The organism is Pseudotabrizicola sp. (assembly GCF_030684215.1).
Lineage (GTDB): Bacteria > Pseudomonadota > Alphaproteobacteria > Rhodobacterales > Rhodobacteraceae > Pseudotabrizicola.
In genome coordinates this window covers 56259-110644 of record NZ_JAUXOV010000063.1, presented here as the reverse complement: position 1 = coordinate 110644, position 54386 = coordinate 56259, and the positions used below count along the sequence as shown (strand labels likewise).

Annotated in this window: 57 protein-coding genes and 2 tRNA genes (2 of these 59 cut by a window edge); 37 read left to right on the top strand and 22 right to left on the bottom strand. The window is 61.5% G+C overall.

Going from position 1 to position 54386, the window contains the following annotated elements; translation table 11 throughout:
* The 4 genes from Q8K08_RS12680 to Q8K08_RS12665 all read left to right on the top strand — a co-directional run.
* Nucleotides 1-60: the 3' end of an amino acid ABC transporter permease gene (locus tag Q8K08_RS12680; protein WP_305250287.1), read on the top strand. The gene continues 1194 nt to the left of window position 1, outside the view; the window shows 60 of its 1254 coding nt (coding positions 1195-1254); its start codon lies beyond the left edge, outside the window; it ends in the stop codon at nt 58-60.
* A gap of 1 nt (nt 61) precedes the next feature.
* Nucleotides 62-1372, top strand: coding sequence for an amino acid ABC transporter permease (locus tag Q8K08_RS12675; protein ID WP_305250286.1), 1311 nt, complete (start codon nt 62-64; stop codon nt 1370-1372).
* 13 nt (nt 1373-1385) lie between these two features.
* Nucleotides 1386-2174 (top strand): amino acid ABC transporter ATP-binding protein, encoded by a 789-nt coding sequence (locus tag Q8K08_RS12670; protein WP_304801731.1) that lies wholly within the window; start codon nt 1386-1388, stop codon nt 2172-2174.
* Between the two features lie 64 nt (nt 2175-2238).
* On the top strand, nt 2239-2676 hold the full coding sequence (locus tag Q8K08_RS12665) for a VOC family protein (RefSeq protein ID WP_304801688.1): 438 nt from the start codon (nt 2239-2241) through the stop codon (nt 2674-2676).
* A gap of 111 nt (nt 2677-2787) precedes the next feature.
* On the opposite strand, the gene Q8K08_RS12660 is transcribed toward Q8K08_RS12665, so the two are convergent.
* The 4 genes from Q8K08_RS12660 to argB all read right to left on the bottom strand — a co-directional run bounded on the left by Q8K08_RS12660 (nt 2788) and on the right by argB (nt 5258).
* Nucleotides 2788-2973 carry a hypothetical protein gene (locus tag Q8K08_RS12660; RefSeq protein ID WP_304801690.1) on the bottom strand — a complete coding sequence of 62 codons (186 nt, stop codon included), beginning with the start codon at nt 2971-2973 and terminating at the stop codon, nt 2788-2790.
* A 161-nt stretch (nt 2974-3134) separates the two neighbouring features.
* Nucleotides 3135-3638 carry a histidine phosphatase family protein gene (locus Q8K08_RS12655; RefSeq protein ID WP_304801692.1) on the bottom strand — a complete coding sequence of 168 codons (504 nt, stop codon included), beginning with the start codon at nt 3636-3638 and terminating at the stop codon, nt 3135-3137.
* A 25-nt stretch (nt 3639-3663) separates the two neighbouring features.
* A complete protein-coding gene (locus tag Q8K08_RS12650) occupies nt 3664-4317 on the bottom strand; it encodes a ferredoxin (RefSeq protein WP_305250285.1) in 654 nt (217 codons plus the stop codon).
* 62 nt (nt 4318-4379) lie between these two features.
* The gene (argB, locus tag Q8K08_RS12645; RefSeq protein WP_370654150.1) at nt 4380-5258 is read right to left on the bottom strand and encodes an acetylglutamate kinase; all 879 of its coding nucleotides are present in this window, start codon (nt 5256-5258) and stop codon (nt 4380-4382) included.
* Nucleotides 5259-5396: 138 nt separating this feature from the next.
* On the opposite strand from argB, the gene Q8K08_RS12640 reads away from it, so the two are divergent.
* The 6 genes from Q8K08_RS12640 to yihA all read left to right on the top strand — a co-directional run bounded on the left by Q8K08_RS12640 (nt 5397) and on the right by yihA (nt 12126).
* Nucleotides 5397-6128: an SDR family oxidoreductase gene (locus tag Q8K08_RS12640; protein WP_304801699.1), complete on the top strand. Its 732-nt coding sequence runs from the start codon at nt 5397-5399 to the stop codon at nt 6126-6128.
* An 88-nt stretch (nt 6129-6216) separates the two neighbouring features.
* On the top strand, nt 6217-7086 hold the full coding sequence (gene ttcA / locus Q8K08_RS12635; RefSeq protein WP_304801701.1) for a tRNA 2-thiocytidine(32) synthetase TtcA: 870 nt from the start codon (nt 6217-6219) through the stop codon (nt 7084-7086).
* Between the two features lie 69 nt (nt 7087-7155).
* Nucleotides 7156-8691 (top strand): bifunctional diguanylate cyclase/phosphodiesterase, encoded by a 1536-nt coding sequence (locus tag Q8K08_RS12630; protein WP_305250284.1) that lies wholly within the window; start codon nt 7156-7158, stop codon nt 8689-8691.
* A 188-nt stretch (nt 8692-8879) separates the two neighbouring features.
* On the top strand, nt 8880-10733 hold the full coding sequence (yidC, locus tag Q8K08_RS12625; protein WP_304801705.1) for a membrane protein insertase YidC: 1854 nt from the start codon (nt 8880-8882) through the stop codon (nt 10731-10733).
* Nucleotides 10730-11476 carry an MOSC domain-containing protein gene (locus tag Q8K08_RS12620; protein ID WP_305250283.1) on the top strand — a complete coding sequence of 249 codons (747 nt, stop codon included), beginning with the start codon at nt 10730-10732 and terminating at the stop codon, nt 11474-11476. Before yidC ends, Q8K08_RS12620 begins: the two co-directional genes overlap by 4 nt.
* Entirely contained in the window at nt 11473-12126 is a 654-nt protein-coding gene (yihA, locus tag Q8K08_RS12615; protein WP_304801710.1) for a ribosome biogenesis GTP-binding protein YihA/YsxC, read from the top strand. Before Q8K08_RS12620 ends, yihA begins: the two co-directional genes overlap by 4 nt.
* Here yihA and yidD read toward each other — a convergent pair.
* The 3 genes from yidD to rpmH form a co-directional block, all read right to left on the bottom strand.
* Nucleotides 12097-12366 carry a membrane protein insertion efficiency factor YidD gene (gene yidD, locus Q8K08_RS12610; protein WP_305250282.1) on the bottom strand — a complete coding sequence of 90 codons (270 nt, stop codon included), beginning with the start codon at nt 12364-12366 and terminating at the stop codon, nt 12097-12099. The two genes, yihA and yidD, sit on opposite strands and share 30 nt — an antisense overlap.
* A complete protein-coding gene (rnpA, locus tag Q8K08_RS12605; RefSeq protein ID WP_304801714.1) occupies nt 12363-12692 on the bottom strand; it encodes a ribonuclease P protein component in 330 nt (109 codons plus the stop codon). The genes yidD and rnpA overlap by 4 nt, the downstream gene beginning before the upstream one ends.
* Before the next feature lie 126 nt (nt 12693-12818).
* A complete protein-coding gene (gene rpmH / locus Q8K08_RS12600; protein ID WP_100195973.1) occupies nt 12819-12953 on the bottom strand; it encodes a 50S ribosomal protein L34 in 135 nt (44 codons plus the stop codon).
* 305 nt (nt 12954-13258) lie between these two features.
* Between rpmH and Q8K08_RS12595 the strand changes: the two genes are divergently transcribed.
* From Q8K08_RS12595 to Q8K08_RS12575, 5 genes are all read left to right on the top strand, one after another.
* Nucleotides 13259-13996 (top strand): TVP38/TMEM64 family protein, encoded by a 738-nt coding sequence (locus Q8K08_RS12595; protein ID WP_304801717.1) that lies wholly within the window; start codon nt 13259-13261, stop codon nt 13994-13996.
* A gap of 1 nt (nt 13997) precedes the next feature.
* A complete protein-coding gene (locus Q8K08_RS12590) occupies nt 13998-15416 on the top strand; it encodes an NAD(P)/FAD-dependent oxidoreductase (protein WP_305250280.1) in 1419 nt (472 codons plus the stop codon).
* A gap of 99 nt (nt 15417-15515) precedes the next feature.
* On the top strand, nt 15516-16865 hold the full coding sequence (locus tag Q8K08_RS12585) for a HAMP domain-containing sensor histidine kinase (RefSeq protein WP_304801733.1): 1350 nt from the start codon (nt 15516-15518) through the stop codon (nt 16863-16865).
* Between the two features lie 50 nt (nt 16866-16915).
* Nucleotides 16916-16992 (top strand) — tRNA-Arg (locus Q8K08_RS12580).
* 498 nt (nt 16993-17490) lie between these two features.
* Entirely contained in the window at nt 17491-17919 is a 429-nt protein-coding gene (locus Q8K08_RS12575; protein ID WP_322573272.1) for a transposase, read from the top strand.
* A 218-nt stretch (nt 17920-18137) separates the two neighbouring features.
* Here the strand turns inward: Q8K08_RS12575 and ettA are convergent, their stop codons facing one another.
* Complete coding sequence (gene ettA / locus Q8K08_RS12570) at nt 18138-19793, bottom strand: energy-dependent translational throttle protein EttA (protein ID WP_304801724.1); 1656 nt, start codon at nt 19791-19793, stop codon at nt 18138-18140.
* 125 nt (nt 19794-19918) lie between these two features.
* On the opposite strand from ettA, the gene Q8K08_RS12565 reads away from it, so the two are divergent.
* Both Q8K08_RS12565 and dacB read left to right on the top strand, forming a co-directional pair.
* A complete protein-coding gene (locus tag Q8K08_RS12565) occupies nt 19919-20545 on the top strand; it encodes a nicotinate-nucleotide adenylyltransferase (protein ID WP_305250279.1) in 627 nt (208 codons plus the stop codon).
* 65 nt (nt 20546-20610) lie between these two features.
* Nucleotides 20611-22092 carry a D-alanyl-D-alanine carboxypeptidase/D-alanyl-D-alanine-endopeptidase gene (gene dacB, locus Q8K08_RS12560; RefSeq protein WP_305250278.1) on the top strand — a complete coding sequence of 494 codons (1482 nt, stop codon included), beginning with the start codon at nt 20611-20613 and terminating at the stop codon, nt 22090-22092.
* A 72-nt stretch (nt 22093-22164) separates the two neighbouring features.
* Here the strand turns inward: dacB and Q8K08_RS12555 are convergent, their stop codons facing one another.
* Nucleotides 22165-22587 carry a tellurite resistance TerB family protein gene (locus Q8K08_RS12555; protein ID WP_304801736.1) on the bottom strand — a complete coding sequence of 141 codons (423 nt, stop codon included), beginning with the start codon at nt 22585-22587 and terminating at the stop codon, nt 22165-22167.
* A 111-nt stretch (nt 22588-22698) separates the two neighbouring features.
* Between Q8K08_RS12555 and Q8K08_RS12550 the strand changes: the two genes are divergently transcribed.
* Both Q8K08_RS12550 and Q8K08_RS12545 read left to right on the top strand, forming a co-directional pair.
* Nucleotides 22699-24282, top strand: a complete 1584-nt coding sequence (locus Q8K08_RS12550; RefSeq protein WP_305250277.1) for a lysine--tRNA ligase — start codon at nt 22699-22701, stop codon at nt 24280-24282.
* A gap of 72 nt (nt 24283-24354) precedes the next feature.
* The gene (locus tag Q8K08_RS12545; RefSeq protein WP_304801740.1) at nt 24355-24753 is read left to right on the top strand and encodes a DUF4864 domain-containing protein; all 399 of its coding nucleotides are present in this window, start codon (nt 24355-24357) and stop codon (nt 24751-24753) included.
* A 100-nt stretch (nt 24754-24853) separates the two neighbouring features.
* Here Q8K08_RS12545 and Q8K08_RS12540 read toward each other — a convergent pair whose 3' ends face one another.
* The 3 genes from Q8K08_RS12540 to Q8K08_RS12530 form a co-directional block, all read right to left on the bottom strand.
* Complete coding sequence (locus Q8K08_RS12540; protein ID WP_304801743.1) at nt 24854-25930, bottom strand: 5-(carboxyamino)imidazole ribonucleotide synthase; 1077 nt, start codon at nt 25928-25930, stop codon at nt 24854-24856.
* Nucleotides 25923-26408 carry a 5-(carboxyamino)imidazole ribonucleotide mutase gene (purE, locus tag Q8K08_RS12535; protein ID WP_304801745.1) on the bottom strand — a complete coding sequence of 162 codons (486 nt, stop codon included), beginning with the start codon at nt 26406-26408 and terminating at the stop codon, nt 25923-25925. Before purE ends, Q8K08_RS12540 begins: the two co-directional genes overlap by 8 nt.
* Nucleotides 26409-26529: 121 nt before the next feature.
* Complete coding sequence (locus Q8K08_RS12530) at nt 26530-26748, bottom strand: YdcH family protein (RefSeq protein ID WP_304801747.1); 219 nt, start codon at nt 26746-26748, stop codon at nt 26530-26532.
* 303 nt (nt 26749-27051) lie between these two features.
* Here Q8K08_RS12530 and Q8K08_RS12525 point away from each other — a divergent pair, with 303 nt between their 5' ends.
* Both Q8K08_RS12525 and Q8K08_RS12520 read left to right on the top strand, forming a co-directional pair.
* Nucleotides 27052-27465 (top strand): Hsp20 family protein, encoded by a 414-nt coding sequence (locus tag Q8K08_RS12525; protein ID WP_304801749.1) that lies wholly within the window; start codon nt 27052-27054, stop codon nt 27463-27465.
* Between the two features lie 12 nt (nt 27466-27477).
* On the top strand, nt 27478-27705 hold the full coding sequence (locus Q8K08_RS12520; RefSeq protein WP_304801751.1) for a DUF1150 family protein: 228 nt from the start codon (nt 27478-27480) through the stop codon (nt 27703-27705).
* Here the strand turns inward: Q8K08_RS12520 and Q8K08_RS12515 are convergent.
* Together Q8K08_RS12515 and Q8K08_RS12510 are read right to left on the bottom strand one after the other, a co-directional pair.
* Entirely contained in the window at nt 27661-28629 is a 969-nt protein-coding gene (locus Q8K08_RS12515) for a Hint domain-containing protein (RefSeq protein WP_304801753.1), read from the bottom strand. The genes Q8K08_RS12520 and Q8K08_RS12515 overlap by 45 nt on opposite strands.
* A gap of 213 nt (nt 28630-28842) precedes the next feature.
* Nucleotides 28843-30549, bottom strand: coding sequence for a bifunctional sulfate adenylyltransferase/adenylylsulfate kinase (locus Q8K08_RS12510; protein ID WP_304801756.1), 1707 nt, complete (start codon nt 30547-30549; stop codon nt 28843-28845).
* A gap of 320 nt (nt 30550-30869) precedes the next feature.
* Between Q8K08_RS12510 and Q8K08_RS12505 the strand changes: the two genes are divergently transcribed.
* Nucleotides 30870-31448, top strand: coding sequence for a hypothetical protein (locus Q8K08_RS12505; RefSeq protein WP_304801758.1), 579 nt, complete (start codon nt 30870-30872; stop codon nt 31446-31448).
* Nucleotides 31449-31455: 7 nt separating this feature from the next.
* Here Q8K08_RS12505 and Q8K08_RS12500 read toward each other — a convergent pair whose 3' ends face one another.
* Nucleotides 31456-32553 carry a 2OG-Fe(II) oxygenase family protein gene (locus Q8K08_RS12500; protein WP_304801760.1) on the bottom strand — a complete coding sequence of 366 codons (1098 nt, stop codon included), beginning with the start codon at nt 32551-32553 and terminating at the stop codon, nt 31456-31458.
* Nucleotides 32554-32719: 166 nt separating this feature from the next.
* The gene (gene trxB, locus Q8K08_RS12495; RefSeq protein ID WP_305250275.1) at nt 32720-33682 is read right to left on the bottom strand and encodes a thioredoxin-disulfide reductase; all 963 of its coding nucleotides are present in this window, start codon (nt 33680-33682) and stop codon (nt 32720-32722) included.
* Nucleotides 33683-33874: 192 nt separating this feature from the next.
* Here trxB and Q8K08_RS12490 point away from each other — a divergent pair, with 192 nt between their 5' ends.
* A complete protein-coding gene (locus tag Q8K08_RS12490; protein ID WP_305250274.1) occupies nt 33875-34375 on the top strand; it encodes an Lrp/AsnC family transcriptional regulator in 501 nt (166 codons plus the stop codon).
* Between the two features lie 19 nt (nt 34376-34394).
* Complete coding sequence (locus tag Q8K08_RS12485; RefSeq protein WP_305250273.1) at nt 34395-34748, top strand: hypothetical protein; 354 nt, start codon at nt 34395-34397, stop codon at nt 34746-34748.
* A 14-nt stretch (nt 34749-34762) separates the two neighbouring features.
* Here the strand turns inward: Q8K08_RS12485 and Q8K08_RS12480 are convergent, their stop codons facing one another.
* The 4 genes from Q8K08_RS12480 to lgt form a co-directional block, all read right to left on the bottom strand.
* Nucleotides 34763-34906 (bottom strand): hypothetical protein, encoded by a 144-nt coding sequence (locus Q8K08_RS12480; protein WP_305250272.1) that lies wholly within the window; start codon nt 34904-34906, stop codon nt 34763-34765.
* Nucleotides 34907-35146: 240 nt separating this feature from the next.
* Complete coding sequence (pgeF, locus tag Q8K08_RS12475; protein ID WP_305250270.1) at nt 35147-35899, bottom strand: peptidoglycan editing factor PgeF; 753 nt, start codon at nt 35897-35899, stop codon at nt 35147-35149.
* 4 nt (nt 35900-35903) lie between these two features.
* Nucleotides 35904-36959, bottom strand: a complete 1056-nt coding sequence (locus Q8K08_RS12470; RefSeq protein WP_304796783.1) for a class I SAM-dependent methyltransferase — start codon at nt 36957-36959, stop codon at nt 35904-35906.
* Nucleotides 36956-37831, bottom strand: coding sequence for a prolipoprotein diacylglyceryl transferase (gene lgt / locus Q8K08_RS12465; RefSeq protein ID WP_305250269.1), 876 nt, complete (start codon nt 37829-37831; stop codon nt 36956-36958). The genes Q8K08_RS12470 and lgt overlap by 4 nt, the downstream gene beginning before the upstream one ends.
* A 125-nt stretch (nt 37832-37956) precedes the next feature.
* On the opposite strand from lgt, the gene Q8K08_RS12460 reads away from it, so the two are divergent.
* The 8 genes from Q8K08_RS12460 (at nt 37957) to Q8K08_RS12425 (ending at nt 47500) form a co-directional block, all read left to right on the top strand.
* A complete protein-coding gene (locus tag Q8K08_RS12460) occupies nt 37957-38223 on the top strand; it encodes an accessory factor UbiK family protein (protein ID WP_304796788.1) in 267 nt (88 codons plus the stop codon).
* A gap of 136 nt (nt 38224-38359) precedes the next feature.
* On the top strand, nt 38360-39160 hold the full coding sequence (locus Q8K08_RS12455; protein WP_304796791.1) for a lytic transglycosylase domain-containing protein: 801 nt from the start codon (nt 38360-38362) through the stop codon (nt 39158-39160).
* Nucleotides 39161-39214: 54 nt separating this feature from the next.
* Nucleotides 39215-39289: transfer RNA gene (locus Q8K08_RS12450), tRNA-Glu, on the top strand.
* Between the two features lie 188 nt (nt 39290-39477).
* Nucleotides 39478-40491, top strand: coding sequence for a MoxR family ATPase (locus Q8K08_RS12445; RefSeq protein ID WP_304796794.1), 1014 nt, complete (start codon nt 39478-39480; stop codon nt 40489-40491).
* Between the two features lie 53 nt (nt 40492-40544).
* The gene (locus Q8K08_RS12440; RefSeq protein WP_305250295.1) at nt 40545-41357 is read left to right on the top strand and encodes a DUF58 domain-containing protein; all 813 of its coding nucleotides are present in this window, start codon (nt 40545-40547) and stop codon (nt 41355-41357) included.
* Nucleotides 41357-44116 carry a DUF4159 domain-containing protein gene (locus Q8K08_RS12435; protein ID WP_305250268.1) on the top strand — a complete coding sequence of 920 codons (2760 nt, stop codon included), beginning with the start codon at nt 41357-41359 and terminating at the stop codon, nt 44114-44116. Before Q8K08_RS12440 ends, Q8K08_RS12435 begins: the two co-directional genes overlap by 1 nt.
* Nucleotides 44113-46188 carry a hypothetical protein gene (locus tag Q8K08_RS12430; protein ID WP_305250267.1) on the top strand — a complete coding sequence of 692 codons (2076 nt, stop codon included), beginning with the start codon at nt 44113-44115 and terminating at the stop codon, nt 46186-46188. Before Q8K08_RS12435 ends, Q8K08_RS12430 begins: the two co-directional genes overlap by 4 nt.
* Before the next feature lie 64 nt (nt 46189-46252).
* Complete coding sequence (locus tag Q8K08_RS12425) at nt 46253-47500, top strand: NAD(P)/FAD-dependent oxidoreductase (protein ID WP_304802203.1); 1248 nt, start codon at nt 46253-46255, stop codon at nt 47498-47500.
* Here Q8K08_RS12425 and Q8K08_RS12420 read toward each other — a convergent pair.
* On the bottom strand, nt 47484-48173 hold the full coding sequence (locus Q8K08_RS12420) for a DUF599 domain-containing protein (protein ID WP_304802201.1): 690 nt from the start codon (nt 48171-48173) through the stop codon (nt 47484-47486). The two genes, Q8K08_RS12425 and Q8K08_RS12420, sit on opposite strands and share 17 nt — an antisense overlap.
* A 111-nt stretch (nt 48174-48284) precedes the next feature.
* Here Q8K08_RS12420 and Q8K08_RS12415 point away from each other — a divergent pair, with 111 nt between their 5' ends.
* The 3 genes from Q8K08_RS12415 to glcF all read left to right on the top strand — a co-directional run bounded on the left by Q8K08_RS12415 (nt 48285) and on the right by glcF (nt 52199).
* The gene (locus Q8K08_RS12415; protein ID WP_304802199.1) at nt 48285-49718 is read left to right on the top strand and encodes an FAD-linked oxidase C-terminal domain-containing protein; all 1434 of its coding nucleotides are present in this window, start codon (nt 48285-48287) and stop codon (nt 49716-49718) included.
* A 98-nt stretch (nt 49719-49816) separates the two neighbouring features.
* Nucleotides 49817-50905, top strand: a complete 1089-nt coding sequence (locus Q8K08_RS12410; protein WP_305250266.1) for an FAD-binding protein — start codon at nt 49817-49819, stop codon at nt 50903-50905.
* A gap of 1 nt (nt 50906) precedes the next feature.
* The gene (gene glcF, locus Q8K08_RS12405; RefSeq protein ID WP_305250265.1) at nt 50907-52199 is read left to right on the top strand and encodes a glycolate oxidase subunit GlcF; all 1293 of its coding nucleotides are present in this window, start codon (nt 50907-50909) and stop codon (nt 52197-52199) included.
* Nucleotides 52200-52213: 14 nt separating this feature from the next.
* Here glcF and Q8K08_RS12400 read toward each other — a convergent pair whose 3' ends face one another.
* A complete protein-coding gene (locus Q8K08_RS12400) occupies nt 52214-52609 on the bottom strand; it encodes a hypothetical protein (protein WP_304802193.1) in 396 nt (131 codons plus the stop codon).
* A gap of 170 nt (nt 52610-52779) precedes the next feature.
* Here Q8K08_RS12400 and Q8K08_RS12395 point away from each other — a divergent pair, with 170 nt between their 5' ends.
* Together Q8K08_RS12395 and Q8K08_RS12390 are read left to right on the top strand one after the other, a co-directional pair.
* Nucleotides 52780-53637, top strand: coding sequence for a serine protease (locus Q8K08_RS12395; protein ID WP_304802191.1), 858 nt, complete (start codon nt 52780-52782; stop codon nt 53635-53637).
* Nucleotides 53634-54386: the 5' portion of a serine protease gene (locus tag Q8K08_RS12390; protein ID WP_305250263.1), read on the top strand. It continues 87 nt past the right edge of the window; the window shows 753 of its 840 coding nt (coding positions 1-753); the start codon lies at nt 53634-53636; its stop codon lies off the right edge, out of view. Before Q8K08_RS12395 ends, Q8K08_RS12390 begins: the two co-directional genes overlap by 4 nt.

Sequence of the window (54386 nt, the reverse complement as noted above, 5' to 3'; positions counted from 1 at the left end):
TTGCTGATTTCATCGGCGATGAACGTCTACAACAATTCCGTCAAGCTGAAGGAGCGCTGAGATGAACACCAGCACAAGCACCTTCGTGCGCACCGAAATGCTGCCCCAGCAAACACCTCCAATCACCGAGGCAGGGGCTGTGAAATGGGTGCGCGAGAACCTGTTCTCGTCCGTCCTGAACGGCATTCTGACCGTTCTGGGTGTCGCGGTTGTCGTCTACATCACTCTGCAGATAGCACCTTGGCTCTCCCGCTCGGTCTGGGTTGCCAGCAGTCTGTCCGAATGCCGTCAGATCATCGCTGATCGGTATGGTGAAGGCGCTACCGGCGCCTGCTGGGCGGTTATCCGCGAACGTTGGCCGCAGTATCTGTTCGGCTTCTACCCGTCGCATCTGTATTGGCGCCCGGTTCTGACCTTTGCACTGCTCTGCGTCGCTGTTGCTCCAGTGTTGTTTGATAAGTTGCCACGCCAGATGCTCTGGTTCTCGCTGGTTTACCCCGCTGTCGGCTTCTGGCTTTTGTGGGGCGGGTCGGTCTGGGTGCCCGTGATGGCGCTCGCAGGTTTTGCCATCGGCTATGCCGCTGCAAAGATCGTGCAACCCCTTGCAGGCACCATCGTCGCCACCATCGCCGCCGTTTTGGCTCCGGTCCTGTGGTGGTTGTTCCTTGCTGGCCCTGCTGCTGACGCGATGCAATCCATCCTGCCGATTGCGCTCCAAGGTGTGCGATCACGTGAATTTGGCGGCTTTGTCCTTGCCTTCACAATTGGCTTTACCGGCATTGCCTTTTCGCTGCCCTTGGGCGTGATGCTTGCGCTTGGCCGTCAGTCCGACATGTTCATCGTCAACAAACTGTCGGTCGGGTTTATCGAGTTCATCCGGGGCGTGCCGCTGATCACCCTGCTGTTCACGGCCTCATTGTTGCTCAACTACTTCCTGCCGCCGGGCACCGATTTTGACATCATCCTGCGTGTCATCATCATGGTGGTGCTGTTCGCGGCCGCCTATATCGCCGAAGTGGTGCGCGGCGGTCTCGCCGCCCTGCCACGCGGCCAATATGAAGCGGCGGATGCGCTTGGCCTTGATTACTGGAAGGCGCAACGCCTGATCATCATGCCGCAGGCGCTGAAAATATCGATACCCGGCATCGTGTCCACCTTTATCGGCCTTTTCAAAGACACCACGCTGGTGGTCTTCGTCGGCCTGCTGGACCCGCTAAAAGGCATCACAGACGCCGTCCGCGCCTCCACCGACTGGAAGGGGATCTATTGGGAACCTTACATCTTTGTCGGCGCTATCTTCTTTCTCTTCTGCTTCGCCATGTCGCGGTACTCGATGTATCTCGAAGGCAAGCTGAAAACCGATCATCGCTAAGGGAGCCGGAAACATGTCCGAAGCCATCGCCCGCGAAATTGACCACAGCCATATGCAGGTCAGCGACGAAGTTGCTATCCAGATCACCCAGATGAACAAGTGGTATGGCACATTCCACGTTCTGCGTGACATCAACATGACCGTTAACCGGGGGGAACGGATCGTGATCTGCGGCCCGTCCGGTTCGGGTAAATCCACCCTTATCCGCTGCATCAACCGGCTGGAAGAACACCAGCAGGGTCAGATCATCGTTGACGGCACCGAACTGACCTCAGACCTGAAAAACATCGACAAGGTCCGGTCCGAGGTCGGGATGGTGTTTCAGCATTTCAACCTGTTCCCGCATCTAACCATTCTTGAAAATCTGACGCTCGCGCCGATCTGGGTCCGCAAGACCCCGCGCAAAGAAGCCGAGGAAGTTGCGATGCACTATCTGCGCAAGGTGAAAATCCCGGAACAGGCAAACAAATACCCCGGCCAGTTGTCAGGCGGCCAGCAACAGCGCGTGGCCATTGCGCGGTCTTTGTGCATGAAGCCTCGCATCATGTTGTTTGACGAACCCACATCGGCACTCGACCCCGAGATGATCAAAGAGGTGCTCGACACCATGATCGAACTGGCGGAGGAGGGCATGACCATGCTCTGCGTCACCCACGAAATGGGCTTCGCCCAAGCCGTGGCAAACCGGGTTATCTTCATGGACCAGGGCCAGATCGTGGAACAAAACGCGCCGAAAGAGTTCTTCAACAACCCGCAGAGCGAGCGGACAAAGCTGTTCCTGTCGCAGATTCTGGGGCATTGAAGGGAACAGACAAGACGACAAAAGAGGCCCCATGGGGCCTCTTTTTTGCAAAAAGATGCTTGGCATGATCGGCTATGTCACTGTCGGTGCTGATGACCTCGCGCGCGCAAAGCGGTTTTACTCTGCTTTCCTGCCAGTCCTTGACTACTCGCTGAAGGAAGGCCCAGAGGGTCTAAGCTACGCGTTAGCGTCAGAGCCGGGACAACAAACCGCTCTGCCTGATTTCTACGTCAAGCCGACCTTTGATGGGCGTCCGGCGTCGGCAGGGAACGGCACCATGATCGCGTTCGACGTTCGCAGTCAAACCCAAGTTCATTTACTCCACGCAGCCGCGCTTGCTGCAGGCGGATCTGATGAGGGTCAGCCCGGATTTCGTGACGCGTATGGGCCTCACTTTTACGTAGGCTACCTTCGCGACCCTCAGGGCAACAAAATTGCCTTGTTTTCCAACGACCCAAACGAACCGAGCCGCGACGACAAACGGGCTAACAAGGGCGGTTAAAACCCGGCGCCGCAGAGCGGAAGTTCCGTGGGTTTGCCCTCAGTGCGCCCTTGGCCAATGGTTGAGTCCAAAGCGCAGAGATCAGCCTGTCTGGCCGCCTTCCGGCGGTGCTTACTCCCCGGTCTTATCCGCCGCCTTGGCCTTCATCCGCTCCAGAAGTTCTTCCTTGCTGGGGCGCAGGTTTGGCGTTTTGGTCGGCGCTTTGGCCTTCAGTTCCTTGCCCGGCTTGGCGCTGGGGTCTTTCTGGCGGCCCTGATCCTTGCTCAGTTTCGGGTTGCCTGATTTTGCGTAATCCATGGCCTGTCGCCTTATCCTATATCCTGATCATGCGTCATGCCCGAAACCGGGGCCAACCGCAAGGATTGCCCCTTTGGAGGCAATCGTCAAGATTTGACAAGAGCCACGCCATCAAACGATTGATTGCGCGTGGTTTTGCACCTTGTATCGCGGGGGGAACGTCAGGCCATGATCTCACGCGGAACGATGAAATCATCCACAACACCCTGCCCAAACCCAACATCGGCCCAAGAGTCGGCGGTAAAATCCACCACCAGCGTCGCTCCGGTCGGATAACGCGTGAACTCTGGGTTGACGGGGGTATGTGCCACCAGCCGGGCCGCAAATTCCGCAATGCCGGGGTTATGCCCGACCATCATGACTGTGTCAGCCGTAGCATGCCGCAGCACTGCCAGCATCACGTCCGGCCCGGCATGATAAAGCGAAGGCTTCAGCTCCAGCACCGGCGTCGCTGGCAGGGCGGGGGCGATCCCGGCCCATGTCTTGCGGGTCCGCAGCGCGTCAGAACACAGCACTTGCCCCGGCACATACCCCCGGCTTGCCAGCCATTGCCCCAGATCCGCCGCCGCTGCCCGGCCCCGCTCGTTCAGCGGACGGTCGTGGTCCGGCGTCAAAGGATCATCCCAGCTCGATTTTGCATGTCGCGTCAAGATCAGGCGCTTCATTCCCACTCCCCCCAAATACGGGCGGTTACCCCGCCCTGTGGAATCGGCCCATGTGGTAGGCCGACTGTTCTGCAAGTCTTGCATAGCCTTGGGACACCGGGCAAGCGCGGCGAACCTGACAGCCAGCCCCAAGGCAGTCTGCGCCCTCGGGCAAGTCAAGAAGCTGATGGCACGCGCCAACATCATAACGCGCGCCTGTCAGCGCCCCGACGGGGCAGGCCGAGAGGCAGGGGGCCACGCATGTCTCACAGGGCTTTGATGCGGCAGGGAACTCCAGCACCTCCCGCAGGATCAGCGCACCCCGAATGCTGACCATCAACCCTTGGGTGTCGTGAACCAGCAATTTGACCGGGCTGTCCCATATCCGGCCCGTCCGCAGTGCCCAGCCGTAAAACGGATGATACGGCGGCCCGCCAAAGGGAAAGCGCGCCTTTCCCCCAAGATCGCAGGCCAGCCGCCCGATCACTCGCCGCGACCAACTGTCCACTGGATCTGGCCCACCCCATTCCGGCTGTGCTTTTAAATGCGGCCAGAACCCCGGCTCGCTTGGCCCCAGCAGCACCAGACAGTGCGCCCAGTCCGGAAACTCCGGCTCTCCGGCGCAATCAAACCCGCCCAGAACCTCCAGACAGTTCGGCTCCAGCAGCTTGTTCAGACGGTCAAGACTAAGCTCTGGCATTTGCTGCTTTCCAAATACTCCCGCCGGAGGCGTCTTCGAAAGCCCCCAGAGCGCCCTTCTGATCAGCGCCGCACCGACGGTTTCACCCGTGGTTCGGTTGATCGGATCTGGCTGCCTGCGCCATGGTCGGTGAACAGCTCCAGCAAACAGGCATTGGGAATGCGCCCATCCAGAATCGTCACCGCCCGTGTGCCTTGTTCGATCGCCAGCAATGCGGTTTCGGTCTTGGGAATCATTCCCCCCGAAATAATGCCATCTGCCGTCATCTGCCGGATTTCGTCGGGGGTGATTTGGGTCATCACCTCGCCATTGGCGTTTTTTACACCCGCAACATCGGTCAAAAGCAGAAGTCGGTCTGCCTGCAACGCCCCTGCGATGGCCCCCGCTGCGGTGTCGCCGTTGACGTTGAATGTCTCGTTATCTGCCATACCGGTGCCGACGGGCGCGATCACGGGAATGATTCCAGCGGCATAGAGGTCTCGCAGCACCTGCACGTTCATCTCGACCGGACGACCGACAAAGCCAAGCTCCGGGTCATCGGCCTCGCAGACCATCAGGTCGTCGTCCTTGCCCGAGATGCCAACCGCCCGCCCGCCCGCATCCATGATTGCCTGCACGATGCGCTTGTTGACCAGACCGGACAGGATCATCTCAACCACTTGCACGGTGGCCTTGTCGGTCACCCGTTTGCCGCGCACAAATTCGCTTTTGATCCCCAGCTTGTTTAGCATGTCGTTGATCATCGGCCCGCCGCCATGCACGACAACCGGGTTCACCCCGACTTGGCGCATCAAGACGATGTCGCGGGCAAACTCCGCCATGGCGGCATCGTCCCCCATGGCGTTGCCGCCAAACTTTACCACCACGACCGAGTCGGCGTAGCGTTGCAGATAGGGCAGGGCTTCGGACAACATCTTGGCGGTGTTCAGGGCATCTTGCATGGTCAGGGTCTGCTGTTTCATGAGGGCCTCCGGCGTTGGTAGGGTGGTAGCGCCTTTGGTCGGGTCTGCCAAGCGGTGTGTCCGAGCTTGTCTTTCCGACGCGTAAGCGTAGGGTTTGCCCGATCCAAGGAGGCATCAATGACTGACCAGAAAACCATTGTCCTGACAGGTGCTTCGCGGGGGATCGGTCATGCCACGGTCAAGCGGTTTTCAGCCGAGGGCTGGCGCGTGCTGACCTGTTCGCGCCAGCCCTTCGATCCTCGCTGCCCATGGCCCGGCGGAGAGGAAAACCATATTCAGATTGATCTGGCAGATCCCACCAAGACCATCGCCGCGATCGAGACTATCAAGCAAAAGATAGGCGGCCGTCTGGATGCGCTGGTCAACAATGCCGGGATCAGTCCGAAGGGCCCTGATGGTGCGCGGCTCAGCACACTTGATACCGATTTGCGGACATGGGGTCAGGTGTTTCATGTCAATTTCTTCTCAAGTGTCATCATGGCTCGCGGGTTGAAGGATGAGTTGGCGGCGGCCAAAGGGTCTGTGGTTAACGTGACCTCAATCGCCGGGGTGCGGGTGCATCCCTTTGCGGGTGCGGCTTATGCTACGTCCAAGGCGGCGCTTGCGGCGCTGACGCGCGAGATGGCGCATGATTTCGGCCCCCTGGGTGTCCGGGTCAACGCGATTGCGCCGGGTGAAGTGGAAACCGCAATCCTGTCGCCCGGAACCGATAAGATAGTGGAAAAGTTGCCAATGCAGCGGTTGGGCCAGCCCAAGGAAGTGGCCGATGTGATCTGGTTCCTGTGCTCGGACCAGTCGAGCTATATTTCCGGGGCCGAGATTGAGGTAAACGGCGCGCAGCACGTCTGACGCGCCGCCCGTGTCCGGCGCAGACAGTAGGAAAGCTTGACGCGCGCCCGCCTTGGTCGCATATCCGCCTGACCCTGCGGAGGCCCCCATGCTTGACGATGCCGACGACATTCACCCCCTGTTTCACGGCGCGCCCAAGGGGCTGGAGTTTCGCAAGTTGCGCAAGCGGCTGGTGCAACAAGCGCGTGAGGCGATTGACACCTATGGCATGGCCAAGCCCGGCGAACGGTGGCTGGTCTGTCTGTCGGGCGGTAAAGACAGTTACACGCTGCTGGCCGTTTTGCACGAGCTGAAATGGCGTGGCTTGCTGCCGGTGGATATTCTGGCTTGCAACCTCGATCAGGGCCAGCCCGGTTTTCCCGCGACGGTGCTACCCGAGTTTTTGACCCGCATGAGGGTGGAACACCGGATTGAGTATCAGGACACCTATTCGGTGGTGATCGACAAGATCAAACCCGGTGGAACGATGTGTTCGCTTTGTTCGCGGCTACGGCGCGGAAATCTATACCGCATCGCCCGGGAAGAGGGCTGTTCCACGGTCGTTCTGGGGCATCACCGCGATGATATTCTAGAGACGTTTTTCATGAACCTGTTTCATGGCGGGCGTCTGGCCTCGATGCCACCGCGTCTGCTGAACGAGGACGGTGATCTGTTCGTAGCCCGCCCACTGGCTTTCGTGGCCGAGGCCGATTGTGACCGTTTTGCCCGCGTGATGGGTTATCCGATCATTCCCTGCGATCTGTGTGGCTCTCAAGAAGGCTTGCAGCGCGCGCAGGTGAAAAAGCTGCTGGATGACTGGGAGGCACGGGTTCCGGGGCGGCGACAGATCATGTTCCGTTCGCTGATGAACGTGCGCCCGTCGCATCTGGCGGATCCGGCCTTGTTTGACTTTGCAGGGCTGATGCAGAAAATTGGAACAAATGTAGAAAATCCTCTGCAACTTCGGGACGTGGATTAAGCATTCACTCACCTCGCGATTCTAGCGTCACGCAAAGCGGATCAAGTGGCTTGCGGTTTCGGGGGCGTCATGAAGCGGGACAGTTCTATCAGGCCAACGGCCTCGGCCTTGCTTTCGCGTCTGGTCGATGGTGAAGCACTGGTGCTGTTGCCCGCCGTCTCTGTTGCGGCCTTCTGGCTGGGTGGTGAAGTCGCTTTGCTGACACTTGCGATAGCCGCGCCCGTTGCTTTTGCCCTGATCGGATGGGGCAAACGTGTGCGGCGCGCGTCAATCCCTTCCGCAGGCTTGACTGGGTTCGCGACCGAAACGCAGTTGGTGGAAAATCTTGACACGGTTCTGAATGATGTGGCGGTTCATGGCGGCACAACTGCCTGTTTTGTCGTGGTGTTTGATGATCTGGAGATGCTTGCCGACCGGCATGGCCGCCTCGCGCTTGATCGGGTCTTGATGCGCACGGGTGAAAGGTTGGGCGTATCGTTGCGCGCGGGTGATGTCGTGGCGCGTTTGCCAAGCCATGGCTTTGCCATCAGTTTTGCGCCAATCCGGCGGTTTGATCTGGAAAATGCTGTGCAAATGGCCGCGCGCTTGCAGTCATCCGTCTCTGCCCCGCTGCCCGTGGACGATATGACGGTGCATCCCTCTGTTTCGGTTGGGTTTTGTTTGGCTGACCGTGCGCCGGCCTTGCTGGGTGCGTCCTTGCTTGACGCAGCTCGCTGCGCGGCCGATGAGGCGTTGCGTAACGGTCCCTGTGCAATTCGCGCCTATCAGCCAGAGATGTCCCGGCGCCGTGCTGACCGTGCTGAACTGCGCGCAGGGCTGGAGGCTGCGCTGGATTGTGGCCAGATCCGTCCATGGTTTCAGCCACAACTTTCAACAGATACCGGTGAGGTCAGCGGGTTTGAGGCCTTGGCCCGGTGGCATCACCCCGAACGCGGGATCATCGCTCCGTCAGAGTTTCTGCCACTGGTCGAAGACACAGGTCTGTCTGAACGGCTGGGAGAGGTAATTCTGTACGGCGCGTTGTCGGCGCTGACCCGCTGGGACAATGCAGGGCATCGCATCGCCCGCGTTTCAGTGAATTTCTCGGCCAGTGAACTGCGCAATCCCCATCTTCCCTATAAACTGAAATGGGAACTGGATCGCTTTTCCTTGACCCCTGACCGTCTGACCATCGAGGTGCTGGAAACCGTGGTGGCGCGCTCTGATGATGATGTGATCGTGACAAATCTGGCGCAGCTTGCAAAGCTTGGCTGTGGGATTGATCTGGATGATTTTGGCACGGGGCAGGCTTCGATTGTCAACATCCGCCGATTTGCGGTGCGCCGGATCAAGGTTGACCGTTGCTTTGTCATGCGCTGCGATACGGACCCGGATCAAAAGCGCATGGTCGCCGCAATCCTCTCATTGTGTGAACAACTGGGCTTGTCCACAGTTGCGGAAGGTATTGAAACACCCGGCGAACACGCAACCGTGGCCCAACTTGGTTGCGATCATGTCCAAGGGTTCGGCATTGCCCGCCCGATGGCAGTCGAGGAAACCTTCGGTTGGATCGCCCGGCATGAAGCGGGGCGGCAGGGGGCCATCCGCTTTGGTCAGCTGCGCTAGGCGAAGTGCGGTGCCAAAACAGGTCGCTGTGGCAGGGCTGGCAAATTGTCGACGCGGCACAGGTCTTTTCTTGTCAGTAAAGCGGCTGTGGGATCAATACTCGCCCCCAAAGCGGGAAAACCGCTTGACCTTTCCCGCCCCCTTCTGTTGAACGACCGCTGACCTGAACAATGGTGGCGGTAGTCCCGATGGACGATCAGAATAAGAACCTTATCCTCGCAACTGTGCTGTCCTTCGTGGTCATCATGGTCTGGTTCGTGATGTTTCCACCGCCCGAACCGGTGATCGACCCGAATGCGCCCACGGTCTCTGTGACCGACGCAACCACACCTCCGGCGGCTGCCGTGCCGGGTGCAACTGCGACTGCGGATGGCGCCGCTCCGACCACACAAGCGCCGCGCCTGACCATCGACACGCCAGAGCTGACCGGCTCTATCTCGTTGCTGGGTGGGCGGATCGACGATCTTGAGCTGAAAGCCTACAGACAGACGCTGGATGAAACTTCCGGCATCGTGCGCCTGCTTGCGCCGGTGGGTCAACCAAACGCATATTACGCGCTGTTCGGCTGGGGCCCTGCCGGGGCGCTGAATTTTGAAGACGTGCCCGGTGCGAACACCGAATGGATGCCCGCAGGCGGCGGCACCCTGTCGCCCGGCCAGCCGGTCACGCTGCGCTGGGACAATGGCAACGGTCTGGCCTTCACCCGCCAGATCGCCGTGGATGAGCATTTCATGTTCACCGTGACCGAAAGCGTGCAAAACTCTGGCACGGTTGAGGCCCGGCTGTTCCCCTATGGCATCGTTGCCCGTCACGGCAAGCCGACCAACCTTGAGAATTTCTTTGTCAGCCACGAAGGCGTGGTCGCCCGCGCTGATGGCAAGCTGACTGAGACGGATTACGACGATGTGGCTGATCTGCCGCTGGTCGAGCGTGAGGGCGCGCAGGCCCGGGTCGTCGAATCAACAACCGACGGCTGGATCGGCTTTACCGATAAATACTGGATGACGGTGCTGGTGCCGGAACAGGGCAAGCCCTTTACCTCTGTCACCAAGTTCGTGCCGCAAGCCAATATCTACCAGACCGAGACTCGGCAGGCCGTTGTTGCCGTTGCACCGGGCGAAACCGTGACCTCGACCCAGCGCTTGTTTGCTGGGGCGAAGCGGTGGGAGACCATTCGCGCCTATCAGAACGAGGGCGCTGTTGGTACTGCCGCGCAGCCCATCCCCGGCTTTATCGACGCTATCGACTGGGGCTGGTTCTTCTTTCTGACCAAGCCGATCTTTGCCCTGCTGCACTGGCTGAATGCCAATATCGGCAACATGGGGCTGGCAATTATCGCATTGACGTTCATTCTCAAGCTGCTGGTTCTGCCGCTGGCCTATAAGTCCTATGTCAGCATGGCCCGCATGAAAGAGTTGCAGCCCGAGATGGAGGCGCTCAAAGAGCGTGCGGGCGACGACAAGCAGATGATGCAGCGCGAAATGATGAAGCTGTACAAGGACAAAAAGGTGAACCCTGCCGCGGGCTGTTTGCCGATCCTGATCCAGATTCCGATCTTCTTTGCCCTCTACAAGGTGATTTTTGTCACCATCGAATTGCGCCACGCGCCGTTCTTTGGCTGGCTGAATGACCTGTCGGCACCTGATAGCTCGTCGATCTTCAATCTGTTCGGTTTGCTGCCTTGGGCCGCGCCAGAGCCAAGCTCTATCCTTGCGCTGATCTTTATCGGTATCCTGCCGATCCTGCTGGGCGTCAGCATGTGGTTGCAGCAAAAGCTGAACCCCGCGCCGACGGATCCGACACAGCAGATGATCTTTGCCTGGATGCCATGGGTGTTCATGTTCATGCTGGGCGGCTTTGCCAGCGGTCTGGTCGTCTACTGGATCACCAACAATGTGATCACCTTTAGCCAGCAATACGCGATCATGCGCAGCCATGGGCACAAGCCGGACTTGTTCGGGAACATCAAATCGGGCTTCAAGAAAAAGCCACCCGTTGCCCCCGCAGTGGCTGACAAGAGCGCGAAGCCAAAGAAGAAATGATTCGGCTGGCCCAGATTTGTCGCCATCCGATCAAATCCATTGGCTTTGAGGAACTGGCAAGCGCGCCCCTGACACAGGGGCGCGCTTTGCCGTTCGACAGGGAATGGGCGGTGCTGCATAACGCGGCAAAGGTCACTGATCTGACCGAGTGGGTTCCCAAGATGAACTTTCTGCGCGGAGTGGCCGGGCCAGAGTTGATGGCCATTCGTGCGCGCTTGGATGAAGGCGCGCGCCGGGTTGCGCTGACCCACCCGGTGGCGGGGGACATAACGATCACCCCCGATACCGACAGCGCCGCGCTGGTGTCTTGGTTAAGGCCGCTGTGGCCCGTTGACAGGCCCGCTCCTGCGCGGGTGACCCATGTGCCGGGACAGGCAATGACCGATGTGCCAGAGCCGTTCCTCGCGGTGCTGAACACAGCGTCCAACGCTGATCTTGGGCAACGCATGGGCCGCGATCTGTCAATTCACCGCTGGCGCGGGAATCTTTGGCTGGACGGCCTTGCACCTTGGGCCGAGTGGGATCTGTTGGGCCGCACCTTGCGTATTGGCAGGGCAGAGCTGCGGATCGAGCAGCGCATCACCCGCTGCAAAGCCACGACGGTGAACCCCGATACCGGGTCCGTTGATGCAGACACACTTGTCGCGTTGCAAAGCGGCTTCGGCCATCAGGACTTTGGCACCTATGCCGTGGTCACAAAATCCGGTCCCATCGTGCGTGGCGACCAAGTGGAGGTGCTATGAGCGCTTTGCGGTTTCCCATGGCAGATCAGCCAGATGACTTTACCCGTGAAAAGGGCCGTCTGCTGTTTGCCGGGCCGGTTGATTTTGTCAAAGGCGTGGTCGCCATGCCCGGTCTGCCCCCGGCTGACCGGCTGGAGGTGTGTTTTGCAGGGCGCTCAAATGTTGGGAAATCCAGCCTGATTAACGCGTTGACTGGGCGCAAGACTTTGGCGCGGGCGTCTAACACGCCAGGCCGGACGCAAGAGATCAACTATTTTGCACTGGGGGATCACCGCTATATGGTCGACCTTCCCGGCTATGGCTATGCCGAGGCACCGTTGGCGGTGGTTGAAAAGTGGCAGGCGTTGCTGCGGTCTTATCTGCAAGGACGCCAGACCCTGCGGCGGGCCTTTGTGCTGGTTGATACCCGCCACGGGATCAAAGCAGTGGATCAGGAAATCCTGTCGCTTCTGGACAAATCCGCAGTGACGTTTCAGGTGGTGATGACCAAAGCGGATAAGGTGAACACCGCCACGCGGGACGCCAATATCGCACAGGTCCAAGAGGCGTTGACCAAGCACCCGGCGGCCTATCCTGAAATCGTTATCACCAGTTCGGAAAAGGGTGAGGGGATCGAGACCCTACGCGCGATCATCGCCACGCTGGAGTGAGGCGTCGTGCGCGGGGTCAGCCCCCGGCACCGGGTCATAGCCATGCCCGCCCCAAGGGTGGCAGCGGCACAGGCGGTGCGCGGTCAGATAGCCGCCCTTGATGCCACCATGGCGCTGCAGCGCCTCAAGCGCATAGACCGAGCATGTGGGTTGATAGCGGCAACCATGGCCAACCCAAGGCGACAGCAGCAGGCGGTAAGCGCGCACAGGCAACGCCACCAGTTGCGCCAGCGGCGTCACGCCCGCGCCCCGTGAATGGCGCGCAGGGCGGTTTCCAGATCCAGCAACAGTTGAGCATAGGGCCGGTCTACGGTCACACCGGGGCGGGCAACCAGCACGTAATCCCAGCCGGGCTGCGCCAAAACAGGCAGCACGGCGCGCGCCACTTCACGCAAGCGGCGCTTGGCGCGGTTACGAAACACCGCATTTCCGATTTTCTTGGATGCGGTAAAGCCGACTTGCACCCCCGGTTTGCCATCATCCCTAAACCGGGCCTGCACCAAAAAACCACCAGCCCCATGCCTGCGGGCTGAAGCAGCACGCAGAAATTCAGGGCGGTGGCGCATGGTTGTTATGCAAAACGAAACCGCCGGAGGCGCTATGAGCGTTTTGGCAGCGATGCCTTGGCTCATTTCCTCCGGCGGCGTCATGTCTTGCCACTCCATATCCGGCCCTTAACAGGGCCGAAGGACTTATGCCGACAGCTTGTGACGGCCCTTGGCGCGGCGGGCTGCCAACACCAGACGACCACCTTTGGTGGCCATGCGGGCGCGGAAACCATGGCGGCGCTTGCGGACCAGGTTGGACGGTTGGTATGTGCGCTTCATCGCGGCTCTCCATCAGACGGCTTGCCCGAACCCCAAAGGATTCGAGGGCAGGGAACTTCAAGCCCGTCCTTTACGCAGGCTTGGCGCCCAAGTCAACGCAAGCCGCAAGGATTTCGCGCAACAAATCACATATGGCTTACCGATACGATCACACCGTCCCGTCGTTTGTTGCAAAATCCGGCTAGCCTTGCCTCAAAGCAGCGGTTGCGATCAAGGCCGCGTGATGAGCCTGTTGCAAAGTGGCTTTCGAGAAACGGTTGGACCCACCCGCGCGTAGTGAAACTGACCACGCCACGAGGACCAAGATGCACACCAAGACCGAGGACCAGATGACCAGACCTGCAAATCCATGGCTGAAACGCCTGCCGTTCCTTGCCATAGTTTTGGTGGCCTTGCTGGGGGCGTTCTTGTTGCGTGACCAGATCAGTTTTGATGCACTGGCCCAGCACCGGGATACTTTGCTGGCGTTTCGGGACAGCAATTTCATACTGGCCAGTCTGGTGTTTGTGGCGGCCTATGTGATCATCGTCGGGTTCAGCCTGCCGGGCGCGACCATCGCCACGCTGGCGGGCGGCTTTTTATTCGGCCTGTTTCCGGGGGTGCTTTACAATGTGGGTGGCGCCACGGTGGGTGCGGCGGCGGTTTTCCTTGCCGCGCGGGCCGGCTTTGGTGCGGATGTGGCCGCGCGGATCGAAGAAAAGGGCGGTGCCGCCGCCCGTCTGCAACAGGGATTGCGCGAAAATGAATGGTCGGCGCTGCTGATCATGCGACTGGTGCCTGCGGTGCCGTTTTTCATTGCCAACCTGCTGCCCGCCTTTGTCGGCACCTCGCTGTTTCGCTTTGCGCTGACGACCTTTGTCGGGATCATTCCGGGGACATTCGTGTTCACCTCGGTCGGTGCGGGTCTGGGTGAGGTATTTGCACGCGGCGATACCCCCGACCTGTCGATAATCTTTGCGCCGCATATCCTTGGCCCGATTCTGGGTCTGGCTGCCCTTTCGGCTTTGCCGATCATCCTCAAGCGTTTCAAGAAAGAGGTCTGACATGAACCGGATCGAGACAGACATCTGTATAATCGGCGCGGGCTCTGGCGGCTTATCTATCGCTGCGGGGGCGGTGCAGATGGGCGCGCGCGTGGTGTTGATTGAGGGCGGCGAGATGGGCGGCGACTGCCTGAACGCGGGCTGCATCCCGTCAAAGGCGCTGATTGCGGCGGCCAAGGCGGCACAAGCGATGCGCGACGGGGCCAAGTTCGGGATCACGCCGTCAGAGCCGCAGGTGGATTTTGGCGCGGTCAAAGATCACGTCGCCAAGGTCATTGAGACCATCGCGCCTGTGGACAGTCAGGAACGGTTTGAGGGCCTGGGCGTGCAGGTGATCCGGGCATGGGCGCGGTTCACTGGGCCGGATGAGGTCGAGGCCGGGGGGCAGGTCATCAAAGCGCGCCGCTTTGTCGTGGCCACTGGCAGCCGCCCCTTTGTGCCGCCAATACCGGGCGTTGATACTGTGCCCTACCTGACCAACGAGACGATCTTTGCCCTGCGCGACCGCCCGGACCATCTGCTGGTCATCGGCGGTGGCCCGATTGGTATGGAAATGGCGCAGGCGCATCGGCGGTTGGGTTGCAAGGTCACGGTGATCGAGGGTGCAAAGGCGTTTGGTCGGGATGATCCGGAAATGGCAGCCGTGGTGCTGGCCAATCTGCGGGCCGAGGGCGTGGAGATTTTGGAAGACGCGCCTGTGACTGCCCTGTCGGGTCGGGCGGGGGCCATCACGGTCACGCTGCAAGACGGGCGCGCCGTGCAGGGCAGCCATCTGCTGATGGCCGTGGGGCGCAAAGTGCATCTGGAAGGGCTGAACCTTGACGCGGCAGGCATCAAGCATGACCGAAAGGGTGTCACCGTTGGCCCTGATCTGCGCAGCACCAACCGCCGGGTCTATGCGGTGGGCGATGCGGCAGGCGGGCTGCAATTTACCCATGTTGCGGGATATCATGCGGGCATCGTCATTCGCCAGATCGTGCTGGGTCTGCCCGCAAAAGCGACCACCCGGCACATCCCTTGGGTCACCTATACCGACCCCGAACTGGCGCAGGTCGGCCTGACCGAGGCCGAGGCGCGCAAGGCGCACGGCGCGGCCCTGACCGTGCTGCGGCAAGAGTTCCACCACAATGACCGCGCGCAGGCCGAAGGCAAAGCGCAGGGGCTGCTGAAGGTGATGGTGGTCAAGGGGCGCCCGATCGGCGTTTCCATTGCCGGACCAGTGGCGGGCGAATTGATCGGGCTTTGGGCCTTTGCCATCGCCTCGCGGGCGAAGATCAGCGCCATCGCCGGAATGGTCGCGCCCTATCCTACCTTGGGCGAAATCTCGAAACGTGCGGCAGGAGCCTATTTTTCCCCTAAACTCTTTGATAATCCTATGCTCAAGCGTGTGGTGCGGTTGGTGCAAAGGGTTTTGCCCTGACCCAAGGCGGCGGAGGGGTGAAGCAGGGTGAAGGCGGGGCACGGCGGGTTTTTCAAGACGCTTTCGGGGCGTTTCTTGCTGCTGACAATCGCCTTTGTCATGCTGGCCGAGGTGCTGATCCTTGTGCCCTCGATTGCGCGGTTCCGGGCTGACTATCTGCTGCTGCGGCTTGAGAAGGCACAGATCGCGTCATTGGCCCTGCTGACCACTGATGAGGTGATCGCCCCAGCTCTGGAGGCCGAGCTTTTGGTCAATGCGGGCGTGTTCAACGTGGTGCTGCGGCGTGATGAGGTGCGGCAACTGGTTCTGTCCTCTCCGATTCCCGCCGCGATTTCAGGCACATATGACCTGCGCGCCTCGGGCCCGTGGGAGTTGATCCGCGATGCCTTTGGCGTTTTGGGCGACCCGATGAACCGGGTGATCCGGGTGATCGGCAACCCGGTTCAGCAAGCCGGGCTGCTGATAGAGGTCACGATGGAAACCGGGCCGCTACGGGCGGCGATGATCGATTATGGTCTGCGCATTCTGGTGCTGTCTGTGCTGATTTCAGCGGTGACGGCGGTATTGTTGTTCATCTCGGTGCAGAGGATGATCGTGGCGCCGATCCGCCGTGTGGTGAACCACATGCAAGCCTATGCCGAGGCCCCCGAAGATGCGCGCCGGGTGATCGCGCCCACCTCTCCCGTGGTGGAATTGCGCGCGGCAGAGGATGCGTTGGAAAGCATGCAAAAGCAGTTGACCGGGGCGCTTCGGCAAAAGGAACGGCTGGCCCAGTTGGGCGGGGCGGTGGCCAAGATCAGCCATGATCTGCGCAACATCCTGACCACAGCACAACTGTTCGCCGACAGGATCGAGGGCAGCGCCGACCCTATGGTGGCCCGTGCCGCGCCAAAGCTGGTAGGCTCGATCAGCCGGGCGGTCAGCTTGTGCGAATCAACGCTTGCCTTTGGTAAAGCGGAAGAACCGCCACCGCGGTTGGAGAAATTGAAGCTGCGCCCATTGGCCGAAGAAGTGGCTGAGGCCGAGGGTCTGTTGGGCGAGAGCGCAATCACCGCACTGATCGACATTCCGGCGGGCTTTACCCTGCGCGCCGATGGTGAACAGTTGTACCGCGTGCTGTCCAATCTGGTTCGCAATGCCCGTCAGGCGATGGAGGCGACAGGGCAGGGTGGCACCGTCGAGATCTCTGCGGGAGAGGATGACGCGGCGTGGTGGTTGCGTGTTGGCGACACAGGGCCGGGCCTGCCACCAAAGGCCCGCGAGCATTTGTTTGCAGCCTTTCAGGGCGGTGCCCGCAAAGGGGGGATCGGGCTGGGGCTGGCGATTGCGGCAGAGTTGATCCGGGGCCATGGTGGTCGGCTGGAACTGGGGCGCAGCGATGATGAGGGGACGGAGTTTCTGATTCACCTGCCCAAAGCAGTTTCTGAAAACAGTCTGGCCCATCCGTGACTTTTGCCCTTGCAAACCCCGGCGGGGGTCGCTAAATCCGCCCCCATAGTGGACCCGTAGCTCAGCTGGATAGAGCATCAGACTACGAATCTGAGGGTCGGGCGTTCGAATCGCTCCGGGTTCACCATACATCATGTTTTTTGCGCCATATGCGTTTCGAGCTGAATTGCCATTTGGTTTCAACGGCCTGACAGGGCGGCTTCAATCCCTTTATTGGCGCTTTCAGCTGTGTCGTTGCACATAGAAAAGACCCCCACCTTGGGGAAAGGTGAGGGTCTGGCTGCGAATGGGGGTCGCAGCTTTGCCTGCCGGGTGTTCAGAATACGTCGAGCAGGTAAAGGATGATGATGATCGGGATCGGGATGCCGATCAGCCAAGCCAATGCGCCTTTCATGGGGTCGTCCTTTCAGGTGGGTTCGAAAAACGAACGCAAGAGCGGGGTGATGGTTCCGCATTCGAGTGGAAAAGTCGTAAGCGCCTGAAAACTTGCATTTCTTCAGATATGCGCTGCGTCTGGTCCGGGTATGGCGGGCGTCGGGTTTACGTCATGACGTTTGTGCGGTCCCGGCGGGATGCGCGCGGGTGCGGCAACGCGGTGTTAACCGCGCTCTGTCATCGTTGCCCGATGCCACAGTATCACCGCCCCAGATCATACGGCGCGCGGGTGTTCTTTACCCTGTGCCTTGCGCTGCGTGGCAGTGATCTGTTGCAGCGGGAGGTGGTCGCCCTGCGTCGCGCAGTGGCGCAGACGCGCGCCGAGCGGCCCTTTCAGATCGCGGCTTGGGTGGTGCTGCCGGATCATCTGCATTGCGTCTGGCAGATGCCGGCGGGGGATGGGGATTTTGCGGTGCGGTGGGGGGCGATCAAGGCGCGGTTCTCGATGAGCATGCGCAAGTCGCGGGGGTTCACCCCGCCGCCGCCTGTGGGGCGCAAGAATGGCGGGGTGAACCCCGCCCTACGGCGCAAGGGAGAGGTCGGGCTTTGGCAACCACGGTTTTGGGAACACCATATCCGGGATGAGGCGGATTATGCGGCCCATGTCCGGTATTGCTGAGGCAATCCGGTCAAGCATGGGTTGGTGCAGCGGCCCGTTGATTGGCCGTATTCGTCGATCCACCGGGATATCCGGTTGGGAGTGGTGGAGCCGGAGTGGGGTGGGTCGATTGAGGTGGGGGAATTCGGGGAGTAGGGCGGGGTTCACCCCGCCGCCCCCGGTCGTCGAAAGAAAGGCGGGGAGAACCCCGCCCTACGCTTGTGGTGACCGCGCGGCGATTACCTAGAAAACCGCTTGTACTTCACCCGCTTCGGCTCCAGCGCGTCTGGCCCCAGACGGCGGATCTTGTCTTCTTCATAGGCCTGGAAGTTGCCCTCGAACCATTCGACATGGGCGTCGCCCTCAAATGCCAGAATATGCGTGCAGAGGCGGTCGAGGAAGAAACGGTCGTGGCTGATGATCACGGCGCAGCCGGCGAAGTCTTCGATGGCGGATTCGAGGGCTTGCAGGGTTTCCACGTCAAGGTCGTTGGTCGGCTCATCCAGCAGCAGCACGTTGCCGCCCGAGCGCAGCAGTTTGGCCATGTGGACGCGGTTACGCTCTCCGCCGGACAGCAGGCCGACCTTTTTCTGCTGGTCGGTGCCCTTGAAGTTGAACGCCCCGGTGTAGACGCGGCTGTTCATCTGCATGTCGCCAAGCTGGATGATTTCCGAGCCGCCTGAGATTTCTTCCCACACGTTTTTATTCGGGTCCAGTGCATCGCGGGACTGGTCGACGTAGGAGAGTTTCACGGTGTCGCCGAGGGTGACGGTGCCCTCATCGGGTTGTTCCTGCCCGGTCAGCATGCGGAACAGGGTGGATTTGCCGGCACCATTGGGGCCGATGACGCCGACGATGGCCCCCGGCGGGATGGTGAAGGTCAGATCTTCGATCAACAGCTTGTCGCCCATGGCTTTTTTCAGGCCAGTGACTTCGATCACCTTGTTGCCAAGGCGTTCCCCGTTGGGAATGATGATATGCGCGTTGGACGAGCGTTCCAGCACTGTCTGGCCTGCCATCTCGTTGTAGCGCGCAATTCGGGCCTTGCCCTTGGCTTGGCGTGCCTTGGCACCGGAGCGAATCCATTCCAGTTCTTTTTCCAGCGCTTTCTGCTTGGATTTGTCCTCGCGCGCCTCTTGCTGCATGCGCTTGGCCTTTTGGTCGAGCCATGCGGAATAGTTGCCCTCATAGGGGATGCCGCGGCCGCGATCGAGTTCGAGAATCCACGAGGTGATATCATCGAGGAAATAGCGGTCGTGGGTGACGATCAGGATGGTGCCCTTATAGGCGATCAGGTGCTTTTGCAGCCATGCAATCGATTCGGCGTCCAAATGGTTGGTCGGTTCGTCCAGCAGGAGCATGTCGGGGGCTTCAAGCAGCAGCTTGCACAGCGCCACGCGGCGGCGTTCCCCGCCCGACAGGTCTTCGACATTCGCATCATCCGGGGGGCAGCGCAGGGCGTCCATCGCGACGCCGACGGTGGCTTCCAGTTCCCACAGGTTGCCCGCGTCAATCTGGTCTTGGAGCGCGGCCATCTCGTCCGCCGTTTCGTCCGAGTAGTTCATGGCGAGGTCGTTGTAGCGTTCCAGAATGGCGGTCTGTTTGGCTACGCCCAGCATCACGTTTTCTTTGACGTTCAGCGTAGGGTCGAGGTGGGGTTCCTGCGCCAGATAGCCGACTTTGGCGCCTTTGGCGGCCCATGCCTCGCCTTTGAAATCGGTGTCCATGCCCGCCATGATCTTCAGCAGGGTGGATTTACCAGCCCCGTTGACGCCGACGACGCCGATCTTTACGCCGGGCAGGAAGTTCAGGTGGATGTTTTCAAAGCATTTCTTGCCACCGGGATAGGTCTTTGAGACGCCTTCCATGTGGTAAACATATTGATAGCTGGCCATGTGTATTCTCCGGTGTCGCGGGGCGGCGGGTGCGCGCATGTGCTTGGGTTGCCCCTGATGTAGCGATATTGCTGGACAAGGGCAACGCGGCAGGGGCAATTTGGCCAGCCAAATAAGGGGGCGGAATGCGGGTCGGGTTTCCGGTAGCGGGTAAGGGGCAGGTGATTGGCCTGTTGGGCGGGTCGTTTGATCCGGCCCATGAAGGGCATGCCCATATCACGCGCGAGGCGATGAAGCGGCTGGGGTTGGATCAGGTCTGGTGGCTGGTCACGCCCGGCAATCCGCTCAAGGCGCGCCAGCCTGCGCCGATGGCGGACCGGATCGCGCGGGGGCGGGCGGTGATGCAGCACCCACGGGTCAAGATCACGGATCTGGAGGCGCGACTGGGCACGCGTTTTACCTATGAGACGGTGAGGCGGTTGCAGGCGATGTATCCCGGCGTGCGGTTTGTCTGGCTGATGGGGGCGGATAATCTGGTACAGTTTCACCGCTGGGACCGCTGGCGCGATATTCTGCGCAGCGTGCCTGTGGCGGTGCTGGCGCGGCCCGGCGCCGGGGTCAAGGCGCGGCTGAGCCGGGCGGCGCAGGCATTCCGGTCCAAGCAGCTGGACCGGGGTGAATGGCTGGGCGGGTCACGGCGGCCCCCGGTCTGGGCGTTCATCAACCTGCCGATGAACGGGGCCAGCAGCAGCGCTATCCGGGCGCGGGGTGATTGGCGCGGCGGCGCGGGCCATGGTGGCGCGGGAACGTGAACGCGGTGTGGTTGCTTGCGGCAGGTCTGATCGCCTAGACTGCGGCTTCAGGAATTGGGTGCGCGATGGTTTCACGGCGAAGGATTGTTGGCGGGTTGCTGGGCAGTTGTGCTGCCCTGTTGGCCGGGCCTGTGCTGGCTGAGGCCCCGGCACGCTCGCCCCGTCCGGTGCCGCGAGGCGGTCAGCAGCCCGCGGTGCGTGGCACATCGGCAGAGGTCTTGATCAATAATGCCAAGCTGGGCGCGGCTGCCGTTGCAAGCTATGTTGTGATGGATGCCGCTACGGGCACCGTGCTGGAGCAGCGCGAGGCGCAGACCGCGATGCCGCCCGCGAGTGTGACCAAAGCGGTGACGGCGCTGTATGCGCTGGCGCGGTTGGGGCCAGAGTTCCGGTATCGCACGCGTATTCTGGCGACAGGGCCGGTGGTGGGTGGTGTGGTGCAGGGCGACGTGTTGCTGGTGGGTGCGGGCGATCCGACGCTGCAAACCGATCAGTTGGGCGATCTTGCGGCGGCGCTTGCCGCGCGCGGGGTGAAATCCGCAACCGGGCGCTTTCTGACATGGGACCGTGCCTTGCCGCCGGTTTCGCAGATCAGTGACGAACAGCCCGTGCAGGTGGGTTACAACCCGTCGATCAGCGGCCTGAACCTGAACTTCAACCGTGTGCATTTTGAATGGAAGCGGGCGAACGACGGCTGGTCTACGGCCATGGATGCGCGGGGCGAGCGCTTTGTGCCCGCCGTGCGTATGGCGCGGATGCAGGTGGTGACGCGTGATGCGCCGGTCTTCACCTACCAGACTGCCGATTCGGCCGATGAATGGACCGTCGCCTCGGGCGCGCTGGGCAAAGGTGGCAGCCGTTGGCTGCCGGTGCGCCACCCCGCGCTCTATGTCGGTGAGGTGTTTCAGACGCTTGCAAAGGCGCAAGGCGTCACTCTGGCGGAGCCGCAGCCGTTGCAGTCAGAACCCGTCGGGCAGGAACTGGCGGCGGTGGACAGTGTGCCCCTGACGACGATCTTGCGCGACATGCTGCGGTTTTCCACCAATATCACTGCCGAGGCTGTGGGGCTGCGCGCCTCGGGGGCGGCAGACCTTGCCGGGTCTGGCGCGGCGATGTCCGACTGGGTGCGCGCGACGTTTGGCGTGGACTGCCGATTCGTCGATCATTCGGGCCTTGGCTCTGCGTCGCGGGTGACGGCTGAAGACATGGCAAAAATCATTCACCAAGCGCGCGGATCAAGTGCCGGTCTGCAACCTTTGCTGCGCGATATGGGCCTGCGGGACGCCAAGGGGAAAGAGATTGCCAATCATCCGACCCGTGTCACCGCCAAAAGCGGCACATTGAATTTCGTGTCAGGTCTGTCGGGCCATATCCGCCCGCCCCAAGGCCGCGAACTGATCTTTGCGATCTTCCTTGCCGATACCGCGCGCCGCGACATGCTGAGTGTGACCGAGCGGGAAGCCCCGCCGGGTGGCGAGGCGTGGCTGGCGCGCGCCCGCAATCTGCAATGGCAATTGTTGGCGCGCTGGTCACAGGCCTATGCCTGAGAGCGGTGTCGGTGGCCCGCCCTACCCTTGGTGGATACGCTTCGCAAATCTCATTCGATTGCGCGGCTGGCGTCAGGGCTTCAGATGACGCACCCGCGCGCCCCATTCGATGGCGGCGGCGTGCAGCCGGTCGATGGCCAGCTCCTCGCGCACCTCTTCCAGCATCCGCAGCTCCATGTCGCGCAGCTTGCCATCAGCCGCCACCACATCGCAGGCCAGCGCATAGGCGGTTTCGCGCAACCGTTCGGGCAGCGCATCGCGGATCAGGCCGAACAGCGCATCCAGCCCGTCTTCTTCTTCGAACAGGTCAAACACGGTCTGGCTGACCGTGCGGATGCGGTCGGAATCATAGGAGGCAAACACCGGCATGTGATTGACCATCCGTTGAATGGCGACCAGTTCCGAGGTCCGCATCTGCTCATCCGCCGCCGACACCGCCACCATAACGGCAACAAGCGCATCCTGAGGGGACATTGAGGGGGGCGTATCGGGCATCGTGCATTCCTTTGCGTTTGCGGCGACAATATTGACGCGCCGGGGTTCCGGCAATAGAGGACGGAGGCTTTCCCGTGCATGGGGTATGGGGGCGGTTCAAGGATGTAAGCAATGTCTGCTTTGCGTGATGCGGCAATGAAATCGAAGGCATGGCCCTTTGAAGAGGCCCGCGCCATTCTGAAACGCTATGAAAAGAAAGCCCCGGAAAAGGGCTATGTGCTGTTTGAAACCGGCTATGGCCCGTCTGGCCTGCCGCATATCGGCACGTTTGGAGAAGTTGCAAGGACGACGATGATCCGCCGCGCGTTTGAGGTGATCAGCGACATTCCGACGCGGCTGATCTGCTTTTCCGATGATGTGGACGGCATGCGCAAGGTGCCCGAAAACGTGCCACAGCAGGATATGCTGCGCCAGCACATGCAAAAGCCGCTGACATCGGTGCCCGATCCTTACGGCGAATACGACAGCTTTGGCGCGCATAACAACGCCATGCTGCGCCGGTTTCTGGATACGTTCGGCTTTGAATATGAATTCATCAGCGCCACCGAGTTCTACAAATCGGGCCGCTTTGATGACACCCTGCGCCTGTGCGCTGAGCGTTATGACGCGATCATGGCTATCATGCTGAAAAGTTTGCGTGAAGAACGCCAGCAGACCTATTCGGCGTTTCTGCCGATACACCCGGAAACCGGGCGCGTGCTGTATGTGCCGATGAAGAATGTCGATGCGGTGCGCGGCGAGATCACCTTTGACGACGAGTCCGGCCGCGAATGGACGCTGCCGGTGACGGGCGGCAATGTGAAGCTGCAATGGAAGCCCGACTTTGGCGCACGCTGGGCGGCGCTGGGCGTCGATTTCGAGATGTATGGCAAGGACCATTCCACCAACACCCCAATCTATGACGGGATTTGTGAGGTGCTGGGCGCGCGCAAGCCCAACCACATGACCTATGAGCTGTTCTTGGACGATCAGGGGCAAAAGATATCGAAATCAAAGGGCAACGGCCTGACGATTGACGAATGGCTGAGCTATGCGGCCACGGAATCGCTGTCCTATTTCATGTATCAAAAGCCGAAGACCGCCAAGCGGATGCATTTCGACGTGATCCCGCGCGCGGTGGATGAATACCACCAACAGCTGCGGGCCTATGCCGATCAGGATGTTGATGCACAGGTCAACAATCCGGTCTGGCACATTCATGGTGGTCAGCCGCCGGTGTCGAAAATGGTGGTGCCGTTCTCGATGCTGCTCAATCTGGCCTCGGTGGCCGGGGCCAAGGATGCAAAAGGGCTCTGGGGCTATATCCGCGCCTATGCGCCGGATGCCTCGCCCGAGACGCACCCCGATCTGGATGCTGCAGCCGGCCATGCTGTGCGCTACTTCGCGGACAAGATTGCGCCCGCACGGGTGTTCCGTCTGCCCACCGATCAGGAACGTGCCGCAATTCTCGATCTGCGCGCACGGCTTGCGGCATGGGATGGCGGCAATGACGCCGACGCCCTGCAGACCATGGTATTTGCGGTGGGCAAGGAGCACGGGTTCGAGCCGCTGCGCGACTGGTTCAAGGCGCTTTATGAGGTGCTGCTTGGCGCCTCTGATGGCCCGCGCTTTGGTGGCTTCACCGCGCTTTATGGCGTGCCGGAAACAATTGCCCTTATCGACAAGGGGCTTGCAGGCGATTTTATCAAAGCCTGATGCTAAACATTGACCGGGCGCATGCCCGGTCTATCCTTTTTGTGGGGATGTTTCCGCGAAAGGACCACGGCTATGCGCCTGCTTGCCGGACTGCTGACCGCCGCTTGCCTCTGCGCGCCCGCATTGGCGCAGGATGACCAGATCCAGAACACCATCCGCAACCAGTTGTCCGCGCTTGGACAGGACGACTACGTCACAGCCTTCAGCTTCGCCAGCCCGACGATCAAAGGCATCTTCGGCACCGCCGATAATTTTGGTATGATGGTGCGTCAAGGCTATCCGATGGTGCATCGTCCGGGCGATGTAAGGATGCTGGACCTGCGCGAAGTCGCCGGAAGCCTGTGGCAAAGGGTGATGATCACCGACCAACAGGGCCGGACCCATCTGCTCGATTACCAGATGATCGAGACAGCGGACGGCTGGCAGATCAACGGCGTGCAACTGCTGCCCTCGGTCGGTGTCGGTGCCTGAAATACTCTTGCGCAGTGTGCTCCTGTCCTGACCGTATTTCGGCAGCCTCAGGAAAATGCCAGCCGCGGGCGCTCGATACCCCCGCAGATGGCCCCTGTGATCAGGTCAGGCCGCGGATCACGCGGTTTACGTGGCCCATTTTGCGGCCGGGTTTGACTTCGACTTTGCCGTAAAGATGGATCTGGGTGCTGCGCTCGCGGGCAAGTGTGGGGACGCGGTCCACATCTTCACCGATCAGGTTCTCCATCACCACATCGGCATGGCGCCCGCCGTCGCCCAAGGGCCAGCCTGCAATCGCGCGGATGTGTTGTTCGAACTGATCCACGGCGCAGCCGGCCTGGGTCCAGTGGCCGGAGTTATGGACGCGGGGGGCGATTTCGTTGACGATCAGCCCTACGGGGGTCACGAACAGCTCTACCCCCAGCACGCCGACGTAATCCAACGCGTTCAGAATGCGGGCGGCGATCAGCACTGCGTCGCTGCGTTGACCGGGCGACAGGCGGGCGGGGAGGGTGGTGGTGTGCAGGATGCCGCTTTGGTGCACGTTTTCGCCGGGGTCGTAGCAGGCGACCGACCCGTCAAGGCCACGGGCTGCGATCACCGAGACTTCGTGGCTGAAGTCGACAAAGCCTTCCAGAACCGATTCTGCGCCGTTCATGGCCTGCCATGCGGCCGGGGCGTCGGCCGGGGTCATGATTCGGGCCTGCCCCTTGCCATCATAGCCCAGCCTTGTGGTTTTCAGGATGGCGGGTGCGCCGATCTGCGCCAAGGCTGCCTCGAGTGAGGCCTTATCCACCACGCGCGCATAGGGCGCGGTTGTCAGGCTAAGGCTGGTCAGGAAATCCTTTTCCGCGATCCGCTCTTGTGACACCGCCAAAGCGCGGCGGTTGGGGCGGATCGGGCGGATGGCCTCAAGCGCGTCAAGCGAGGCGGCGGGAACGTTTTCAAATTCATAGGTGATGACATCGACGCTTTGCGCAAATGCGCGCAGCGCGTCGAGGTCTTCATAGGATGCGGTGGTCACGCGGGCCGCAACATCGCCCGCTGGCGGGTTTGGCCCCGGCTCGTAGATATGGCATTGAAAACCAAGCCGGCTGGCGGCAACCGACAGCATCCGGCCCAATTGCCCGCCGCCCAGAATGCCGATCATCGCGCCGGGGCGCAGCATGTCAGTCATCCTTTGGCTCCTCGGGGATAGAGGCCGACAGCGCATCGCGCCACGCGTCCAGCCGTTCCGCAAGAGCAGAATCGGAAATCGCAAGGATGCCCGCCGCCATCAGTCCGGCATTGGCGGCACCCGCCGCGCCGATCGCCATGGTGGCCACGGGGTAGCCTTTTGGCATCTGCACGATGGAATACAGGCTATCGACCCCCGACAGCGCCTTGGTCTGCACGGGCACGCCGATAACCGGCACCCGCGTCTTGCTGGCCATCATGCCCGGCAGATGCGCCGCACCGCCTGCGCCTGCGATGATCACTTTCAGCCCACGCTCTGCCGCCGTCTTGCCATAGGTCCACAGCCGATCCGGCGTGCGGTGGGCGCTGACGATCTTTGTCTCATAGCTGATACCAAGCGCATCAAGGATAAGCGCGGCTTCTTTCATCGTGGGCCAGTCGCTTTGCGACCCCATGATAATTCCGACGTCAACGGCCATGCGTGTCCCCCATTGCTTTGGGCGCGATTACGACAGGATGCGCGCCGGAGCAAGGCTTTGGACGCAAGCGTCTGGGCTTTGGACGCAAGCGTATGGGCTTTGACCGCAAGCGTAGGTGCCTTCAGGCGATGATATCGGGGATCAACTGATCTTCGATCTTCACGATCTGGTCTTTCAGCGCCAGTTTTTGCTTTTTCAGGCGGCGCAATGTCAGCTGATCGGGGCGACCTGTCGCCTCAAGGGCGTGAACCGCCTCATCCAGATCGCGATGCCCACGGCGCAGAACCTCCAGCCGGATCTGGAGCATGTCTTCGAAGTTGAGTTCGCTGGGCGCGTTCATGGGATTCGCTTACTGGCTGGGTCAGGGGTGGCGGTATCAGACCGTTGCTGAGTCGTCTTGGCCTTGTGCATCCGATTATAGGGATTCTTTGACCGTGCAGCAAAGAATTTGGTGCAACGATTCAAGCCAGTGGTGGTTGGCCAATGGTGGTTGGTGGGCAAGCGACGAGGGCACAGCGCAAGGCGGGTTTGCGGCCCCGCCCTTGCAGCCTGCGCGTCAGCGCCCCATATTTCCCGTAAGGTGCCGGTGCCTGTCATGGGGCTGGCGTCAAGCAATGTCGCTTTTGCAAAGGGCATGGGACAGATGACGAAACTAAGTTTTGGGGCGCACCCGTTTTTGTTGGGATTTGAACAATTGGAACGGCTGGTCGAGCGCACTGCGAAGTCTTCGGGCGAGGGGTATCCCCCGTTCAACATAGAGGCGACGTCAGACAACACTTACCGCATTACACTGGCAGTCGCTGGGTTTCGCGAGGAAGATCTGGCGATCACGGTCGAGGACCGCCAGCTTGTCGTGCGCGGGCGCCAGCCTGATGACACACAAGACCGTGTGTTTTTGCACAGAGGCATTGCCGCACGGGCCTTTCAGCGCAGTTTTGTACTGGCGGACGGGGTCGAGGTTGCGGGCGCGAACATGGATCATGGGCTGTTGCACATTGATCTGAAACGCTCGGTTCCGGATGCGGTGGTGCAGACCATCCGCATCGGCCGAGGATAAGGAGATTTTGCGATGAACAGTCCTTTCAAGGCATTTGCCCAAGTGGAAAGCCCGATCGTTTATGTGCGCCCGGTGACGGTGGCCGATCTGCCAGACGAGTTGCGTGAGCAGATCGGCGATGTGGAGACGGTTTATTCCGTGCATCGCCCGGATGGCGAGCGCGTGGCGCTGGTGCGTGAGCGTAGCATGGCGTTTTCATTGGCGCGCCAGCACGATCTGGCCCCTGTCAGCGTGCATTGAGCGGTTGATCTGCGCAAGCGACCGCGCTTCCCAGCCGCGCAGGCAGGGACGCGCGGTTGAACTGGCCCTGACATCGCCAAGATCGGGAAACAGGCTTAGCACTTCATCCCGCGTGGGTTGGTCCAGAAGGGACAGACCATAGGTATCAGGATGAAAGCTTTCAGTCAGAATGCCTTCGGAAAAAATCAGCTCATGCTTGTCAAACAGCAAATGCACATACTTGACCGACGCAGAGGGAGCGAGACGGATAGACTGACCGTTCACCAGATGGAGAGCGGCGACCAGCACCTCGAAAGTGCCAAACAGCAATTCTGCCCGCCAGTCTGATACCAGAATCCGGTGCTGTTGCGACAGCCGCAGATCACGGCTGTTTCCCAAGGTGCCGGCGGTGATCAAGACCGGCGCCGCTGGCCCGCGCCCGGCCACCCGGCGGCTTGCAGACCACCGCAGCGGGCGAAAACCGTTGTCTGCGGTCAGCACCAGATCACCGGGCAGAAGGTCTTCGACCGGGATCAGACCGTCAAAGGTATGGATCAGGGTGCCCGCGACAAAACACAAGAACGGTTCGTCACGGGTAGATACAAGGCTGTGGCTGTATTCGACATTGTCAAAAGTGCCAAGCGTCAGGGATTCGACCTTTTTGTAATGCAGATCCGGCGGGATGTGTTCATCGCGGATGCGGACCAAGTAGGTGCCGTCGTCCAGCAGCCAGACGGAGAAGTTTACGGTGTAGGTCACTCCGTTCGCCACCATTGTGCCGCCCGGATAGCCGCCGATTTCGCGGATGCTGTGTTCGACACCGTTGATAATTACCCGGTCATTGCTGCTGGTGCTGGCGTCGTCCGTATCGGTGTCGGCGATCATGTCGTCGCCTTCGGCGTCCCGCCAGGTGATTTCGGTGTAAGTGGCGGGATCAACAGACATGCTATTGCCGCCCGCATCCAGATTGCTCTGGTCCGTGGGGTCAAAACCCGGCCAGGGCGTTGTGACGTGCCAGGCCCAGCTGTCTGTTTCTATCATAGCCTGACCGCCCGATCCCTAAACTCTAGGGATCATGCGCCTGTCTGTTTTTGATCAGGTTAACGACAAAAGGCGACGCCGAAGCGCCGCCTTTTTATTCAGGTACAGTTTTACAGATCAGGCGCGGATCAGGCCCATCGATTCCAGTTTCAGGATCACCTGATGCGCGCAGTGGTCCACATCGACATCTTGGGTATCGACCACCAGCTCGGCATTGGTCGGTGCTTCGTAAGGGTCTGAAATACCTGTGAATTCCTTAATTTTTCCTTCACGGGCTAGCTTATACAGGCCCTTGCGGTCGCGCTTTTCGCATTCCTCGATCGAGGTCGCGACATGCACTTCGATGAACGCGCCAAAGGCTTCGGTCATCTCGCGCACGGCGCGGCGGGTGGCGGTGTAGGGTGCGATCGGCGCACAGATCGCAATGCCGCCGTTCTTGGTGATTTCCGACGCGACATAGCCGATGCGCTTGATGTTGATGTCACGGTGTTCTTTTGAGAACCCCAGTTCCGATGACAGGTGTTTGCGCACCACGTCGCCATCCAGCAGCGTGACCGGACGGCCACCCATTTCCATCAGCTTGACCATCAGCGCATTGGCGATGGTGGATTTTCCCGAGCCGGAAAGCCCGGTGAAGAACACCGTAAAGCCCTGCTTGGCCCGTGGCGGCGAGGTGCGGCGCAGTTCTTTCACCACTTCGGGGAAGCTGAACCATTCAGGAATGTCGATGCCTTCGCGCAGGCGTCGGCGCAGTTCAGTGCCCGAGATATCAAGAACGGTGGTGCCTTCGGGCACCTCATTGGCGGGATAATATTGAGCTTTTTCTTGTACATAGACCATGTGCTTGAAATCGACCATTTCGATGCCGATTTCCTCGGCATGGGCGGCAAACAGGGTTTGCGCATCATAGGGGCCGTAGAAATCCTGCCCCGCGCTGTTTTTGCCCGGACCAGCATGATCACGCCCCACGATGAAATGGGTGCAGCCGTGGTTTTTGCGGATGATGCCGTGCCAGACCGCTTCACGCGGGCCAGCCATGCGCATGGCAAGGTTCAGAAGGCTCATCGAGGTGGTCGACTGCGGATACTTGTCCAGCACCGCCTCGTAGCAGCGGACGCGGGTGAAGTGATCCACGTCGCCGGGTTTGGTCATGCCGACGACAGGATGGATCAGCAGGTTCGCTTGCGCTTCGCGGGCGGCACGGAAGGTAAGTTCCTGATGGGCGCGGTGCAGCGGGTTGCGGGTCTGGAAGGCCACGACCTTGCGCCAGCCCATTTTGCGGAAGAACGCGCGCAATTCGTTGGGCGTGTCGCGGCGGCCCTTGAAATCGTAATGCACAGGCTGCTGGATGCCGGTGACCGGCCCGCCAAGGTAGACCTTACCAGCCTGATTGTGCAGGTAGTTCACGGCCGGGTGGGCCAGATCGTCAGCGCCAAACACGCGCTCTGCCTCTAGCGCCTTGTTGGGCACCCATTTGTCGGTGACCGACAGGATGGCAAGGATCACGCCTTCTTGGTCGCGCAGCGCAATGTCCTGACCGGGTTCGACGGTTTCAGCGAATTTTTCATTCACGTCCAGCGTGATCGGAATGGGGAACAAGGCACCCGATGCCGTGCGCATGTCAGCGACAACGCCATCATAGTCGGCCTCGGACATGAAGCCTTTCAGTGGATTGAAACCGCCGTTCATCAGCAGTTCCAGATCACAGATCTGGCGCGCAGTCATATCCCATGACGGAAGATCACCCGCTTCTGCCTTAAGTTTTTGGGCGGAATCGTAGGAAACATACAGTTCCGGGATCGGAGCAAGGTTGGGAAGCGACATCAGATACAGGCCTTTCAAATGCACAGCCGGGAGAGCGTTCGCGCTCTTCATTCGCGCGGGGCTTTAGCGCGGCAATGCGGCGAAATTCAAGCGAAACAACCAAGAATCTGCGCATGTAGGGCCAAAATGCTTCACAATGCCAGCAATTCGGAAGCCTGTTCGCTTCTGTCGCGATATGCCGAAACTTCGTTTGGGTTTTGGCTGAGTGATGGTAATTTTTCAGGCTTTTCGCCGCCGTTGACCATGGCTGCGCCGGGTTGGAACCATCGGCGGTGGCGCGCGTTGCTTTACCAGTGAATTTTTTGAAAGGAAGATGTGCCATGACTGCGCCGCAAACCGCCCCGAACTTTACAGCCGATGACATGCGCCTGCTGGATCAGGACGAGGCAAAGCTGGTGGAAGCCGCGCGGGGTGATCTGGCCGAAATGAGCGCGTCAGATCTGAGCGACACACTTCAGCGGTTGCGAGACCGGCGTGACCGGGCGCGCGATCTGGCAAACCGCCAACGGCGCGAGGCGCGCGGCAAGGCAGACCCGTCCGGCGTTAATCCGGCCACGCACAACGCCGGATCCGAAGGCAAGGCGCGTGTGCTGGGCCTTGCGCTGGACCTTGTGGCCCAAGAGCGCCAGCGTCGCTCTGATGCCGAGGCCGATCCCAAGGCTGAGGCCAGCAAGGCGCCCTCTCAGCAAGACCTGTCCCAAAAGGCAATGGCGCTGAAAGAGGCCGGAAGCGATGCAAGCCCGATGCAGGAAGATGGCGGCCCACTGCACCCCCAAGACCCCGAGGCCGATCCGGGAAAAGGTGCGATGGCCGATCAGGCCCGCAACATCGCCCCATCAGGTGCGCTGGATCATGGCGGGGAACTGCCATCGCGCGAACGGTCCCGCACTCGATACTAAGCCGCTGTCACCGCGCAGGAGTGTCTTGCTCTTGCGCGGGTTCTAACGCGTGCAGATTGGCTTGCCGGATTTTTGCCGCAGCATCATCGTAGAGAAAGGGTAGGAACGCGTAGCGCCGCCCTTTCGTCACCGTGGATACCTTGTGCAGAAGCGAGCAGGAAAATACCACCGCCCCACCCGGCGGCGCTTTGAAGCTGCGCGGCCCGTATTCGGGAAAGCTGACCTCGCCACCCTCGAAGTCGTCGTTCAGGTTGACCGAGACCGCAAACCGCCGATGCGCGGTGCCGGATGTGGTGTTGTCGCGGTGTGGCGCAAAATGGCCCCCTTCGGCGGCGTCGTAGCACGACACGATATACCGCTCCATCCGGGTGATGTGAAACTGATGCGCCTTGGCAATCTGCGGCACGACCCGGCGCACAAACCGCGTTTGAAGCGATGCAATCAGATCAGGGTCGTTCAGCGTGATGTCGCGGCGGCTTTTATGGCCACGGTCTTTCATGCCGATCGTTTTGCCATCCACCTCGCGCATGAAGCCGGATTCCTCGCCGCCCTGTGCGTCATAGAGGTCGATCAGATGGCGGCAGAGTTTGGGTTCAAAGACATTCGGGAGCAGCAGGATCGGGGCCTGCAATTCCACCCCGGCGAAGAGGGCAGGCGGTGGCAGGTTGGCCACATAGTCGATCACCTGTGCCACGCGGCTGTCTTCGTTGGAAAACGGGATGACGTTCAGCACCCGCATGGTGGGGTCCAGCACAACCCAAATCGGTTTGCGCAGATCGCCATGCGCCGCGCCGTAAAGGCGGCTGGCGATGAGATCGCTGTCCCAGATAAAGCGTCTGCCGGGGATGCGGTTGGCAAGGCGGGATTCGTCTGCGGGGTCTGATGAGATGCCGAAAAAGCTGGCGTGGTCGTCATTGAAGACATCTTCGCGCGACAGGGACGCGGCAATCGCGTCTTGCGCACGAGGAGTCGCAAGGGAGTGGAAAAAGCACAGCACCAGATAGCGGCCAGCGGCGGTATCAATGGCATAGCGCGGATTCGCAGCAGAGCGTTGCGTGAAAGACGGAGCGGGATCGCCTGCGGCGAGTGTGACTGGACCTTGCATTGCACCTGTTTACTTTGAGGACGGGTAAGAACCGGGTGCAATGGTGGGAAAGTTCGCCGGATCGGTCAACCCGGCGATGCGATGGTTTTTCTGTCAACTGTGAGTTTATGCAACGCTTTGCCGCGCATTGTCACAACCGCGCATTGTCACAATCCGGCGGTCTGGCTTATTCGGCGGCCTTCAACGCGGCGTCTTGTGCGGCCAGAAACCGCTCGGCGTCGAGGGCTGCCATGCAACCCATTCCGGCGCTGGTGACGGCCTGACGATAGATGTGATCGGTCAGATCGCCCGCTGCAAACACGCCCGGAATCGTGGTGCGGGTGGTGCCAGCCTCAACCGTCACATAACCGCCGGAGTGCAGTTCAAGCTGGTCTTTGACCAGTTCCGACGCAGGCGCGTGGCCGATGGCCACAAAGAACCCGTGGCAGGGCACGTCCTTGACTTCACCGGTCAGCAGGTTGCGGGTGCGGACGGCGGTGACCGACAGGGGCGCTTCATCGCCCAGAATCTCGGTCACTTCGGAATTCCACAGCAGTTCGATCTTGGGGTGCTTGAACAACCGGTCTTGCATGATCTTTTCGGCGCGCAAGCTGTCGCGGCGGTGGATCAGCGTGACCTTGGTGGCAAAGTTGGTCAGGAACAGGGCTTCCTCGACCGCGGTATTGCCGCCACCGATCACGACCACCTCTTTGCCGCGATAGAAGAACCCGTCACAGGTGGCGCAGGCCGACACGCCAAAGCCTTTGAACTTTTCTTCCGACGGCAGGCCCAGCCATTTGGCCTGTGCGCCGGTGGCAAGGATCACCGCGTCGGCGGTAAAGGTGGTGCCGGAATCGGCCTGCGCGACAAAGGGGCGGCGGGTCAGGTCCAGCGAGGAAATGTAATCGCTGATGACCTCTGCCCCCATTGCGGTGGCATGATCTTGCATCCGCACCATCAGGTCAGGGCCCTGAACGTGGGTGTCACCGGGCCAGTTTTCCACTTCGGTCGTAATGGTCAATTGCCCGCCGGGTTGCAGACCCTGCACCAGAATCGGGTTCAGCATGGCGCGGGCTGCATAGACCGCCGCCGTATACCCGGCTGGCCCGGAGCCGATGATCAGAACGCGTGTGTGCCGGGTGTTGCTCATGGTGACCTCAACTTTTCTGTGCGGCTTTGATATAGGCGCTTGGATGCTGGGCGGAAAGCCCCCGCGTTGCTGCGCGCTGCGGTGTTGAAAACGGTCGTTGCGGGGCAGAATAACGAAATATTCCTGCGCAATGTTGAAACAATGTTGCGTGAAGCGGGGGGCAAGCCTAGATAGGCGCAAAAGGAGACCCCCATGGCCGCGTCAAAGCTTGATCCGATCGACCGTCAGATTCTGGCGGAATTGCAGGCCGACGGGCGGATGACCAACGTGGAACTGGCCAAGCGGGTCGGCATTTCCGCGCCACCCTGTCTGCGCCGGGTGCGCACTCTGGAGGAGGCGGGCTATATCAAGGGCTATCACGCCGACATCGACGCGCGCGAATTGGGGTTCGAGGTGCAGGTCTTTGCGATGGTGCGGCTGCAAAGTCAGGCCGAATCTGATTTGGCCACATTCGAGGCCCGGTGCCGGGCCTGGCCGCTGGTTCGTGAATGCCACATGCTGAACGGCGAGATTGATTTCATTCTGAAATGTGTGGCCCCGGATTTGTCGTCTTTTCAGGCTTTTCTGACCGGCGATCTGCTGAAGGCCGAGAATGTGGCTAACGTGAAGACATCACTGGTGATCCGCTGTGCCAAGGACGAGCCGGGTGTGCCGTTTGACGTGCTGGAAGCGCGGTTGGCCAAAACCGCCTGACGGTTTTGGCGTCACAGGTTTGGCGCGGCAGGAGCCACATGCAAAAAGCGGCCCCGTTATCGTGCCAGAGGAGCACCGGGACCGCTTTTGCCAAAGCAACGACCGTTCTGGTTTACGTTGCCCCACGCATTTGCGAGGGTCTTACACCGGAAACCAGACCACCATGCAGGTGGTAGACCGTGATGCTGAGAAGATGGCAAGAATCTGGCGGATCGTCAAAGGGTTTCCGCAATTGGCCGCGCGGCGCGACAAAATGGTGGCGGGCCGCCTTATTGTTCCAGAATTGGCGACAAAAATCGGCGAAACATGGCCTAACTGTGAGGGGCTCGGATCAAATGACAAAGGGCCACGCGATGCGTGGCCCTTTTTGTGAGTCGGGTTGATTCGTCAGCGCGCGGCGATGGCACGAGGCTTGGCGGCGGGCGCAGCTTTTGGAGCTTGGCTATTGCGACGTGCGGCCCAAGGCAGGGTGACCTGCTGTTCAAGGCTGGCAGCGATTGCGGACTTCAGCCAGCGGCGTTCTTTTTTCATGTTCAGTGTCCCTTGTCCGGTTGTCATTTGACGTTGAGACAAATTTGACCTGTCTTTGGGGCGGTGCCGGGGCAGCAAATGTGAAAAATTGTGGTCTGGGGCGCATAAGGCACGGCAGAATGTGGCGGCATGATCCCGGTGCCGCGAGCCTGAAAAGCAAGGGTTTTGTCGGCAATTCTGGGTAAACGGCGACATTGTTTCCAAGGCGCGCAGCAATTCTTGCCGCAATTTTGCCTTGGGTTACAGGCGGATCACCGAAATCAGGCGGCCATAGTCTGCCTCGCCCGCATGAGTGGTGCGCCGGAACGAAAAGAATCGTGTGGCGTCATCATACGTGCAATGCCGGGTCCATTCGGCATGGCCCACGCCCGCCGCACGCAACCGGTGCAGGCCAAAGCCGGGCAGATCGAACAACATCCGGTCGCCGCTGCCGTTGATGAAAAAGCGGCTGTTGGTGGGGTCTTCGGCAGTGAAAGTTTCAAAAAACTCGGGCCCGACCTCATAGGCGCGTTGGCTGATGCACGGGCCTATGATGGCAGTGATATTGGCTCGGTTTGCGCCCAAACCTTCCATCGCGTCCAGCGTGGCTTCAAGCACACCATCGACGGCACCCCGCCATCCGGCATGGGCGGCCCCGATGACCCCGGCGCTTGTGTCGGCAAACAGAACGGGCTGGCAGTCGGCGGTCAGCACAGACAGCGCAACGCCGGGCGTTGCAGTGACCAGCGCATCGGCATGGGGTCGCACCGGCAAAGGGCCGGTTGCGGCGATCACATCGGCGGAATGCACCTGATGCACGCCAACCAGATGATCCAGCGCCACATCCATTGCCGTGGCCACACGGGCGCGGTTGATGGCCACCGCATCCGACAAGTCGCTGGACCCCGCGCCACAGTTCAACCCGGCGAAAATACCCGAAGATGCCCCCCCCTTGCGGGTGAAGAATCCGTGCCGGACCGGCAAGGCGTCAGAGGTGATGATCTCAAGTGTCATGGTATCAGGTAAATCCGGGTGGTGGGGGCGTGCCGGGGCCGTGAAGCCCCAGCACCTTGAACAACGAACCCATTTCCTGCGGATGGGTCAAGCGCCGATGCGCGGCAAGGTGCGATTCGAGTGCAGCGCCGGTCAAGGATTGGGCAAGCCGCGTTGCGCGTGCGTCAATGCCAAGGTGTTTCAGGAACGCGCCCTGCTCGGTGTAGGCATGGGGCAGGGTGCAGAGCGAGGCCAATGCCTCAAAATCCACATGCGCGGTCAGGTCGGCCAAGCCCGGTTCCGCCAGCGGGTCGGCAAAGCTGTGCGCGCGCATGGCCTGAAACGTATCGCCTCCCGACCGCCAGCCGCCATAATCCACGATCAGGGCCGCGCCACCATGCGCCTGAATGCGGTTTTTGATCACCCCGGCATAAGGTTGCGCGGCTGGGCACACCTCGGCCACACGGCCCGGCACCGGGTTTTGAAAGGCAGGTGCATCAAAGCTGCGGTGGATCGGGTCGGACAGGCCAAAGGCCATTTGCCCGTCACGAAGACCCACCAGACGTTCGCGCCATGCCGTGCCGTCAAACTGGAACTGGTGGATCGGCAGGGCGTCAAAAAATTCATTCGCCAGCAGGAACAGCGGCTGGTCGGGCAGGGCGTCGGGGCTGTCGATATGGCGGACCCGATGCGGGGCCAGCCGCGCCACTTGTGCGGCGCGCAGGGCGGGTGACGCCTCTAGCAGCACAACGCTTGCGCCCATGTGAAATCCCGGCACCGCTTGGGTGGCGCGCAGCACATCGGCCATAAGCGTGCCACGACCGGGCCCGAATTCGGCCAGCGTAAAGTGGGCGGGCGCGCCCTGATCCAGCCATGCCTGCGCCAATGACAGGCCCAGCAACTCGCCAAACATCTGGCTGATTTCGGGCGCGGTGGTGAAATCGCCCGCCGCGCCGAACGGGTCGCGCGTGGTGTAATAGCCGTGGTCAGGGTGCAGCAGGCATTCTGCCATGTACGCGGCCAGAGTGATCGGGCCCGTTGCCGCAATCCGCGCGGCGATAAGGCGGGCCAGTTCGGTCATGCGAGCTTGGCGCGCAACAAAAGCCACAGCCCCACTGCGATCATCGGCACGGACAGGATCTGCCCCATGGTCAGGCCGTGGCCTGCGATCTGAAACGCAAGGCCCAGCGGGTTGCCTTCGGAGATGAATTGCGCGTCGGGTTGGCGCACGAATTCCACCACAAAGCGCGCTGCGCCGTAGCCTGTCAGGAAAAACCCCGTCAGCGCGCCCGGCCACTTCAGCCAGCCGCGACGATAGGCCAGCCACAGCAGGACGATCCCGAGCAACAGCCCTTCAAGCACCGCTTCGTAAAGCTGGCTGGGATGGCGGGCGCACACGCCAAGCACATCGGGGCAGGTCTGCGCCGCCTCACCCGGAAAGGCCACGCCCCACGGCATGGATGTGGGTCGGCCCCACAGTTCGGCATTAATGAAATTCGCCACGCGGCCAAGAAACAGCCCCAAAGGTGCCGCCAGTGCCATCACATCGGCAGCTTTCAGCATCGGGATGCCTTCGCGGCGGCAAAAGAGGATGCCCGCGACGACAACGCCAAGGAAACCACCGTGGAACGACATGCCGCCTTCCCAAACCCGCAGAATCGCGGCTGGGTTTTGCAGGTAGAACCCCGGCTGATAAAACAGCACAAAGCCCAGTCGCCCGCCAAGGATGACCCCGACGATCACCCATGTCAGCAACCGCTCGACCTGATCGGCTGTCATCGGCGCGGGGCCGTGCCACAAGGCGGGCCGTCGCTGCGTGTCCAGCACCAGCCGCCAGCCGCCGATCAGGCCGACGATATAGGCCACCGCGTACCAGCGCAGGGCGAAGGTCATGCCAAAGATGTCGATGGCAAAGATATCGGGCGAGATATTGGGGAACGGAAGGTAAGACATGGCACCTCGGCTGGCAGTTCCCTGCGTTGTCGGCAGCGGCACGTCAGATGTCAATGTGCCGCGCCGTCTTGCGGCGCGCGGGCGCGGGACCATATAAGCAACAGGATACAACAAGGACCAGTCCAATGCAGAGCCGCAACAAGATCCTCGACGACCTCAGCCATCTGATGACGAATGCCATGGGCGTGGCACAAGGTGCCAAGACCGAGGCAGAGACGGCACTGAAGGGTCTGATGGACCGTTGGCTGGCAGACCGTGATTTTGTGACCCGTGAAGAATTTGATGCGGTGCGGGCCATGGCGGTCAAGGCGCGCGAAGAAAACGCAGCGCTTGAGGCGCGTATCGCTGCGCTGGAAGCAGGCAGCGCGAAAAAGGCCAAGCCATCGGTCTGAACCCTTTTGGGGCGGTGCTATCACGGACATTCTGACGAAAACTTGTGCGCAGGCTGACGGCTGCGGATGCGCATTTGCTTGATCCGCATTCTTGCATCATTACACTGACAGTGATTTTTGAACCCGGAGTGCCGTTATGTCTGCCGTGAAATCCATTTGTCTGACCATTGGTTTTGCCCTTTTCGCCACTGCGTCTCAGGCCGCATCCTGTTCCGATACCGGGGGGCGGTATGAAGGCTGGAAATCGGAAATGGCCGCCGAAGCCCGTGCCGAAGGTGTGCGTGAGCGTGGCTTGGCTGCGCTGATGGCATCGAGCTATTCGAGTGCGACCATCGCGGCAGACCGCAATCAGAAAAGCTTTCGGTATTCGCTGGACAAGTTCCTGCAGGTGCGTGGCGCTGATACGATTGTCCGTCAGGGCAAGCAGCGCAAGGCCAAGAATCCCCAGTTTTATGCGCAACTTGAACAGCGCTATGGCGTGCCTGCAGGGGTTTTGCTGGCGCTTCACGGGATGGAAACAGCCTTTGGCGGCTATATGGGCGACACCAACATCGTCTCGGCCATCGCCACGCTGACTTATGATTGCCGCCGCAGCGCCTTTTTCCGCCCGCATCTGATCGGCGCTTTGAAGTTGGTGGACAAGGGGTCTTTGTCGGCCAATTCGGTTGGTGCAAAGCATGGCGAATGGGGCCATACGCAATTCCTGCCCGGCAATGCACTGGTTTATGGGGTCGATGGCAACGGCGATGGCAAGGTCGATCTGAACAACCTGACCGACGCAATGGCTTCAACCGCGAATTTCCTGCGCCAAAAGGGTTGGCGACCCGGTGCCGGCTATCAGGAAGGCGAGCCAAACTTTGCCGTGATCAAAGAGTGGAACTCGGCGACCGTCTATCAGAAGGCCATCGCAATCATGGCCAGACGCATCGACAACTGACCGCCATTTTCCCTCTTGCGTGTCTTGGGCCTGTGGCCTATTGACCCCGCCAGTGGCCCGTTCGTCTATCGGTTAGGACACCAGGTTTTCAACCTGGGAAGAGGGGTTCGACTCCCCTACGGGCTGCCACTTTCCCCATGATACAAGATTGCATCCTGCTTCGTCAGGGGCGGTTTCGCATGGCATTGCTGCTTTCAAGTGTGATGCGGGGTTTGCAAAATCTCACGATCATTTGTCTGCTGTCTGCTTTTGCTATTTGTGCCGCGCGGCATAGTTGGGTCTAATGGGCTGCAACCAATCCCCAAGGAGGCGTCGATATGGCCGCAACATCCCCTGAAGCCGATCTTGTGGACGCGATTGAAAGGCTGGGCGACAAGCTGGGCCAGGCCAAGGCGTCGATCAATCACCGCTTTATCGGGCAGGAGAAAGTGGTCGATCTGGTGCTGGCCTCTATGCTGTGTGGCGGCCATGCGTTGCTGGTCGGTCTGCCGGGTCTGGGCAAGACGCGGTTGGTGGACACGCTGGGCACGGTGATGGGGCTTTCGGCCAACCGTATCCAGTTCACCCCCGATCTGATGCCCGCCGATATTCTGGGGTCTGAGGTGCTTGAAACAGCAGATGGCGGCGCGCGGGCGTTTCGCTTTATCGAAGGGCCGATCTTTTGCCAGCTTCTGATGGCGGATGAGATCAACCGTGCCAGCCCCCGGACACAATCGGCGCTGTTGCAGGCGATGCAGGAAAAAGAGGTGACCATCGCGGGCCAGCACCGCAAGCTGGGCCGCCCGTTCCACGTTCTGGCTACGCAAAACCCGATTGAACAAGAAGGCACCTATCCGCTGCCCGAGGCACAGCTTGATCGTTTTCTGGTGCAGGTCGATGTGGAATATCCGACCCGCGCGACCGAGCGCGATATTCTGATCGCCACCACCGGGGCCGAGGACGCGCAATCGACGCAGGTGTTCACCGCGGACGAGTTGCTGGATGCGCAAGCGGTGATCCGGCGAATGCCGGTTGGCGAGCAGGTGGTCGAGGCGATCCTTGATCTGGTGCGCGCCTGCCGTCCCGGTGAGGCCGAGGGCCGCGATCTGGAGGGCAGCCTGTCTTGGGGCCCCGGACCGCGTGCGGCGCAGGCGTTGATGCTGACTGTGCGGGCGCGGGCACTGCTGGATGGGCGGCTGGCGCCGTCGGTCGGCGATGTCGCCGCGATGAGCCGGGCGGTGCTGACCCACCGGATGGCGCTGTCGTTTGCGGCGCGGGCCCGGGGTGAGACGCTGTCTGGCATCATCGACCGTGTGACCAGCCGCACGCTGCGCCTTGAGGCCGCTGCGTGAGCATAGACCTTCAGTCCCGCGCTGAGACGCTTGGCCAGTCGCTTCCGCCCCTGATGGCAGAGGCGGACCTGTTGGCCGCCACCGTCATGATGGGCGAGCATGGGCGCAGGCGCGCGGGGCAGGGGGATGAATTCTGGCAATACCGGCCAGTGAATGCGGGCGATTCGGCGCGGTTGATTGATTGGCGCAGGTCGGCACGGGGCGACGCGCATTTTGTGCGCGAGCGTGAATGGCAGGCGGCGCAATCGGTGACGCTTTGGGTCGATCCGGCCAAGTCGATGGCGTTTTCCGGCGACAAGTCCCGCCCGCCCAAATCTGACCGGGCACGGTTGTTGGCACTTGCAACGGCAGTGCTGCTGCTGCGCGCGGGTGAGCGTGTGGGATTGGCGGGCGATGCCGCCCCACCGCGCCCCGGACGGGCGCAGATTGTAAAGCTCGCGGCGGTGCTGTCTGGCGCAGAGGCAGGCGGCGAATATGGCGCCCCCACTGCGACGGGTATGGTCAGTCATGGCCGCGCGCTGTTTTTGTCGGATTTCCTTGGTGATTTAACCTCGCTTGAGACCGCTTTGACCGCCGCCGCCGATCGTGGTGTGCGTGGCGCCTTGGTGCAGGTGCTGGACCCGGCCGAGGAGGAGTTTCCGTTTTCAGGCCGCACCATATTCGAATCGATGGGTGGCGGGATGCGGCATGAAACCCAGCAAGCGGGAGATTTGCGGGATCGCTATCTGGCGCGGTTGGCGGAACGCAAGGATCGACTGGCCACGCTGGCCCGCGCGGTTGGGTGGCATGTAACCACGCATCATTCAGGCCAGCCTGCGCAATCGGCGTTGCTGTGGATTTACAGCGCCTTGCAGGGGGGTCGCTGATGTTCATGCTTGGCCCTGTCGGGTTTGCCACGCCCCTGCTGCTGCTGGGTCTGCTTGCGCTGCCCGTCTTGTGGCTTCTGCTGCGTGCGGTGCCGCCTGCGCCGATCCGCCGTCGTTTTCCCGGTGTCGCCTTGCTGCTGGGGCTGCGCGATGAAGAAGCCGAGGCGGATAAAACCCCGTGGTGGTTGCTGCTGCTGCGGATGGCGGCGATTGCGGCGGCCATCATCGCCTTTGCTGGCCCGGTGTTGAACCCGACCGAGCGGCAGGCAGGCAACGGTCCGCTGTTGATCGCGATGGATGCGACATGGGCTGATGCCCGCGACTGGACCCGCAGGCTTGACCGGGCGTCGGCGCTGATTGACGAGGCGGGCCGCGATGGCCGCCCTGTGGCCGTGATCCGGCTGACCGATGCGCCGGGGCAGGTGGCGTTTCAGGCGGCGGATGCCGTGGCCACCCGACTGGCCGGGGTGACGCCGCAGGCGTGGACCCCGCGCGATCTGGCGCTGTGGGCCGAGGCGCTGCCGACGGGTGATTTCGACACGTTCTGGCTGTCCGATGGGCTGAATCATCCGGGCCGTGAGGCGCTGTTCGACGCGTTCGACGACAAAGGCACCGTCACCGTGTTTGAAAGCCCCCGCCCGGTCTTTGCGCTGCACCCCGCCACCTATGGTGACGGCGCGATACAGCTTTCCGCCAGCCGTATGCCTGCCGCCGACCCTGTAGCGGTGGAAGTGTCGGCGCGTGGCCCCGATCCGTCGGGGGTGGAGCGTGAACTGGCGCGCATCGGGCTGGACTTTGGACTTGGGGCCGGGCGGGCCGAGGCCGCGCTGTCGTTGCCGCCCGAATTGCGCAACCGGATCACCCGGTTTGAAATCGCAGGCTTGCGGTCGGCTGGGGCGGTCAGCCTGACCGATGACAGTCTGAAACGCCGCAAGGTCGCGCTGATCGGGGGCGGCGCGGATCGTGAGGGGCTGCAACTGCTGTCGCCCTTGCACTATCTGCGGCAGGCTTTGGCTCCGGTGGCCGACCTGATGGAAGGCTCGTTGACCGATCTGCTGCTCGCCTCGCCCGATGTGGTGATCATGGCCGATGTGGCGCGGCTGTCGCAGGCCGATACCGATGCGCTTCTAGACTGGCTGGATACGGGGGGCCTTTTGCTGCGCTTTGCCGGGCCGCAAATGGCGGCGAGCGATATCAGCCGCACCAGTGAAGACCCGCTGATGCCGGTGCGCCTGCGCGAAGGTGGGCGTGCTGTGGGCGGGGCGATGAGTTGGGGGGAGCCGAAAACGCTGGCACCTTTCCCCGAAGACTCGCCGTTTCATGGTCTGCCCTTGCCCGAAGACGTGACCGTGACGGCGCAAGTGCTGGCGCAGCCTGATCCTGATCTGGCCGAACGGACCATTGCTGCGCTGGCCGATGGCACGCCGCTGGTCACGCGCAAGGCGGTGGGGCAGGGTCAGGTGGTTCTTGTGCATGTGACCGCCAATGCCGAATGGTCCAGCCTGCCACTGTCGGGCCTGTTCATGTCGATGCTGGAACGGTTGGCTGTATCCACACGCCCCGCCGCGCCAGAGGCCGCCGATCTGGTGGGTCAGACATGGGTGCCTCAGATCGTGCTGGATGCCTATGGCCAGCTACAGGATGCGGGTGATCTGCCCGGCCAACCCGGCGAGGCGTTGGCGAGGGCGATGGCCACCGGCCCCGGCCCGGATCAGCCCCCCGGTCTTTATGCCGGGGCAGATCGCCGCGTGGCGCTGAATGTGATCACTGCAGAGACCACGCTGAGCGCTGCCGCATGGCCGCAGGGCACCGTCATTGAAGGGTTGGAGCGCCCGCCGGAGCAGGCCCTGATGGGCGCGTTTCTGTCGGGGGCGCTGGTGCTTTTGATGCTGGATATCCTTGCCGCACTTTGGATTTCTGGCCGTCTGGGCGGCTTTGCGCGCGGGGCGGCGATGGTTGCCGCGCTGGCGCTGATGACGCCTGATGCGCGGGCGCAGGGTGTGCCCAAGGATGAGCAGGCGTTGCAGGCCACCACTGGGCTGGTGCTGGCCCATGTGCTGACCGGCGATGCGCGGCTGGATGATACCGCCGCCAAGGGGCTGATCGGTTTGGGTGAAATCCTGTGGGCGCGCACGTCTATCGAGCCGGACCGGCCGATTGGGGTGAACATTGAAACCGATGAACTGGCGTTTTTCCCGTTCCTTTACTGGCCTGTGTCTACGGCGCAACCGCTGCCCTCGGCAGCCGCTTATTCCAGGCTGAATGATTATCTGCGCACCGGGGGGATGATCCTGTTTGACACCCGTGATGCGGATCTGGCGAGCGGGTCATCACCCGAAAGCCAGCATTTGCAGCGCCTTGCGGCTGGCCTGAACATCCCGCCATTGGAGCAGATCCCCGCCGACCATGTGCTGACCCGGACGTTTTATCTGTTGCAGGACTTCCCCGGTCGCCACCCGCGCGGGGCGGTCTGGGTGGAAGCCGCCCCCCCCGATGCCGAACAGGTGGAAGGGATGCCGTTTCGCAACCTGAATGATGGCGTGACCCCTGTGGTGATTGGCGGCAATGACTGGGCCTCGGCCTGGGCGGTTTCCGACAGCGGTGCGCCCTTGTTGCCGGTGGGTCGCGGTTTTGCCGGAGAGCGCCAGCGTGAGATGGCCTATCGCTTTGGCGTCAACCTGATCATGCATGTGCTGACGGGCAACTATAAATCCGATCAGGTCCATGTGCCTGCGCTGCTGGACAGGTTGGGACAATGACGCAAAGCCTTATCTTCGCCCCGCTGATTCCGTGGCCGATGCTGTGGGGCGCGCTGGGCTTTGCCGTGGTGTTGCTGACGCTTGCCATGCTGCGCGGGTTGTCGGGCTGGGGCCTGCGGGCGGTGGCTGCGGGCGTGGTTCTGCTGGCGTTGGCCAACCCGGCCTTGCAGGAAGAAGATCGCAGCCCGCAATCCGACATCGTGATCGCGGTTGTGGATGACAGCGCCAGCCAGCAGTTGTCTGATCGCCCTGCACAGACCGCGCGCGCCCTTGCGGCGTTGGAGGCAGAAATCGCGGCGCTGGACAACACCGAGTTGCGCGTCACCCGTGTGGGCGATGGACCAGAGGATGCGGGCACCCGTGCCATGACCGCGCTTGCCGAAGCCTTGGCAGAAGAACCCCGTGCGCGGGTCGCGGGGGCGGTGATTATCAGCGATGGGCAGGTCCATGATCTGGAGCTTGCCCCAAATATGCCCGCGCCACTGCATTTGTTGCTGACCGGCCAACCCGATGACTGGGACCGCCGGTTGATTGTCAAAAACGCCCCCGCCTTTGCCATTCTGGGCGAGGAGGTGATGCTGACCCTGCGGATTGAGGATCAGGGTGCTGTGCCTGCCAGTGTCGGCCCGATGGCTGAACTGACCATCGCCGTCGATGCCGATCCGCCGCAAACCTATACCGTGCCGGTGGGCGAAGATCTGGAACTGCCGGTGACCCTGCCGCATGGCGGGATGAACGTGCTGCAATTCACAGTGGCGACCACCGACGGCGAGCTGACTGACCGCAACAACGCTGCCGTGGTGCAGATCAACGGCGTGCGCGACCGTTTGCGGGTGCTGCTGGTGTCGGGTGAGCCGCATGCCGGGGAACGGGTCTGGCGCAACCTGCTGAAATCGGATGCAAGTGTGGATCTGGTGCATTTCACCATCCTGCGACCGCCTGAAAAGCAAGATGGCATCCCGGTCAGTGAACTGTCGCTGATCGCCTTTCCCACCCGCGAATTGTTTGTCGAAAAGATTGAGGAATTCGATCTGATTGTGTTCGACCGCTATTCGATGCGGGGCATTCTGCCGATGTCATACATGGAGAACATCGTGCAATATGTGCGCGGTGGCGGCACGGTTCTGGTCGCCGCTGGCCCGGAATACGGCGCGGTGGACAGCCTTTGGCGGTCGCCTTTGGCGCAAATCCTGCCCGCCGACCCCACCGCTCGCGTTATAGAAGGCGGGTTTCAGCCCGCCCTGACCGACCTTGGCCGCCGTCATCCGGTGACCGAAGGGCTGGAGGCGCTGGCACCCGAGGGGGGGTGGGGCCGTTGGTTCCGCATGGTAGATGTGATTCCGCGTGCGGGGCAGGTGGTGATGGAAGGGCCGGAAAACCGCCCACTGTTGATCCTGAACCGGGTGGACGAGGGTCGCGTGGCTATCCTTGCGTCGGATCATGCATGGCTTTGGGGGCGCGGCTATGAAGGTGGCGGGCCGCAACTGGAATTGTTGCGGCGTCTGGCGCACTGGATGCTGAAAGAGCCGGAACTGGAAGAAGAAACCCTGTCTGCCACAGTGTCGGGCCAGACCCTGACCGTGACGCGCCGCAGCATTCAAGATACGCCCCCCGGCGATGTTATCATCACCGGGCCGGATGGGACACAGACTGCGCTGGAACTGACCGAGGTTTCGCCCGGTCGGCATGAGGGCGAATTTGATGCCCCGACCGTTGGCCTGTACCGGATGGATCAGGGCGATCTAAGCCGCGTGGTGGCCATTGGCCCTTCATCGCCGCGCGAGTTTGTGGAAACCATCGCGTCTGGTGACGTGCTGGCGGCGACGCTTGCAGCCACCAATGGGGGGGTGTTGCGCCTTTCCGATGGTGCGCCGGATGTGCGCACAGTGCGCGATGGTCGTCCCGCTGTGGGCCGTGGCTGGATCGGAATAACCCCGCGTGGCGCCTATGTGACCCAGGATGTGCGGGTCGCCGCGCTGTTGCCCGGCTGGGCCTGGTTGCTGCTGGTTGCCAGCTTTGCCATCGCCGCGTGGCTGATAGAGGGCCGTAAAGGCGCGCGCAAACTGACCTGAGGCTTCCCCGAATCGTCCCAAGACGGCAGACTTTCCAGCATTTGAAAATGTTTTGGGGGAAGTCATGTCAGAGGTGGATGTTGTTATCGTTGGGGCTGGGGCGGCGGGTCTTGGGGCCGCAAAAGCGCTTCGTGCGGCGGGGCAGACCGTTGCGGTTCTGGAGGCAATGGACCGGATCGGTGGGCGGGCATGGACCACCACAACCGATTTCGGGGTGCCGTTTGACATTGGCTGCGCTTGGTTGCACGCGGCCGACCGCAACCCGTTCTTTGCCGATGCACGCGCTGCGGGTTGGACGCTGCAACATCACGATATGACGCTGGATCACCTGTGGTTTGGCAGCCGCCGAGCCTCTGACGCCGAAATGGCCCAGATGCGCGAGGCCGAGGAAGCACTGGCCGCCTGTGTCGCGGCGCATGAGGGGCCAGATGACCGCTTGTCCAGTGTGATCGCCAATTGCCATTATCTGCGCGCCAATTCAACCTTTGCGGGGCCGATGGATTTTGGCGCGGATGATGACGAAATCTCGATTTCAGATTTCAAGTTGGCTGCCGATCTGGACCCGAATTACTTTACCAAAGAGGGGTTCGGCGCCCTGATCCACCACTGGGGCGCGGACGTGTCGGTGACGCTGAACGCGCCTGTCCGGCAGATCAGCTATGACGGTCCGGGCGTCACGGTTTCTGGTCCCTTTGGCCAGATCCGGGCGCGTGCGGTGATTGTCACGGTCTCGACCGGGGTGCTGCAATATGATGGTATCCGGTTTGACCCGCCTTTGCCGCCCGCGCATCTAGAGGCGATTTTTGATCTGCCGATGGGGCTTTTGACCAAGATTCCCCTTGCGGTTTCCGGCACTCGGCTGGGGTTGGAGCCATTTGACGACCTGCTGATCGAACGGCATGCGCGGCATGATCTGTTCTTTCTGGCATTTCCCTTTGATCTTGACCTGATGGTCGGATTTGTCGGCGGTGATTTCGCGTGGGAGATCGAAGCAGCAGGGCCAGAGGCCGCAGTCGATTTCGCCACCGACCGGTTGGCGGATATCTTCGGTTCTGACATCCGGGGTCATATCACGCATGGCTGCATGACCAGATGGAGCGCGGAACGCCATGTGCGCGGGGCCTATGCCGTTGCGCGCCCCGGTAAATCTGCCGCCCGCACCACGCTGGCCGAGCCTGTCGCCGACCGTATCTGGTTTGCCGGTGAAGCGCTGGCCGGCCCGCTGATGCAAACCGCTTCTGGCGCGCGGCTGTCGGGGGAATCGGTGGCCGCGCAGGTGGTCGCGCAGTGCCGGGTTAACGCGCCAGCATGACTTCGCGCGACACAGAGGCAAACTCGCGCCTGAGCAAAACGATGCTGGTCACAACAGCAGCCCCGATCAATGCCCATGGCCCAAGCAGCCAGGTGATTGCGGCAAGCGCGAAATAGATCGACTGCAGGCCGCGATTGAAACTTTTGGCCGCCGTGATGTTGATTTCCGCTGCCTGTGCCGCGCGGGGATAGGCCAGCGGGTCTGCTGGATCGTTGGGAACGGCCGCCATCAGAATCGCGCAATAGCCAAACAGCCTATGCGCCCAGACGAATTTCAGCAGCGCATTGGCCAGAAATACCAGGACAAGAATGATCTTCAATTCAACCCGCACGCCCGCCGCTTCCAGCGTCAGGTCTTGCGCCAACCCTTCCAGCTTGGTCACATTGCCGATCAGCGCGACACCGCCTCCAATGGCAATCATCGAGGCCGAGGCAAAGAAAGCTGTGCTTTGCCGCAGCGAATCGATGATGTTGGCGTCGAAGATCCGCGGCGCGCGTGTCACAAATTGCCGGAGCCAGTCGCGGCGATACGTGGCCATCAAGGCCGAAACCGAAGGCCGCGCTGCGGGCGGATGTTCGGCCAGCCAGCCGGTCATGGCCCATGTCAGAAGCAGGACCGCAAGCGCGATCCCGTCAAGGGCATCAAGGGAAAAGGTGGAAAGCAAGGATGTCATGGCGTGACTGTAGCCAAAGCCCCGCGCCTTTCCCACGGTAAAATTGGTTATTTCATTTTACCAATTCATGCTGTAGGATTGGCTGAATACGTGTAGCCAAGGGATACGCCGATGGAAATGCCTGCGCCGAACACAATGGTTTTGTCTGCGAAATCGCACATCGTGGCGCGCCTGCGCCAAGTGCTGCCACGCGATGCCGTGATCGAGGATGAAACCGAAACCCGCGCCTATGAATGTGACGCGTTGACGGCCTATCGTTGCCCACCTCTGGCGGTGGTGCTGCCGCGCACGACCGCAGAAGTGTCGGACGTGCTGCGCATCTGCTTTGAGGAGGGCGTGCCGGTGGTGCCGCGCGGATCGGGCACGTCATTGGCGGGTGGCGCATTGCCGACGGCAGATTGCGTGATCCTTGGTGTGGCGCGGATGAATGGCGTGCTTGAGACCGATTACGACAACCGCTTTATCCGGGTGCAATCGGGCCGGACCAACCTGTCGGTCACGGGGGCGGTCGAGGCGGACGGCTTTTTCTATGCGCCCGACCCGTCCAGCCAGTTGGCCTGCGCGATTGCGGGCAATATCGCGATGAACTCGGGCGGGGCGCATTGCCTGAAATACGGTGTGACGACCAACAACCTGTTGGGCGTGACGCTGGTGCAGATGGATGGAACGGTGCTGGAAATCGGCGGGCCCTATATGGACGCGGGCGGGTTGGACCTGCTTGGCGTGATCTGCGGATCCGAGGGGCAGTTGGGCGTGGTGACAGAAGCCACCCTGCGCATCCTGCCCAAACCCGAAGGGGCGCGGCCTGTGCTGGTGGGGTTTGACAGCAACGAGGTGGCAGGCGAATGCGTGTCTGACATCATCAAAGCGGGAGTCTTGCCGGTGGCTATTGAATTCATGGACCGTCCCTGCATTGAGGCGACCGAGGCCTTTGCCAAGGCGGGCTATCCAATGTGCGAGGCGCTGTTGATCATCGAGGTTGAGGGCAGTCCGGCCGAGATCGACGAGCAATTGGCGCTGATCAAGACCATCGCCCTGCGCCACAACCCGGTAGAGTTCCGCGAGGCCGCTGATGAGGATCAGGCCAAGCGCATCTGGCTGGGCCGCAAATCTGCGTTTGGCGCGATGGGGCAGATCAATGACTACATGTGTCTGGATGGCACGATCCCGGTCTCGTCCTTGCCTTACGTGCTGCGACGCATCGGCGAGATGTCGAAAGAGATCGGGCTTGATGTGGCCAATGTGTTTCATGCAGGCGACGGCAACATGCACCCGTTGATCCTGTTTGACGCCAACAAGCCCGGAGATCTGGAAAAATGTGAGGCTTTGGGTGCCGATATTCTGCGGCTGTGTGTCGAGGTCGGCGGCTGCCTGACAGGCGAGCATGGGGTGGGAATTGAAAAGCGCGATCTGATGAACGTGCAATTCGCACCCGAGGATCTGGAAGCGCAATTGTGGGTCAAGGATGTGTTTGATCCGCGCTGGCTGTTGAACCCGGCCAAGGTGTTTCCATTGAGTGTGACCGCCGGGCGGCGCGCTGCCTGAAACCGCCGGGGGCTGCCTGCCCCCCCAAGCTCAGCGGTTTCTTGAACCGATGGCGAAACCGCTGAGTTACCCCGAGAGTATTTTGAAAGCAGCAATCCATGAAGCCGACTTCCGAGGCCCAACTGGCCGAGTTCATCCGTAGCGCAGCGGGGCCGATTGTGGTGCGGGGCGGTGGCACCCGGACCATCGGGGCTTGTGCTGGTGAGGTGCTGGAGACTGGCGGCTTGTCTGGCGTTGCGCTTTATGAGCCCGGCGCGCTGACACTGGTGGCGGGGGCGGGGACGCCTTTGGCGCAGGTGGAGGCGCTTTTGGCCGCCGAGGGGCAACGACTACCCTTTGAGGTGCCGGACATGCGAGGCCTGTTGGGGCGCGAGGGGCATAGCACGTTGGGCGGGGTGGTCGCCGCCAATGCCAGCGGACCGCGCCGGGTGCAGTCGGGCGCCTGCCGCGACAGCCTGATTGGGGTGCGCTTTGTGGATGGCGCGGGCACTGTGATCAAGAACGGCGGGCGGGTGATGAAGAATGTTACCGGCTATGATCTGGTCAAGCTGATGGCCGGGTCATGGGGCACACTTGGGGTGATCTCGGAGGTGGCTTTCAAACTGCTGCCGGTGCCGGAAGCCGGGGCCACGTTGATCTTGCACGGCTTGTCCGACCAGCAGGCGGTGGAGGCGATGGCGGCTGCGCTGGGATCGCCTTTTGAGGTAAGCGGTGCGGCGCATTGGCCGGGCCAGGGGACATTCCTGCGGATTGAGGGGTTTTCGGCCTCGGTCGCGTATCGCGCCGGGCAGTTGCAGCGGCATCTGGCTGGGTTTGGTGCGGTCGAGGTTGAGGAGGGCACGGCGCGCTGGGCGGGAATCCGCGATGTTGCGCCGTTTCATGCGGCCAAGGGCGATGTTTGGCGGCTGTCGGTCAAGCCGTCGGATGCGCCGGCGATTGTGGCGCAGATGGGGGCGGATGCGGTGCTTTATGACTGGGGCGGCGGCTTGATCTGGGCGTTGGTGGAGGCCGGTGCCGATCTTCGGGGGCGGATTGCCGGGTTTGAGGGCCATGCAACGCGGGTGCGGGGCTGCGTCGGGCCGGGGGCGTTCCCGCCCGAGCTGCCCGGTGTGGCGGTGCTGACCCGTGGCCTGCGCGCGAAATTTGACCCGCGCGATATTTTGAACACCGGATTGATGGACGCCTGACATGCAAACCACCTTTACCCCAGAACAATTGCGCGACCCCGGCATCGCCCGTGCCAATGAGGTCTTGCGCACCTGCGTGCATTGCGGCTTTTGCACCGCGACCTGCCCGACCTATCAGGTGCTGGGCGATGAGCTGGACAGCCCGAGGGGGCGGATTTATCTGATCAAGGAGATGCTGGAGCAGGGCCGCCCCGCAGACGCTCAGACGGTCAAGCATATTGACCGCTGCCTGTCTTGTCTGGCCTGTATGACCACCTGCCCCAGCGGTGTGCATTACATGCATCTGGTGGACCATGCGCGCGAGTATATCGAGGCGACCTACAAGCGTCCGTTGATGGACCGGATGCTGCGGGCTGTGCTGGCGTGGATCATCCCGCATCCGATGCGGTTCCGGGTGGCCATGCTGGGGGCAAAGCTGGCCCGGCCGTTCCGGGCACTGGTGCCGGATGCGCGACTGCGGGCGATGCTGGATATGGCGGCAGTGCCGATTCCGCCGGTCAGTCGCAATGACGATCCGCAGACCTTTGTGCCGACAGCGCCAAAGCGGATGCGGGTGGCGCTGATGACGGGCTGTGCGCAAAAGGCGCTGAACACCGATATCAACGATGCCACCATCCGCATTCTGCGCCGCTTGGGGGCCGAGGTGGTGGTGGCGCAAGGCGCGGGCTGCTGCGGGGCGCTGACGCATCATATGGGCAAGTCAGATCTGGCGCATGGCGCGGCCGCTGCCAATATCCGGGCGTGGATGGATGAGAAGAACGGCGCGGGTCTGGATGCGGTTGTGATCAACACCAGCGGCTGCGGCACCACGATCAAGGATTACGGCCATATGTTCCGCAATGATCCTTTGGCTGCGGATGCCGCTACGATTGCCGGGTTGGCGATGGATGTGTCGGAAGTGCTGACCAAACTGACCCTGCCCGAAGGCGCGCCAAAGGGCATCAAGGTGGCTTATCACGCCGCGTGCAGCCTGCAGCACGGCCAGCAGATCAAGACCTTGCCCAAGGATCTGCTGAAACGCGCGGGCTTTACGGTGGTGGAACCGGCTGACAGCCATCTGTGCTGTGGCTCGGCTGGCACCTATAACCTGTTGCAGCCTGAAATCAGCCAGCAGCTGAAGGCGCGCAAGGTGCAGACGCTGGAGGCGAAGACGCCCGATATCATCGCTGCGGGCAATATCGGCTGCATGATGCAGATCGGATCGGGAACGCAGGTGCCCATCGTGCATACGGTGGAATTGCTGGATTGGGCAACCGGCGGGCCGAAGCCCCGCGCCTTGGCGGCGCGGGACTGACGTTTTTAATCTTCTCAGTCCAAAATGAGATCTGTCTCAGATTCAACGGGCGGAGGCGCTGCAGCCGCCACTTTGCGCTTGGTGTTTGCCAGACCCAGACCGACGCCCACATCGAGGCCTTCGCCACCAAAGCCAAAACCGATATCCATGCCGACATAGCTTTTCGCAGCCAGATAGGCGATGCCGATATTCGGCCGGATGCGTTGCGATTTCAGCATGTAATCTACGCCAAGCGAGCCAACAAATTCGCTGCGTTTATTGTCGGAAAATACCCGCAGGCCGATGCCGGTATCACCTTGCGACCCACCGCCCCAAGTAAAGGTAACACCAAGGCCGACGGTAGGATCAGCCGCGACCGGGGTGGCCAGACCAACGATCAGGGGAAGCACCATAAGAACGGATTTACGCATCAGATCACCTGTTGGTTAAGACATGAATGGATACTTGCAGGTTAACCTGAATAGCGAATCGGGACAAGCATCAGCTGGCGCAGACCGGGCGCTGGCCAAACAAGATGAATAGGGCCATAAATCTGCCCAACTCGACAGGCACTGCGCATGGCACGGGTTATGGAGGTTTCATGCGTTCGACTCGAGTCATAGCGATTGCGTTTGCCGCCCTTGTCGGCCCTGTCATGGGCCTGGTCGGGGCAGGGTTTGCTCAGGACAAGGGGCTGCGCAGCCTGCAAACCGGGGATGACTCGCGCGGGTGGGAGGCGGTCGGGCGGCTAAATCTGGGCGACCGTGGGTTTTGCACCGGGGCACTGATCGCCGAAGATCTGGTGCTGACCGCCGCGCATTGCCTGTTTGACAAGGAAACCGGCGTCAGCATCGACGCGACCACCATCCAGTTTCTGGCAGGCTGGCGGAACGGGCGCGCGGCAGCCTATCGCGGTGTCAGCAAAGTCTTGGCTCATCCGGAATATGTCTATGGCGGTCGCGACAGCGTGCAGCGCGTGCCGTATGATGTCGCACTGTTGCAACTGGATCAGCCGATCCGTCTGCCGTCCATTCGACCCTATGCCACTGATACACGGCCACGCACCGGGGATGAGGTTGGCGTTGTGTCCTATGCGCAGGACCGGGCCGATGCGCCATCTTTGCAGCAGGTCTGCCATGTGCTGGGCCGACAATCCATGTTGCGCGCGGGCGTGGCGCCCAAGCCGGGAACCGTCGCTGATACCCTTGTCTTGTCTTGTGATGTCGATTTCGGTTCGTCCGGGGCGCCGGTGTTTTCGTTGCGCGATGGAGCGTTGCGGATTGTGTCGGTTATTTCGGCCAAGGCCGAGGTGGATGGCCAGAAAGTGTCTTTGGGCACGCCGCTGGCGGATCACGTCGATTTTCTGCGAACCAAACTGGCCGAAAGCGGTTCCCGGCTGCGGCCCGCCAATGTGCGGGTGCTGTCTGGTGGGGCGGGCGGAAAGTTCGTGCAGCCGTGATCCGCGTCATCGCCATTTGTCTGGCGGTGGCGATCGGTGTGATGCCGACAGTGGCACTGGCGCAGAACTCTGGGCTGGAGCGGCTTGCCCGCCCCGATCAGATCACCAGTTGGAAGGCCGTGGGCCGGGTGGATGTGGGCAATGCCCATTCCTGCACCGGCACGCTGATTGCCGCCGATCTGGTGCTGACCGCCGCGCATTGCCTGTTCGGTCCCGGTGGCTCGGCGCATCCGGTGGGCAGCATCACCTTTCGTGCGGGCCATGCGGATGGCGTGTCGGTGGCGGACGCACAGGTCGCCCGCGCCACCGCGCATCAGCGCTATCAGCCGTCATTGAGTGGCCTGCAGACGGCCTTGCAGATGCGCTATGATGTGGCACTCTTGGAGCTTTCCACCCCGATTTCCACCGCGCTGGCGCCGCCCTTTGCCGTTGACCGCCCCGGCACCGGGGATGTGGTCAGCGTGGTGTCTTATGCCCGTGGGCGCGATGCGGCGCTGTCGTGGCAGCGTGCCTGCACGGTGCTGGGTCGGGAACAAGGGTTGATTGCGGTGGATTGCGATGTGACCTTTGGCTCGTCCGGCGCACCGGTGTTTGATCGCAGCCGAGGCCGTGCGCGGATCGTGTCGATTATCTCGGGCGGGCTCAACGACAAGGATAAAACCGTGGCCTTTGGTATGGAGCTGCCGCAGTTGGTGTCTGACCTCAAGGCGCAGTTACGCGCTGGCCGGGGTGTCATCGAGGCGCGCGAG

What these genes read in the sequence shown, in the direction of transcription:
- Q8K08_RS12675 (WP_305250286.1), top strand. Translation starts at nt 62, where the DNA reads ATGAACACCAGCACAAGCACCTTCGTGCGCACCGAAATGCTGCCCCAG.
- Q8K08_RS12670 (WP_304801731.1), top strand. Translation starts at nt 1,386, where the DNA reads ATGTCCGAAGCCATCGCCCGCGAAATTGACCACAGCCATATGCAGGTC.
- Q8K08_RS12665 (WP_304801688.1), top strand. Translation starts at nt 2,239, where the DNA reads ATGATCGGCTATGTCACTGTCGGTGCTGATGACCTCGCGCGCGCAAAG.
- Q8K08_RS12660 (WP_304801690.1), bottom strand. Translation starts at nt 2,973, where the DNA reads ATGGATTACGCAAAATCAGGCAACCCGAAACTGAGCAAGGATCAGGGC.
- Q8K08_RS12655 (WP_304801692.1), bottom strand. Translation starts at nt 3,638, where the DNA reads ATGAAGCGCCTGATCTTGACGCGACATGCAAAATCGAGCTGGGATGAT.
- Q8K08_RS12650 (WP_305250285.1), bottom strand. Translation starts at nt 4,317, where the DNA reads ATGCCAGAGCTTAGTCTTGACCGTCTGAACAAGCTGCTGGAGCCGAAC.
- argB (WP_370654150.1), bottom strand. Translation starts at nt 5,258, where the DNA reads ATGCAAGATGCCCTGAACACCGCCAAGATGTTGTCCGAAGCCCTGCCC.
- Q8K08_RS12640 (WP_304801699.1), top strand. Translation starts at nt 5,397, where the DNA reads ATGACTGACCAGAAAACCATTGTCCTGACAGGTGCTTCGCGGGGGATC.
- ttcA (WP_304801701.1), top strand. Translation starts at nt 6,217, where the DNA reads ATGCTTGACGATGCCGACGACATTCACCCCCTGTTTCACGGCGCGCCC.
- Q8K08_RS12630 (WP_305250284.1), top strand. Translation starts at nt 7,156, where the DNA reads ATGAAGCGGGACAGTTCTATCAGGCCAACGGCCTCGGCCTTGCTTTCG.
- yidC (WP_304801705.1), top strand. Translation starts at nt 8,880, where the DNA reads ATGGACGATCAGAATAAGAACCTTATCCTCGCAACTGTGCTGTCCTTC.
- Q8K08_RS12620 (WP_305250283.1), top strand. Translation starts at nt 10,730, where the DNA reads ATGATTCGGCTGGCCCAGATTTGTCGCCATCCGATCAAATCCATTGGC.
- yihA (WP_304801710.1), top strand. Translation starts at nt 11,473, where the DNA reads ATGAGCGCTTTGCGGTTTCCCATGGCAGATCAGCCAGATGACTTTACC.
- rnpA (WP_304801714.1), bottom strand. Translation starts at nt 12,692, where the DNA reads ATGCGCCACCGCCCTGAATTTCTGCGTGCTGCTTCAGCCCGCAGGCAT.
- rpmH (WP_100195973.1), bottom strand. Translation starts at nt 12,953, where the DNA reads ATGAAGCGCACATACCAACCGTCCAACCTGGTCCGCAAGCGCCGCCAT.
- Q8K08_RS12595 (WP_304801717.1), top strand. Translation starts at nt 13,259, where the DNA reads ATGCACACCAAGACCGAGGACCAGATGACCAGACCTGCAAATCCATGG.
- Q8K08_RS12590 (WP_305250280.1), top strand. Translation starts at nt 13,998, where the DNA reads ATGAACCGGATCGAGACAGACATCTGTATAATCGGCGCGGGCTCTGGC.
- Q8K08_RS12585 (WP_304801733.1), top strand. Translation starts at nt 15,516, where the DNA reads ATGCTGGCCGAGGTGCTGATCCTTGTGCCCTCGATTGCGCGGTTCCGG.
- Q8K08_RS12575 (WP_322573272.1), top strand. Translation starts at nt 17,491, where the DNA reads ATGCCACAGTATCACCGCCCCAGATCATACGGCGCGCGGGTGTTCTTT.
- ettA (WP_304801724.1), bottom strand. Translation starts at nt 19,793, where the DNA reads ATGGCCAGCTATCAATATGTTTACCACATGGAAGGCGTCTCAAAGACC.
- Q8K08_RS12565 (WP_305250279.1), top strand. Translation starts at nt 19,919, where the DNA reads ATGCGGGTCGGGTTTCCGGTAGCGGGTAAGGGGCAGGTGATTGGCCTG.
- dacB (WP_305250278.1), top strand. Translation starts at nt 20,611, where the DNA reads ATGGTTTCACGGCGAAGGATTGTTGGCGGGTTGCTGGGCAGTTGTGCT.
- Q8K08_RS12555 (WP_304801736.1), bottom strand. Translation starts at nt 22,587, where the DNA reads ATGCCCGATACGCCCCCCTCAATGTCCCCTCAGGATGCGCTTGTTGCC.
- Q8K08_RS12550 (WP_305250277.1), top strand. Translation starts at nt 22,699, where the DNA reads ATGTCTGCTTTGCGTGATGCGGCAATGAAATCGAAGGCATGGCCCTTT.
- Q8K08_RS12545 (WP_304801740.1), top strand. Translation starts at nt 24,355, where the DNA reads ATGCGCCTGCTTGCCGGACTGCTGACCGCCGCTTGCCTCTGCGCGCCC.
- Q8K08_RS12540 (WP_304801743.1), bottom strand. Translation starts at nt 25,930, where the DNA reads ATGACTGACATGCTGCGCCCCGGCGCGATGATCGGCATTCTGGGCGGC.
- purE (WP_304801745.1), bottom strand. Translation starts at nt 26,408, where the DNA reads ATGGCCGTTGACGTCGGAATTATCATGGGGTCGCAAAGCGACTGGCCC.
- Q8K08_RS12530 (WP_304801747.1), bottom strand. Translation starts at nt 26,748, where the DNA reads ATGAACGCGCCCAGCGAACTCAACTTCGAAGACATGCTCCAGATCCGG.
- Q8K08_RS12525 (WP_304801749.1), top strand. Translation starts at nt 27,052, where the DNA reads ATGACGAAACTAAGTTTTGGGGCGCACCCGTTTTTGTTGGGATTTGAA.
- Q8K08_RS12520 (WP_304801751.1), top strand. Translation starts at nt 27,478, where the DNA reads ATGAACAGTCCTTTCAAGGCATTTGCCCAAGTGGAAAGCCCGATCGTT.
- Q8K08_RS12515 (WP_304801753.1), bottom strand. Translation starts at nt 28,629, where the DNA reads ATGTCTGTTGATCCCGCCACTTACACCGAAATCACCTGGCGGGACGCC.
- Q8K08_RS12510 (WP_304801756.1), bottom strand. Translation starts at nt 30,549, where the DNA reads ATGTCGCTTCCCAACCTTGCTCCGATCCCGGAACTGTATGTTTCCTAC.
- Q8K08_RS12505 (WP_304801758.1), top strand. Translation starts at nt 30,870, where the DNA reads ATGACTGCGCCGCAAACCGCCCCGAACTTTACAGCCGATGACATGCGC.
- Q8K08_RS12500 (WP_304801760.1), bottom strand. Translation starts at nt 32,553, where the DNA reads ATGCAAGGTCCAGTCACACTCGCCGCAGGCGATCCCGCTCCGTCTTTC.
- trxB (WP_305250275.1), bottom strand. Translation starts at nt 33,682, where the DNA reads ATGAGCAACACCCGGCACACACGCGTTCTGATCATCGGCTCCGGGCCA.
- Q8K08_RS12490 (WP_305250274.1), top strand. Translation starts at nt 33,875, where the DNA reads ATGGCCGCGTCAAAGCTTGATCCGATCGACCGTCAGATTCTGGCGGAA.
- Q8K08_RS12480 (WP_305250272.1), bottom strand. Translation starts at nt 34,906, where the DNA reads ATGAAAAAAGAACGCCGCTGGCTGAAGTCCGCAATCGCTGCCAGCCTT.
- pgeF (WP_305250270.1), bottom strand. Translation starts at nt 35,899, where the DNA reads ATGACACTTGAGATCATCACCTCTGACGCCTTGCCGGTCCGGCACGGA.
- Q8K08_RS12470 (WP_304796783.1), bottom strand. Translation starts at nt 36,959, where the DNA reads ATGACCGAACTGGCCCGCCTTATCGCCGCGCGGATTGCGGCAACGGGC.
- lgt (WP_305250269.1), bottom strand. Translation starts at nt 37,831, where the DNA reads ATGTCTTACCTTCCGTTCCCCAATATCTCGCCCGATATCTTTGCCATC.
- Q8K08_RS12460 (WP_304796788.1), top strand. Translation starts at nt 37,957, where the DNA reads ATGCAGAGCCGCAACAAGATCCTCGACGACCTCAGCCATCTGATGACG.
- Q8K08_RS12455 (WP_304796791.1), top strand. Translation starts at nt 38,360, where the DNA reads ATGTCTGCCGTGAAATCCATTTGTCTGACCATTGGTTTTGCCCTTTTC.
- Q8K08_RS12445 (WP_304796794.1), top strand. Translation starts at nt 39,478, where the DNA reads ATGGCCGCAACATCCCCTGAAGCCGATCTTGTGGACGCGATTGAAAGG.
- Q8K08_RS12440 (WP_305250295.1), top strand. Translation starts at nt 40,545, where the DNA reads ATGGCAGAGGCGGACCTGTTGGCCGCCACCGTCATGATGGGCGAGCAT.
- Q8K08_RS12435 (WP_305250268.1), top strand. Translation starts at nt 41,357, where the DNA reads ATGTTCATGCTTGGCCCTGTCGGGTTTGCCACGCCCCTGCTGCTGCTG.
- Q8K08_RS12430 (WP_305250267.1), top strand. Translation starts at nt 44,113, where the DNA reads ATGACGCAAAGCCTTATCTTCGCCCCGCTGATTCCGTGGCCGATGCTG.
- Q8K08_RS12425 (WP_304802203.1), top strand. Translation starts at nt 46,253, where the DNA reads ATGTCAGAGGTGGATGTTGTTATCGTTGGGGCTGGGGCGGCGGGTCTT.
- Q8K08_RS12420 (WP_304802201.1), bottom strand. Translation starts at nt 48,173, where the DNA reads ATGACATCCTTGCTTTCCACCTTTTCCCTTGATGCCCTTGACGGGATC.
- Q8K08_RS12415 (WP_304802199.1), top strand. Translation starts at nt 48,285, where the DNA reads ATGGAAATGCCTGCGCCGAACACAATGGTTTTGTCTGCGAAATCGCAC.
- Q8K08_RS12410 (WP_305250266.1), top strand. Translation starts at nt 49,817, where the DNA reads ATGAAGCCGACTTCCGAGGCCCAACTGGCCGAGTTCATCCGTAGCGCA.
- glcF (WP_305250265.1), top strand. Translation starts at nt 50,907, where the DNA reads ATGCAAACCACCTTTACCCCAGAACAATTGCGCGACCCCGGCATCGCC.
- Q8K08_RS12400 (WP_304802193.1), bottom strand. Translation starts at nt 52,609, where the DNA reads ATGCGTAAATCCGTTCTTATGGTGCTTCCCCTGATCGTTGGTCTGGCC.
- Q8K08_RS12395 (WP_304802191.1), top strand. Translation starts at nt 52,780, where the DNA reads ATGCGTTCGACTCGAGTCATAGCGATTGCGTTTGCCGCCCTTGTCGGC.